General features: G+C 56.6%; 40 protein-coding genes, 1 tRNA gene and 1 pseudogene (1 of these 42 only partly in view). 13 read left to right on the forward strand and 29 right to left on the reverse strand.

What is annotated here, in order from left to right:
• Positions 1 to 705, forward strand: a complete 705-nt coding sequence (locus tag SH410x_RS24450) for a hypothetical protein (protein WP_473671611.1) — start codon at positions 1 to 3, stop codon at positions 703 to 705.
• Between the two features lie 379 nt (positions 706 to 1,084).
• A pseudogene (locus SH410x_RS24455) lies at positions 1,085 to 2,116 on the forward strand (sulfatase-like hydrolase/transferase); the annotation flags it as partial.
• Between the two features lie 308 nt (positions 2,117 to 2,424).
• Here SH410x_RS24455 and SH410x_RS24460 read toward each other — a convergent pair.
• Entirely contained in the window at positions 2,425 to 3,198 is a 774-nt protein-coding gene (locus SH410x_RS24460; RefSeq protein ID WP_473671613.1) for a hypothetical protein, read from the reverse strand.
• 350 nt (positions 3,199 to 3,548) lie between these two features.
• On the opposite strand from SH410x_RS24460, the gene SH410x_RS24465 reads away from it, so the two are divergent.
• The 3 genes from SH410x_RS24465 to SH410x_RS24475 all read left to right on the forward strand — a co-directional run bounded on the left by SH410x_RS24465 (position 3,549) and on the right by SH410x_RS24475 (position 6,643).
• Entirely contained in the window at positions 3,549 to 4,427 is an 879-nt protein-coding gene (locus SH410x_RS24465) for a hypothetical protein (protein ID WP_473671615.1), read from the forward strand.
• Between the two features lie 71 nt (positions 4,428 to 4,498).
• Positions 4,499 to 5,593, forward strand: coding sequence for a putative zinc-binding metallopeptidase (locus tag SH410x_RS24470; RefSeq protein WP_473671617.1), 1,095 nt, complete (start codon positions 4,499 to 4,501; stop codon positions 5,591 to 5,593).
• Positions 5,594 to 5,617: 24 nt separating this feature from the next.
• Positions 5,618 to 6,643, forward strand: coding sequence for a D-alanine--D-alanine ligase family protein (locus tag SH410x_RS24475; RefSeq protein WP_473671619.1), 1,026 nt, complete (start codon positions 5,618 to 5,620; stop codon positions 6,641 to 6,643).
• A 60-nt stretch (positions 6,644 to 6,703) separates the two neighbouring features.
• On the opposite strand, the gene SH410x_RS24480 is transcribed toward SH410x_RS24475, so the two are convergent.
• Entirely contained in the window at positions 6,704 to 7,861 is a 1,158-nt protein-coding gene (locus tag SH410x_RS24480) for a DUF5658 family protein (protein WP_473671621.1), read from the reverse strand.
• Between the two features lie 314 nt (positions 7,862 to 8,175).
• A complete protein-coding gene (locus SH410x_RS24485) occupies positions 8,176 to 8,811 on the reverse strand; it encodes a thioredoxin family protein (RefSeq protein ID WP_473671623.1) in 636 nt (211 codons plus the stop codon).
• A gap of 1,161 nt (positions 8,812 to 9,972) precedes the next feature.
• Here SH410x_RS24485 and SH410x_RS24490 point away from each other — a divergent pair.
• Positions 9,973 to 11,334 (forward strand): pyridoxal phosphate-dependent decarboxylase family protein, encoded by a 1,362-nt coding sequence (locus tag SH410x_RS24490; RefSeq protein WP_473671625.1) that lies wholly within the window; start codon positions 9,973 to 9,975, stop codon positions 11,332 to 11,334.
• A gap of 128 nt (positions 11,335 to 11,462) precedes the next feature.
• Here SH410x_RS24490 and SH410x_RS24495 read toward each other — a convergent pair whose 3' ends face one another.
• A complete protein-coding gene (locus tag SH410x_RS24495; protein ID WP_473671627.1) occupies positions 11,463 to 12,161 on the reverse strand; it encodes a transposase in 699 nt (232 codons plus the stop codon).
• 185 nt (positions 12,162 to 12,346) lie between these two features.
• Here SH410x_RS24495 and SH410x_RS24500 point away from each other — a divergent pair, with 185 nt between their 5' ends.
• On the forward strand, positions 12,347 to 15,160 hold the full coding sequence (locus tag SH410x_RS24500) for a DEAD/DEAH box helicase (RefSeq protein WP_473671629.1): 2,814 nt from the start codon (positions 12,347 to 12,349) through the stop codon (positions 15,158 to 15,160).
• A 1,202-nt stretch (positions 15,161 to 16,362) separates the two neighbouring features.
• On the opposite strand, the gene SH410x_RS24505 is transcribed toward SH410x_RS24500, so the two are convergent.
• Positions 16,363 to 16,764, reverse strand: coding sequence for a hypothetical protein (locus SH410x_RS24505; RefSeq protein WP_473671631.1), 402 nt, complete (start codon positions 16,762 to 16,764; stop codon positions 16,363 to 16,365).
• Between the two features lie 127 nt (positions 16,765 to 16,891).
• Positions 16,892 to 16,965: transfer RNA gene (locus SH410x_RS24510), tRNA-Arg, on the reverse strand.
• Positions 16,966 to 17,116: 151 nt separating this feature from the next.
• Between SH410x_RS24510 and lysS the strand changes: the two genes are divergently transcribed.
• The gene (gene lysS, locus SH410x_RS24515) at positions 17,117 to 18,697 is read left to right on the forward strand and encodes a lysine--tRNA ligase (RefSeq protein ID WP_473671633.1); all 1,581 of its coding nucleotides are present in this window, start codon (positions 17,117 to 17,119) and stop codon (positions 18,695 to 18,697) included.
• Between the two features lie 174 nt (positions 18,698 to 18,871).
• Here the strand turns inward: lysS and SH410x_RS24520 are convergent, their stop codons facing one another.
• The 12 genes from SH410x_RS24520 to pyrF all read right to left on the reverse strand — a co-directional run bounded on the left by SH410x_RS24520 (position 18,872) and on the right by pyrF (position 35,493).
• The gene (locus SH410x_RS24520; protein WP_473671635.1) at positions 18,872 to 19,234 is read right to left on the reverse strand and encodes a cytochrome C oxidase subunit IV family protein; all 363 of its coding nucleotides are present in this window, start codon (positions 19,232 to 19,234) and stop codon (positions 18,872 to 18,874) included.
• A 93-nt stretch (positions 19,235 to 19,327) separates the two neighbouring features.
• Positions 19,328 to 20,560, reverse strand: a complete 1,233-nt coding sequence (locus SH410x_RS24525) for a cytochrome c oxidase subunit 3 (protein ID WP_473671637.1) — start codon at positions 20,558 to 20,560, stop codon at positions 19,328 to 19,330.
• A gap of 111 nt (positions 20,561 to 20,671) precedes the next feature.
• Entirely contained in the window at positions 20,672 to 22,393 is a 1,722-nt protein-coding gene (locus SH410x_RS24530) for a cytochrome c oxidase subunit I (RefSeq protein ID WP_473671639.1), read from the reverse strand.
• A 138-nt stretch (positions 22,394 to 22,531) separates the two neighbouring features.
• The gene (locus SH410x_RS24535; protein WP_473671641.1) at positions 22,532 to 23,713 is read right to left on the reverse strand and encodes a cytochrome c oxidase subunit II; all 1,182 of its coding nucleotides are present in this window, start codon (positions 23,711 to 23,713) and stop codon (positions 22,532 to 22,534) included.
• A gap of 84 nt (positions 23,714 to 23,797) precedes the next feature.
• Entirely contained in the window at positions 23,798 to 24,709 is a 912-nt protein-coding gene (locus SH410x_RS24540; protein ID WP_473677392.1) for an SCO family protein, read from the reverse strand.
• Positions 24,710 to 24,972: 263 nt separating this feature from the next.
• Positions 24,973 to 25,275, reverse strand: coding sequence for a hypothetical protein (locus SH410x_RS24545; RefSeq protein WP_473671643.1), 303 nt, complete (start codon positions 25,273 to 25,275; stop codon positions 24,973 to 24,975).
• Positions 25,276 to 25,338: 63 nt separating this feature from the next.
• Entirely contained in the window at positions 25,339 to 26,595 is a 1,257-nt protein-coding gene (locus SH410x_RS24550; RefSeq protein WP_473671645.1) for a hypothetical protein, read from the reverse strand.
• Positions 26,596 to 26,760: 165 nt separating this feature from the next.
• The gene (locus SH410x_RS24555) at positions 26,761 to 28,500 is read right to left on the reverse strand and encodes a quinol:electron acceptor oxidoreductase subunit ActD (protein ID WP_473671647.1); all 1,740 of its coding nucleotides are present in this window, start codon (positions 28,498 to 28,500) and stop codon (positions 26,761 to 26,763) included.
• 101 nt (positions 28,501 to 28,601) lie between these two features.
• Positions 28,602 to 30,020: an NrfD/PsrC family molybdoenzyme membrane anchor subunit gene (nrfD, locus tag SH410x_RS24560; protein WP_473671649.1), complete on the reverse strand. Its 1,419-nt coding sequence runs from the start codon at positions 30,018 to 30,020 to the stop codon at positions 28,602 to 28,604.
• Positions 30,021 to 30,116: 96 nt separating this feature from the next.
• Positions 30,117 to 33,512 (reverse strand): TAT-variant-translocated molybdopterin oxidoreductase, encoded by a 3,396-nt coding sequence (locus SH410x_RS24565; RefSeq protein ID WP_473671651.1) that lies wholly within the window; start codon positions 33,510 to 33,512, stop codon positions 30,117 to 30,119.
• 71 nt (positions 33,513 to 33,583) lie between these two features.
• The gene (locus SH410x_RS24570; RefSeq protein WP_473671653.1) at positions 33,584 to 34,273 is read right to left on the reverse strand and encodes a cytochrome c3 family protein; all 690 of its coding nucleotides are present in this window, start codon (positions 34,271 to 34,273) and stop codon (positions 33,584 to 33,586) included.
• A gap of 287 nt (positions 34,274 to 34,560) precedes the next feature.
• On the reverse strand, positions 34,561 to 35,493 hold the full coding sequence (gene pyrF, locus SH410x_RS24575) for an orotidine-5'-phosphate decarboxylase (RefSeq protein ID WP_473671655.1): 933 nt from the start codon (positions 35,491 to 35,493) through the stop codon (positions 34,561 to 34,563).
• A gap of 392 nt (positions 35,494 to 35,885) precedes the next feature.
• Between pyrF and SH410x_RS24580 the strand changes: the two genes are divergently transcribed.
• The 3 genes from SH410x_RS24580 to SH410x_RS24590 all read left to right on the forward strand — a co-directional run bounded on the left by SH410x_RS24580 (position 35,886) and on the right by SH410x_RS24590 (position 38,342).
• Entirely contained in the window at positions 35,886 to 36,605 is a 720-nt protein-coding gene (locus tag SH410x_RS24580) for a sulfite exporter TauE/SafE family protein (RefSeq protein ID WP_473671657.1), read from the forward strand.
• A gap of 201 nt (positions 36,606 to 36,806) precedes the next feature.
• A complete protein-coding gene (locus tag SH410x_RS24585) occupies positions 36,807 to 37,157 on the forward strand; it encodes a hypothetical protein (protein WP_473671659.1) in 351 nt (116 codons plus the stop codon).
• Positions 37,158 to 37,175: 18 nt separating this feature from the next.
• Positions 37,176 to 38,342: a diadenylate cyclase gene (locus SH410x_RS24590; protein ID WP_473671661.1), complete on the forward strand. Its 1,167-nt coding sequence runs from the start codon at positions 37,176 to 37,178 to the stop codon at positions 38,340 to 38,342.
• On the opposite strand, the gene SH410x_RS24595 is transcribed toward SH410x_RS24590, so the two are convergent.
• The 5 genes from SH410x_RS24595 to SH410x_RS24615 all read right to left on the reverse strand — a co-directional run bounded on the left by SH410x_RS24595 (position 38,321) and on the right by SH410x_RS24615 (position 44,910).
• Positions 38,321 to 39,964 carry a response regulator gene (locus tag SH410x_RS24595; RefSeq protein WP_473671663.1) on the reverse strand — a complete coding sequence of 548 codons (1,644 nt, stop codon included), beginning with the start codon at positions 39,962 to 39,964 and terminating at the stop codon, positions 38,321 to 38,323. The two genes, SH410x_RS24590 and SH410x_RS24595, sit on opposite strands and share 22 nt — an antisense overlap.
• The gene (locus SH410x_RS24600; RefSeq protein ID WP_473671665.1) at positions 39,951 to 40,517 is read right to left on the reverse strand and encodes a chemotaxis protein CheB; all 567 of its coding nucleotides are present in this window, start codon (positions 40,515 to 40,517) and stop codon (positions 39,951 to 39,953) included. The genes SH410x_RS24595 and SH410x_RS24600 overlap by 14 nt, the downstream gene beginning before the upstream one ends.
• Entirely contained in the window at positions 40,514 to 41,341 is an 828-nt protein-coding gene (locus tag SH410x_RS24605) for a CheR family methyltransferase (RefSeq protein ID WP_473671667.1), read from the reverse strand. Before SH410x_RS24605 ends, SH410x_RS24600 begins: the two co-directional genes overlap by 4 nt.
• 92 nt (positions 41,342 to 41,433) lie before the next feature.
• Positions 41,434 to 44,625 carry a response regulator gene (locus SH410x_RS24610; protein WP_473671669.1) on the reverse strand — a complete coding sequence of 1,064 codons (3,192 nt, stop codon included), beginning with the start codon at positions 44,623 to 44,625 and terminating at the stop codon, positions 41,434 to 41,436.
• A 30-nt stretch (positions 44,626 to 44,655) separates the two neighbouring features.
• Positions 44,656 to 44,910: a GlsB/YeaQ/YmgE family stress response membrane protein gene (locus SH410x_RS24615; RefSeq protein WP_473671671.1), complete on the reverse strand. Its 255-nt coding sequence runs from the start codon at positions 44,908 to 44,910 to the stop codon at positions 44,656 to 44,658.
• Between the two features lie 359 nt (positions 44,911 to 45,269).
• Between SH410x_RS24615 and SH410x_RS24620 the strand changes: the two genes are divergently transcribed.
• The gene (locus tag SH410x_RS24620) at positions 45,270 to 46,715 is read left to right on the forward strand and encodes a catalase (protein ID WP_473671673.1); all 1,446 of its coding nucleotides are present in this window, start codon (positions 45,270 to 45,272) and stop codon (positions 46,713 to 46,715) included.
• 393 nt (positions 46,716 to 47,108) lie between these two features.
• Here SH410x_RS24620 and SH410x_RS24625 read toward each other — a convergent pair whose 3' ends face one another.
• The 3 genes from SH410x_RS24625 to SH410x_RS24635 all read right to left on the reverse strand — a co-directional run bounded on the left by SH410x_RS24625 (position 47,109) and on the right by SH410x_RS24635 (position 50,765).
• Positions 47,109 to 48,524 (reverse strand): L-serine ammonia-lyase, encoded by a 1,416-nt coding sequence (locus SH410x_RS24625; protein WP_473671675.1) that lies wholly within the window; start codon positions 48,522 to 48,524, stop codon positions 47,109 to 47,111.
• A gap of 105 nt (positions 48,525 to 48,629) precedes the next feature.
• Positions 48,630 to 49,577, reverse strand: a complete 948-nt coding sequence (locus SH410x_RS24630; protein WP_473671677.1) for a proline racemase family protein — start codon at positions 49,575 to 49,577, stop codon at positions 48,630 to 48,632.
• A gap of 210 nt (positions 49,578 to 49,787) precedes the next feature.
• Complete coding sequence (locus SH410x_RS24635) at positions 49,788 to 50,765, reverse strand: dihydrodipicolinate synthase family protein (RefSeq protein WP_473671679.1); 978 nt, start codon at positions 50,763 to 50,765, stop codon at positions 49,788 to 49,790.
• A gap of 829 nt (positions 50,766 to 51,594) precedes the next feature.
• Here SH410x_RS24635 and SH410x_RS24640 point away from each other — a divergent pair.
• Positions 51,595 to 52,920, forward strand: coding sequence for an aspartate aminotransferase family protein (locus SH410x_RS24640; protein ID WP_473671681.1), 1,326 nt, complete (start codon positions 51,595 to 51,597; stop codon positions 52,918 to 52,920).
• 117 nt (positions 52,921 to 53,037) lie between these two features.
• Here SH410x_RS24640 and SH410x_RS24645 read toward each other — a convergent pair whose 3' ends face one another.
• The 3 genes from SH410x_RS24645 to SH410x_RS24655 all read right to left on the reverse strand — a co-directional run.
• The gene (locus SH410x_RS24645; protein ID WP_473671683.1) at positions 53,038 to 53,883 is read right to left on the reverse strand and encodes a tetratricopeptide repeat protein; all 846 of its coding nucleotides are present in this window, start codon (positions 53,881 to 53,883) and stop codon (positions 53,038 to 53,040) included.
• A gap of 100 nt (positions 53,884 to 53,983) precedes the next feature.
• Positions 53,984 to 56,101, reverse strand: a complete 2,118-nt coding sequence (locus SH410x_RS24650; protein WP_473671685.1) for a purple acid phosphatase family protein — start codon at positions 56,099 to 56,101, stop codon at positions 53,984 to 53,986.
• A 1,245-nt stretch (positions 56,102 to 57,346) separates the two neighbouring features.
• Positions 57,347 to 57,671, reverse strand: partial view of a DUF1805 domain-containing protein gene (locus SH410x_RS24655; RefSeq protein WP_473671687.1) — the 3' portion only. Its footprint extends 8 nt past the window's final position; only the last 325 of its 333 coding nucleotides appear in the window; its start codon lies off the right edge, out of view — the gene reads right to left on this strand; the stop codon is at positions 57,347 to 57,349.

A 57,671-nucleotide genomic window follows, 5' to 3' on the forward strand; every position in this document is an offset into this window, starting at 1 on the left:
ATGTCATTGAAAAAACTTTGGAATTCACTTCGCGGCGGGCGCAGCGAACCGGAATCCCCCGCCAAGGCGAGTGTAGCCAACCCCAGCCCGGCATCGGCCCCTGCACCGGTGCAGACGCCTGCACCGGCACGGACTCCTACCGCGGCACCCGCTCCCACGTCGCAACCGGTGCGAAATGTGGAACCGGTATCCGCACCGGTCGCCGAAGTCACACCTCCTCGACGCAGCATCCTGTCGCTACGCTCCCGCGGTGAGCATGATGCGCTGCTGAAACGGATCAGCCAATTGCAACCGACCAGCGTGCTCGAGATTGGTATCGGGAACGGCTCGCGAATGCCAGCGATCCTGGCATCGGTAGCCCAATCGGGATCCGACTCCAAAACCTTCAAGTCGATCGTCGTCGACGAATTTGAAATGGCAGGCGGCGAGGTCACGATGCGTGACTACCATCGTCAACTCGCGGGTCTTGCGATTCGTCCCGTGATTTTCCCCGAATCGGTCGCCCGAGGACTCGTCAACGTCGCTCACCGCTTTGGAGCTGTCGACATGGTCTTGGTAGACGCCAGCGTGGAAACCGCTCACGCAGAAGGTTTGGCCAAATACCTGAGCAAGGTCACCCATAGTGGAACTACCGTGCTGAGCAACGCCTCGGGTCAATGGGCCACGCGTCCGAGCGGCGCTGAGATTGCCCGCCGCGCCGCCTAACGCATCGCGTGAAGAAAAACGGACGTACCTGCGTTCGCCAGAGTGTGACGGCACACGGTCTGGCGACGGTGGCTACGGGAGAATTCGTCACTTATTGTTCACGCGACACTAAGTTCGACTACCCAGGCCGTCATGTGCCCAGGCCGCCACGTTTCCCAAGTCGTCAGAACAACGGGGTGTGGCGGAATCCACCACGCCAATGAGGTGCACTCGGCACAGGCGGATCGACTAGGATGATAGTGAAACGAGCACTGTCCTCCCAACGTTGACGTCGGGCCATGGTATTTTTTGGGGGGATAGGTCTGATTGACCCCGGCGTTGCCACGATTCTGATTTCAATCGTGGCCCGACGACTCCTCCCCCTGAACCCACCGCCCCCATGGTCTATCGCCTATCACTTTGCATCTTTTGGGCTCTCTCATACTCCATAAGCTGCGGCTTGGCCTACGCGGATTCGCCGGCGCCTCCCAATCTGTTGATTTTGCTAGCCGATGACATGGGCTATGGCGATCTCAGCTGCACGCATAGTACGCATCTGCGGACTCCGAATATCGACGCCTTGGCCGATTCCGGGGTGATGTGCAGTGCGGCATATGTCGCCAGTTCCGTGTGCTCGCCATCACGGGCGGGACTGATGACGGGGCGTGACCCGCGGCGATTCGGGTACGAGTCCAATTTGAACCAATCCGCCGCCGCGTACAGCACGAGGCCCGAGCTGCTTGGGCTGGCGCCGTCTGAACACAGCCTCGGCGATCAATTGCACAGCGCCGGCTACGCGACCGCGCTAATTGGCAAATGGCATTTGGGCAGTGGCTCCGACTTCCATCCTAATCGACGAGGTTTTGATTATTTCTGTGGCATGATCGGGGGCCATCACGACTACTTTCCCAAGCCCGAAAAGAATCAACTCGAGAGAAACGGGGAGCCGCTGCGTGAGTTCAGCAGCCCCTACCTAACCGATTTCTTCACCGACGAAGGCATTCAGTGGATCGACCGGCAGAACGAGGGCGCAGAGAAATCTCGCAGGCCGTGGATGCTGTTGATGTCCTACAACGCGCCGCACACGCCGATGCAAGCGACCGAGGAGGATCTCGCTCGTTTCAACAATATCCGAAACCCCAAACGCCGAACTTACGCCGCGATGGTGTGGGCGCTCGATCGCGGGATCGGCAGAATCGTCGAGCATCTGAAATCCACCGGCCAGTACGAAAACACCCTCATCGTCTTCTTTGCCGATAACGGTGGTGCCACCAACAATGGCAGTTGGAATGGGCCCTATTCCGGTGCCAAGGGTTCACTCCGCGAAGGCGGAGTTCGCGTGCCCATGATCTGGTCTTGGCCAGGTCACCTTCCGGAAAAGACCCTACACCGCGGCGTGGTGTCGAGTTTGGATGTCATCCCCACTTTCATGGCTGCGGCAGGGCAAGAACTACTGCCACTGCAGGATCCGCCGTCCCATGAGGATGCGAGAAACCGGCGCCGGGGTATCCAACAGTACGGAGCTTACGACGGTATTAATTTGATTCCTCAACTCTCCGGTGAAATACCGCCTGTTCACCGCACGCTCTTTTGGCGTTTGCAAGGCCAGAGCTCTGTTCGTGATGGCGAGGACAAGTTGATTTCGCTATCGCATCGCCCGGCGCAAATGTTTCGTCCCGATGCCGATGCGGCCGAAGCAAACGATCTCTCGAAGGAATCAGAGACACGATTCAAAGAACTCTACAGCAAGCTCGGCGAGTGGGAGTTCTTACTGCCGACCGTTCCGCTGTGGGCGTCATCACCCGTCTGGTCCGGCGAAAGCGCCGGAATATACGATTCCTGGCAACCCAAGTCCGAGCCGGAGTGAGCCTGCGGCATTGCCCAGGCAAGGACAAAATGACTCGGGGCATAGACCAGCGCTGGCAGCCCCACCAACAACATGGTCAACCACGCCCAGCCAGGCATCATGGTTTGCCGTGCCTCCGAACCCATTCCGTAAACATAGTTGACGTTGCAGGGTTGATTCACGTAATCCAGTGCCGCATCGGGTGCCGGCAATAAGAAATAGCTGACCAGCATTGCGGCCCATGCCGTCAGTGTCCAACCCCAGAACGCACGGCGGTCATAACCAAGCTTGAAAATGATCCCGAGTAATAGAATGGGCAGCCAAAAGTGGAAGAATGACAGCCCACGGCCCACCAATGAGATCTCGGGATTGAACATGTAATTCGTCACGCCGGCGAGCGGCACGCCCGCCAGATTCCCGAGAAAGTCGACTTGCCACAGTAGCTGAGGCACCGTGATCCCAACGGCGGCCATCGATGCGTAAATCGGTTTTTCAGTCCACACCGATGCCAAGCCGAGAAACAGGGCGATGTCGCAGAAATACACAAAGTTCGTCGGTCCGTACTCGATCCAATAATACGGGACCAAGACCGCCATAAACGCGGTGAAACCAATTTTCACGGCCAGCGGGAGACGCGGGGTGGAAGGTGATTGCGGCGATGTGTTCATGGGAGACTGGGAAACAGCGTGACGGGGAGGACTTGTTGGTTTACTGGTGACTGGCGGGGCGGAAATGCTGCGCGGGATCGACCCAGATTATTAAAAATCACCATGGATGTTGTGAAAATGAAACGTGGCACGGTCCAGCCAGTTGTTAACCGGCACCGACCGCCCATCGCTAAATCCATTGTGATCAAGGACTTACGCGATCCACCACACCAAACGCTCCAGCGGGACCAGGCCAGCAGGCACGATGAATGCACTTCCATTCACTTTGCGTCCGGGGGGACGTCGATCGGGCGCTCACGGGCGCGCCCGCGCCGCCGTTTCCACCGTCTCCCCTCGATGCTCCGCATACCATGCACGTTGTTGAACTCGCCGAACTCGCTGCTGTGATGGCTCATCACGGCCCGACTCTGTTGTATCGGCATGCCAGCGTGCCCCCCGAGGCGGTCAGTTGCTATTGGACCGCATCACGCCAGCGCTTGGATCTCTGGCACCACACGTTGATTCGATTTGATCGAGCTGAGAATGACGAAGACCAAAATTGTATGCGGCTATGGTGGCAAGAGCACTTCGGTGTGCTCGAAGAAATACTGGTCAGCGAACTACTAACCCGTGTGATTGCCGCGATCGCTGACGGTGCCGATCGAGCCGCTGGGCGTGACGAGTTCTCTCCGATCGCTCAAGCCATCTATCTCTCGCACTTGGAAGCTCGCAATCGTGTACAAACGTTGATTCTTGATCGCCGAGGATGCAGCGTGACCGATGCGATTCGATTGAACCGACTCCGCCGTACCATCGAGCGTTGGATTGACGTCTTGATCGGCCAGCTTGCCGGGCACGACCGGACACTGGTGCGATATGGGATCGATGTGGAGCGGACGAGGTGCCACGCCGACGATTCTGACTGGCAGGCGACATCACCACAGCGAGAAACCATGGCATGGTTGATACGCGCTTCGATGACCGATTCGATCCGCCGAAAAGTTTCCAAGCAGCCATCGCTGCCGCAAGCAAACAAATCGATTGCCGATAGCGTGTTACTGATTTTGCGCCCCGAACTATTCGATAGCGTCGGAACCTTGAAATCACTGTGCCTGCACCGGATCGAGAACCAGGCCCACCGCACCGATCAATTGATCGACGACTACCTGCACGCGGATATCGACGCCTCGCCAACGGCAGCCGCATATGACTCAATCCAGGATGCAGCGATCACTCAGTGGTTTCGCTAAGCGACAGCATTGGAATACACTGCGTACAGGTAGTTTCATCTTTGCACCTACGGATTGATTTTAACTGTGTGATGCCCAGCCGAAAATCACGACGAACGCGAGTAGCCCTGCCCGAGCAATTGCCTCTGGCACGCCACAAAGACATCCAGCACGCCGATGACCAGCTGTTACCGCTGTCTGATATCGAACTGCTCGATCTGCGGATGTGCGATCTGAACCTTACGATTCGTGGTACCAATCTCGAAAAACGAATCGCACAACTCAACGATGAACTGGCGGCTCGAGGCTTGAAGTTCAAACCTCACTTCTGGTTGAGCGAGGATTGGTTTTCGCCCGACGGTGTGCCTGGAATTGCGATCCCATTCTATTTGGCCCATCGACGCTTAATGCGATTGGAACGCAAGCAGTTACTCGACGTCGAAGGCGGGACTCATGAATGGTGCATGAAGATCCTGCGCCATGAGACCGGCCACGCAATCGACACCGCCTTTCGGTTGCGGCGGCGAGCACTCTACCGCAAAGTGTTTGGAAAGTCTTCGGAACCCTATCCCGAGTCCTATCAACCCAAACCGTCGAGTCGCAACTATGTCCATCATCTCGAGATGTGGTATGCCCAATCGCATCCGCTCGAGGATTTTGCTGAAACGTTTGCGGTATGGCTGCGTCCCGGGTCGCGGTGGCGTACCCGCTATCGAAATTGGCCTGCCATCAAGAAACTCGAGACCGTCGACGAGTTAATGAATTCGATCCAGGGCAAACGGCAATTGGTTCGTTCGCGCGCGACCGTTGATCCACTTTCGCGTCTACGCAAGACCTTGCGGACTCATTACCAACGCAAACGGACACACTATGGTGTCGACTTGCCAAGTGTGTACGACGGCGATTTACGCCGTCTCTTTTCAACTGACGCCGCCCACAGTCGCAACATGACCGCCGCTGCGTTCCTAACTCGTATTCGCACCGAACTGCACCGGACTGTCTCGAAATGGACCGGCCAATACGCGTACACCATTGATCAAGTGGTCCAGGAGATGATTGAACGATGCCGCGAGTTGAAACTACGGCTGGGTGGCTCCATCGAAGATACGAAACGGGACGCGATGATTTTGGTCGCCGTCCGCACCACCAATTTCTTGCACGAGGGAGGCCATCGTGTTGCCATTTAAGAATCGATCCCGTAAAGAATTAACATGAGCAAACTTCGCGTCTTGGTATTGGTGCGGGATGGGCACGTGCCCCCTGAATCCCTGGAGGGGATTGACGAAAAAGAATGGGGCCCCTGGAAAGCAGAGTTCGATATCTGCGAGACGCTGCGTGGACTCGGACACGACGTGCTGCCGCTTGGACTCTACGATGATTTGGGGCCGATCCGACAGGCGCTTAAGGAATTCGAGCCGGATATCACATACATGTTGCTCGAAGAATTTCATGGCGTGGTGACCTATGATTTTGCGGTGATCAGCTACCTCGAACTGATGCAGCAGCCCTACACGGGCTGCAACCCCCGAGGGCTCTTGCTGAGCAAGGATAAAGCACTCTCGAAAAAGATACTCGCTTATCACCGGATACCAACACCACGATTTGCGGTTTTCAAACAAGGCCGCGCTGTTCGGCGCCCGAAACGATTGACGTTTCCGCTGTTTGTCAAATCGGTGACCGAGGATGCCTCATTTGCGATTTCACAAGCATCCCTCGTCCACAACGACGCAGCACTTGCCGAACGAGTCGCTTTTATCCATGAAAAGACACACGATGATGCACTCGTCGAGCAGTATGTCGATGGTCGAGAAATCTACTGCGGCGTGATTGGGAATGAACGCCTCGTCTGCTTTCCAACCTGGGAAATGGATTTTGGAAGCATGCCCGACGACGCAGCCAAGATTGCCACCAGCCGAGTGAAATGGGATCGAAATTATCAAGATCGCCACCAGATCACGACCCATGCGGCCAAGGATCTCGATCCAGCAATCGATCAGAAAATCGCTAAACTGTGCAAGCGGATCTATCGCGCCTTAGGGATGAGCGGATACGGCCGCATGGACCTGCGGCTAACGCCCAGCGGCGAGATCTTTGTCATCGAAGCCAATGCGAATCCGAACATTGAGTACGGCGAGGATTTCGCTGAGTCGGCGGAAGCAGCTGGCATCTCCTATGAAGCCTTGATCCAGCGCATCCTGAATCTGGGACTGAACTACAAAGCCGCGTGGATGGCGTGAGGGATCGCCTTTACAGACACACTGCACGCGATCGACCCCACTCACTCAGCAGCTTGCTTGTCACACCAGCATGGAATGAAATGACAACCAACGGACGGTCAACAGCGTCATGGTCAGGCAGCACCACCAGGTCGCTTTTCGCGTCAAGGGCAAGCGGCGTTGCCAGAACAGCAGACCAATCGAAAGACCGGTAACGATCATTTTAAAGGCGATCAATTTCGTGGTGTCGTCAATCAACATACTGCCGATCGGATTGAGTTCTCGCATCGCTCCGTTGTTGTGCGCCATGACGGTCCAGACCAGATCGATCGCCGACATGGCCGCCATAATCACCAGTAGCAGAACGATATTCTTGGACAGCTCAGCCGTGTCCTGACGGTTTAACGCCGCCGAGAAAACTTCATGCGCACTGGCCATGAGATGCCCCAGACCGGCAACGACCAATACGAGAGCCAGCATGGTGAGCGGGTAGCTCAACCGTTCACTCCATTGCACTGACGCAAGCTGGGCTTCAATCTGACGTTGAGCGAGATCGACCTCGTCGATGTATTTGGAGGCACTCGCGACGAAAACGGGCGTCGATTGAAAGCTCCCAACCAACTGTCGCCACGTTTCGTGATCGACTTCATCCCTAAGGTTGTCGGGAACGCCCGCCAGCCGCATCTGATTTTCTGGAATCACCAACAGTTCTTTGAGCAGTTCGTACCCCGTATCCCTCGAACCAATGACCATCGGTTTCGCGCCCGAGCGGAGCACAATGACCGCGTCCTGGCGCAACAGTTCAAATTCGTTAAAGAGTTGTCGCATGGCGAACTGTGATACGGCAGCGTCCGCCTCTTCGTCCGCGGGTGCATTACTGCCCTTTGATGCCCCCCACTCCCTAGATTCATCTCCGCCCATCGCCCCGTTCGGCCGACGCTGGCTTCCTCTGTCGCCTCGCCTACCACCGCCCTGACGCCCCATGCTGTAACCACGGTATGACGACAGATCGAATGCATCGACCGCGATGTCCTGCCCATTGATCGTCAGCTCACCCTCGTTCAACGTGATCGCATAGGGTGATGGAATGTATTCGTTGTCAATGAACAGGAACCCGCTGTCCAATGAAATCGAGGCCGTCACGCCCCCGAAAGCGGGGATATTGCCGCGTTGAGCGAGGGCCGTGCTGGCAAACATTGCCAGCATCAGCGTTACCAGCATCATACGAATCGATTTCATGGCGAATTGTTGGGGGCGAGGAGAAGTGACTTCTGAGCGAGATTGCCAACCCGTCTTGAAAGACCAGCGATTGCGGGACATTTTGGCGGGCAAGACACGCAGGAAAGTACCGCAGGCGTTCAAACCCCAACGCCCGCTCAAAGTGTCGGAGGATTTCAGGTCAATATTTGACGCTGCAACGCCTTTCAGGATGGCCTGTTGTCGTCGCAGTGCGCACGCCCCTCCCTCTTTCCTGGGGGACCAAACGCATCGAGGTCAAACGCTGGCGTTCTTGTTTTTACGAGGCAGGCCGATCACCATCGGCCCCGTTCGCATCATTTTCTGCGAGAGCGTCGCTGGCGTTCCATCCGGATTCGACATCCCACCGGAACCGTTTCCGTCACGGCAATCGGTTCACCCGCCAACAACCCGTCAATGGCGTTTTGAACGTGCGACTCGGCCACGTTTCGACCGTCGGGACTGTCGTCAAGTGATCCCATATAGGCGACTCGGCGCCCTTGATCGAGCACAAAAAATTCGGGCGTGTACTTTGCCCCGTAGTCACGGGCGATCTGCTGAGTCTCATCGAATGCATAGGTGAATGGGAACGATTCGGCCTTCGCTTTGGCCCTCATAGCGGGCATCGCGTCCTCTTCGATCGTGTTGACGTTGACTGCCACGATCGCAACCGAGGAGTCGGCATATTGCTTGGTCAACTCGATCAGTCGCTGTTCGACGTCAACCGCGTAGGGACAACTGTTGCATGTGAACGCCACGACAATCACTTTGACGTCGCGCAATCCATCCAACGACGATGTCTTGCCGTCCGTCGTTGGCAAATCGGTCCACCCCGGAGCGGGATCGCCTATGTCGAGAACCGAATTGAATTCCCCCGCGGAGGCGGGGTGATGAACAACGAACAGAACCCAAGTCGTCACGAGACCAGCAAGGAGGCAGCGAAAGCGTTTCAACGGGAATCTCCCAAACGAGGCGAAGGAACCAACGACGAAAAATCAAACCTATCGATCACGCCAGAATCCAGCGAAGAATACCAGAGGAGTGTTTGCGTTACTTGAGAATCACAGATCGATGCCCCAAATGGAGCATCTTTCGTAGCGTTCCCGGGATCGTCCCCCGCAAACGGACATTCGAAAGTGTGCTCGGCAGAAATCCGCCAGTAGGGGTTTCCCCCGGCAAATCAGGATAGAAACACTGTCCGCCCGGTGGGATTCAAACCCGCAACCTTCACCGTCGGAGCTGACTTCTCGTGTGCCTGCAAATCACAGTTCACAAGGCTTTACGCACCATATCGGCAGAATCGCCCGCTTGCAATCACTTGTCATTTGTCGCGGTAAAACGCCCTATTTTCGGGAATCGAGATTTCGCAAACGGGAATCCCCCCGGAATCTCACTCCTCCAAATATTCAACCGCGCCTGCGGGAAGAAAAGGCGCCGCGTGTCGAAAAGGTGACGGGGGGAATATTCGCGATCAATTGTCCATTCCTGCTGCGATGGCGTCTGTCGAGGACGTCCGATCCAACTCAACCTGTGCCATGGTCCGTGCCGTTCCGAGATTTCGTCAGTCCAGGTCTCGTCACCAAAGGGGCGACCGCCATTGACGGAGGTGCGCATCGCGTCGATGCTCTTTTCCTGAGAACGATGCATTGCTCCGCTTGACCCAATCTCGCAAGCGAGAAGTCCGCCATGGCGAGATGCCAGTGATTGGGAATCCAACGGAATGAGAACAGCTCCACACCACACTTCAGCAATCCTTCCTCGAGGATGCGAATGAAGGCATCGTAGCCCTCCAGCTTCTTGAAAACTCCCTTGCGATCATTCCCACGATTCATTGCATGGCAAATGCCCCCCCGCTTCGTCCGAACGTTTTGAACGCAGCAATGTGATTCCATCACTACCATTTGCGATCGATACAGTGTCGTTTACTCGGTTGTGGGAAAACCGTACTCTCTTGGGTCATCGCGAGTGCCTCGACTAAGTCTGAACGTCGGCGTCGACGGAAGTCAGTTAAACGCAATTTCCATACCGAGCACGTTCACGAGGTTCTCCAGCGAATGGTCAAAGACGCAGAATCGGTGAACCAAAACCCTGGAACTTGCGGTGCGTAATAGAAAATGAATGGCGAAAAGACGAAGTTAATTGCCGAGGCTACCCGACTTGCGATTCGCTACCTCAACTCGAGTGATTCTGCGCCCACTTTCCCCAGCGCCCCAGCACTTGCCACGCTCGACGAGTTTGATGTCGCGTTGCCAGAGGACTCAACCGACGGGCAAGCGATCTTGGAACTGCTTGATCGTATCGGTTCGCCTGCAACAGTGAGATCAACCGGCGGGCGATATTTCGGTTTTGTCACCGGCAATAGCGAACCGATTGCGAGTGCCGCCGCCATCTTGGCTCTCGCTTGGGACCAGAATATCGCGGTGCCGATCATGTCGCCGATCGCATCACGCTTGGATGCAATCGCAACCGAGTGGATCTGCCAATTACTTGGATTGCCCGATTCAGCCACCGCATCGTTTTGTGCAGGTGCCTCCGTTGCCAACTTGACCTGTCTGATCGCCGCTCGCGACGCACTGCTTTCCCGGGCGGGCTGGGACGTTGGGGAAAACGGTTTGTTTGGCGCACCGGAGATTCCGGTTTTCGTTTCCGACGAGTGCCATGTTTCCGTTGATAAAGCGCTCCGCCAGGCCGGTTTTGGTCGCCAGTCGATCGTGCGTGTCCCAACAGACTCGCTCGGACGCATCAGAGCAGATCGAATGCCTGCGATCACGAAACCAGCGTTAGTGGTCTTGCAGGCGGGCAACGTCAACACAGGTCACAGCGACCCGTTTGAGGAGATCATTCCTCAAGTCCAACGCAGCGGCGGTTGGGTTCACGTCGATGGTGCGTTTGGGCTGTGGGCTGCGGTGTCGACGCGGCAACGTCACCATGTTGCCGGGGCTGAACTCGCCGATTCATGGGCCACCGATGCTCATAAATGGCTTAACGCCTCCTACGACTCGGCGCTTGCTATCTGCCGAAGATCCGAGGACTTGCGTGAGGCGATGTCGGTGAATGCGGCCTACATTCCGTCGTCGTCGGAAAGAGTTCTCATGAAGATGAGCTTGCAAATGTCGCAGCGTGCGCGGGGTATCGAAGCCTGGGCGATCGTCGCCACCAAAGGCCGACGAGGGATCGCAAGCATGGTTGATCGTCACTGCGACCTAGCCAATCGAATGGCAGAGAAACTTGTTGCAGGGGGAGCCGAACTGCTGGCCCCCGTTGGCCTCAATCAAATGCTGTTTTCCTTTGGATCTGACGAGACGACCGATAAAGTTATCGCTGCGGTCCAGCACGACGGAACGTGTTGGGCTGGCGGAACGACATGGAAGGGCCGTCGAGCGATGCGAATTAGTATCTGCGACACGTCGACAACCATCGAAGATATTGATCGTTCGGCAGAAGCAATGACAAACCTATTCAATCAAAAACAATAGGAATTTGCACTGTGCAGCTTCGCGTGCAGAACCAAGGGTAAACCTCTCTCGAATCTTCCGCACAGTGGCCCCTGGGAAAAGGCGTCTACCGGGGAAAAGGCGACGGGGGAATATCCGCGATCAATTGTTCATTCCTGCTGCGATGGCTTCTTTCGAGGACGTCCGATCGAACGCAACGTATACCATAGCCCGTGCCGTTCCGCGATTTCGTCAGTCCAGGTCTCGTCGCCGAAGGGGCGACCGCGGTTGACGGAGGTTCGCATCGCGTCGAGCTCCTTCTCTGACAGCGCTGCATTGACCCGCTTGACCCAATCTCGCAAGCGAGGAATCGGCCAAGGCGAGAGGATCTTCGGAGTTGGCTCTGGCCGCATGCACCAACGCCGAAGTGATCCATGCGGCCATTCCTCGGCCTTTTCGACCAGACACGCCCGCAAAGGGTTACGTTCGACATAGCGGCAGACCACGTAGAAATGCTCGTCGCTCTGAACCGGGAAGCTCTTGTACCGCGACTGGTATAGGTGCCCGTATCCGTGACGCTGGTAGTGCCCGTGATAACGCAGCGTGTGAGTCGCTGAGACCCACCGCAGCAAACGCCCCATTTGCCCGTCTTTCCTGGGGCGCAACACGAGGTGCCAGTGATTGGGCATCAAACTGAATGAGAACAGTTCCACCGGATACTTCTGCAATCCTTCGTCGAGGATGCGAATGAAGGCATCGTAGTCCTCCGGCTTTTTGAAAATTTTTTTTCGATCATTTCCACGATTCAGTGCATGGTAAATGACTCCCGCTTCGTCCGAACGCTTCTGCCGAGGCATGGATCGACTCATGGATGAGTGTCTGAAACCCCCATCCTAAACGCCTGGTTTCACGAAAACTACCCCCGTCACCTTTTTCTCGCCTACAATCAATTGGGCGGGTTCGGCGGCACACGCCCAGTTGTTTGGCGTCCTGCAAACCGATCTAATCGGATTCTCGGTAGAGCACTTGGCATGGAATTTACGGGAGACTGATCATGGCGACGAGAACGAAACGGAAAACGACATCCGCGGGCACCACAGAAAAGCCAAAAGATACTCCTACCGCAAACGGGAAGTCGACTAAAAGCAAACCGAAAGTCAATCGCTTTCACCAACGTCTCGGCACCCTGACCTATTCGCAAGCCTGCAAGCTGCTCGGTGAGGAAGGAGCAAGCCTGATCCAGCGGGGCGGACGGGCGTTCGAGATCCAGTCTGATCGAGATGTGTTCTTGGGCGGTGATCTGTTTCGTGTCCGCGTCGAGGATGCCGAGGTCGATACCGGCGTGGCAATTGCATCGTTCACGCTGTCGTCAGATCGCAAAAAACAACTCGCCTTGAATTGTGATTATTGTGACGCGCCGTGCGAGCATCTGGGTGCGGCGATGGAATACTTGCTCGACGCCAAGAGCGTACTCGGGCTGGCGATGCCGCCCGATGAAGACGTGCCGCTGGAACACTTAACCCCTGCAGAACTGCGGCACCGCATGCTCGCTGACCGAGAGAAGCGAGCGACCGATGAGAAGATGACTGTGCGATCGGTCAACTCCGACAAACCGTGGACAGATTACGTCGTCACCAGCTCGGGCAGCGGACGGACGTACCGCGTGGCGGTGCGTAGCCGCGACGGAGACGATTCGTTCTGCACCTGTCCCGATTTTCGCACCAACCGGCTGGGCACCTGCAAGCACGTGATTCACGTCCGAGCGAAGATCCAGAAGCGATTCTCGGCGGCAAAATTGCGATCGCCCTATCGTCGCAAACGATTGTCATTGGGACTTCGCTACGGCGATTTCGAAGGCGACCGTACGACGGGGCTGCAGTTCTTTTTACCGGACGAATCGACCAAGGCGGGGGGCGATGAAAAGATGAGCGAACTCATCGGTGAGTTCGCCCAATCTCCCTCCGGCGACGCCGCGGACATCATGACTCGGGTGCAAGCTCTGGAAACGGCCGGTTATGACGTCACGATCTTCCCCGATGCCGAAGCGTTCCTGCAGCGACGATTGACGCAGCATCGATTGCAGCAGCAGTGTGAAGAAATTCGTCAAAATGTCGAAACCCATCCGCTACGGACCGAGCTGCTCGACGCTGAATTGCTACCATACCAACTCGATGGGATCGCGTTTTCGGCCGGTGCCGGCCGCGCGATCCTGGCCGATGACATGGGATTGGGCAAGACAATCCAGGGCATCGGAACAGCGGAACTGTTAGCTCGCTTGGCCGAGATCCGCCGCGTACTGATCGTCTGCCCCGCGTCGCTGAAGGCCCAGTGGCGGGCCGAGATCGCAAAATTCTCTGGACGCTCGACGCAGATCGTGCTTGGCAAAGGAGAAGAACGGATCGAGCAATACCAAAGCGATGCGTTCTTTACGATCTGCAATTACGAACAGGTACTGAGAGATCTATCCGCGATCGAAAACGTCCCGTGGGACTTGATCATTTTGGACGAAGGCCAGCGGATCAAGAATTACGAATCCAAGACCAGCAATGTGATCCGGCAACTAGAGAGCCCGTTCCGTCTGGTCCTCTCGGGGACGCCCTTGGAAAATCGGCTCGGCGAGTTGTTCACCGTCGCGAGGTTCGTCGATGATGAGTTGCTGGGTCCTGCCTACCGTTTTTTCCATAATCACCACGTCGTTGACGAACGCGGCAAGACGCTTGCATATCGCAACCTGGACGCACTGCGGGAAACGATGGCTCCGATCCTGCTGCGGCGGACACGCACAGAGGTCGCTCGACAGTTACCCGAGCGGACGGACCAAGTCATTCGCTGCGAAGCCACCGCCGAGCAACTTGAAATTCACGACAATGCGGTTCGCACGGTGGCGCAGATCGCTGCCAAGAAATTCATGACCGAAATGGACCGACTGCGGATGCAGAAGTGTTTGTTGCTTGCCCGAATGGCTTGCGACAGCACGTATCTGTGCGATCAAGATGCGGCGGAGTACAGCAGTAAATTGGAACGCATCACCGAAGTGATGACGGAACTGGTCGCCGATCCAACTCGCAAGATCGTGTTGTTCAGCGAGTGGCGGCGAATGCTCAGCCGGATCGAATCACGCTTGGACGACATGGGGTGCGAATACGTGCGACTGGACGGCAACGTGCCGCAGAAAAAACGCGCCGAGATCGTGTCGCGGTTCCAGAACGATCCGGAGTGCCGTGTGATCTGCATGACCAACGCGGGGTCGACAGGCTTGAATCTGCAGTCGGCCAACACGGTCGTGAACGTTGACTTGCCCTGGAACCCTGCAGTGCTCGAGCAACGCATCGCACGGGCATACCGCATGGGTCAGAAACAACCCGTTCACATCTACAAGTTTGTGACCACCAACGCGTTGTACCCGACCATCGAAGAAGGCTTGTTAACGACGCTGGCGGCGAAGCAGGAGTTGGCGGACGCATCGATTAATATTGAAAGCGACGTCAATGAAGTCGCGATGCAGAGCGGTATGGAGGATTTGAAGCGGCGTTTGGAAGTCATCTTGCCACCAAAACTGGCCGCGCCGGTTGACGAGAGTCAGCAGCGCCGCGTCGAAGCCGAAGCGGAGCGGTTGGCAGGCGAAAAACGACGTGAGCAAGTCGCCCAAGCCGGCGGCCAATTGTTGTCGGCAGCACTGTCCTTGGCCGGTGGCCTGGTCGGCAACACGGCGGTGGAACCTGACAAAGAGAAAGTGGACGCGTTGACGAGCAAATTGAGCGAATCGATCGAGCGGGATGAACAAGGCCGACCGCAACTGAAAATCAGCTTGCCGAGCGACGATGCACTGAGAGACCTGGCCACGACGCTCGCGAGGCTATTGGGTTGACCAGGGTTTTGCGCCGACACTCAATCGCGAGGCGATGAGGCGATGCGAGGCGGAGGCGAAAAAGGTGACGGGAGGCGAAAAAGGTGACGGGGGGAATATTCGCGATCGTTTGTTCATCGCTGCTGCGATGGCGTCTGTCGAGGACGTCCGCTCCAACTCAACCTATGCCATGGACCGTGCCGTTCCGCGATTTCGTCCGCCCAGGCCTCGTCACCCAAGGGGCGACCGTGATTGACGGAGGTGCGCATCGCGTCGATGCTCTTTTCCTGAGAACGATGCATTGACCCGCTTGCCCCAATCTCGCAAGTGAGGAACCCGCCATGGGCGAGAGGATCTTCGGAGCTACCGCAGCACGCATGCACCAACGCCAGAGCGATCCATGGGGCCAGTCCTCAGCATGATCGATTAAACACGCCCGCAGAAGGTTACGTTCGACACAGCAGCAGACCACATGGAAATGCTCGTCGCTCTGCACCGGGAAGCCCTTCAGCAGCGGCGGGCTAAGGTGCCCGAATCTGTGACGCTGGTAGTGCCCATGATAACGTAGCGTGTGAGTCGTTGAGCCCCACCGCAGCAAACGCACCATTTGCCCGTCTTCCCTGCGGCGCGCGCACGAGATGCCAGTAATTGGGAATTCAACGGATTGAGAACACCTCCACAGCATACTTCTGCAATCCTTCGCCGAGGATGCGAATGAAGGCATCGTAGTCCTCCGGCTTCTTGAAACTTTCCCTTGCGATCATCCCCACAATTCAGTGCATAACAAATGACCCCCGCTTCCTCCGAACGCTTCAACCGGGGCATCGACTGGCGCAACAATGAGTGTCTAAAAAGCCCGTTCCAAATGCCTGGATTCACGAAAACTCCCCCCGTCACCTTTTTTCGCTCGAATCTGTGACGCTGGTAGTGCCCATGATAACGTAGCGTGTGAGTCGTTGAGCCCCACCGCAGCAAACGCACCATTTGCCCGTCTTCCCTGCGGCGCGCGCACGAGATGCCAGTAATTGGGAATTCAACAGATTGAGAACACCTCCACAGCATACCTCTGCAATCCTTCGCCGAGGATGCGAATGAAGGCATCGCAGTCCTCCGGCTTCTTGAAACTTTCCTTGCGATCATCCCCACAATTCAGTGCATAACAAATGACCCCCGCTTCCTCCGAACGCTTCAACCGGGGCATCGACTGGCGCAACAATGAGTGTCTAAAAAGCCCGTTCCAAATGCCTGGATTCACGAAAACTCCCCCCGTCACCTTTTTCGCTCCACGTCACCTTTTTCGCTCCATTGACCGGTGCCACGGCGGATACCATGGCGACGAATTCCTTGCCCGTGTCTCCGTCCTGGGCGTAATAGTCTTCGGCGAACTCCAGGTACTTCACCAGGACCTCGCAAACCAGTAGCGAGCCGTGCTTTCCCGGATTGGCGGTCGGTCGGGGGTCATCCGGCTCGCCAGCCTGCGACATCTCCGCCAGCAAGCGAGCGTAGCGTTGACGGCTTTCTGGCGAGTTATACTTGCCAAGATAGATGTGCTTGCCATTCACGATTGAACGAGCTTGACCGGAAGCCTTGTGCAGGCGGTAAGAGGGCACTGATTTTCGGGGCACGACGTATCTCCGGGAAGAGGCTGTGGCCGAAAGTGGTAGTACTACCACTTTCGACAACCTTTCCGATCACACTGCCTTTGATGGGGCAGGTACGCTAAGTCGTGCGTTTGACTCGGTTTACAAACAGTACGCCCGGCGGGATTCGAACCCACAACCTTCGGCTTCGGAGGCCGACGCGCTATCCAGTTGTGCCACGGGCGCGGCTGACGAGATGGGTGAGTGTGACGTAAACGCGAGGTTTCCGCTAGGGGCGAGTTTTGCCTCCGCTTGCGTTGCCAGACGCCAAAATCCACAATCAGGGACGCTTGACTCTTCACGTTCCCACTTCACTTTCAGAACCATCCGATCCGCTGTGGCTAATCCAACCCCCCAGACATCCGAAAGCCTTGCTTCCGATTTGACCGACCCGCATGCGGCGCGGCGACATAAACTCGAGGAGATCATTCGGCGGGGCATCGATCCCTACGGCCAGCGATTCGACGATCGGCAGTTCGTCAAGGAATGCCGCGACCGAATCGGTGAGATTCGCTTTGCCAAGGCAACGGGTGAATCTCTGGAGCTACCGGACGTTGAAAGTCCCGAGGTGGACTATCGCCAGTGGAAGACCGACCATGGCCCCGGCGAAGAAGCCGGGCCCAAGGTCCGCGTCGCCGGTCGCATCATGCTGTCTCGACCGACCGGAAAACTGATCTTCATCAATCTGCGTGACTGGACGGGTGACATTCAAATCTTCATCGGCAAAAAACAAGTCGGTGACGAAAACTTCGATCTCGCGAAACTCCTGGACTTGGGCGACCTGATTGGGGTCGAAGGCCGCTTGGGGCGGACCAATACCGGTGAGCTGACGGTGTTCGCCGAAGAAATCTTTCTACTCACAAAGATGCTCGAAGTGCCGCCTGAAAAGCATGCGGGCATGACCAACGCGGACCTGCGGCAGCGGATGCGTTATGCGGATCTCGCGTTCAACGACGGTGTGATGCAAACCTTTCTAGACCGCACCAAAATCATCAAGAGTGTGCGATCGACACTCGATGAGCGTGGCTTTTGCGAAGTCGAAGGGCCGACGCTGCATACGATTCCCGGTGGTGCTGCCGCCCGTCCATTCGAAACGCATCACAACGCCCTCGACATGGGCCTGACGATGCGAATTGCCCTCGAACTGCATCTCAAGCGACTGATGGTCGGTGGGATGGAACGGGTCTACGAAATGGGGCGGGTTTATCGCAATGAAGGGTTGTCGCCGCGTCACAATCCGGAGTTCACCATGATCGAAATCTACCAAGCCTACGGGGATTACGAGTCGATGATGGAGCTGACCGAGCGGCTTGTCTGCGACGCGATCGACAAAATTGGCGGTGGTTACGAGCGTGAATTCAATGGCCAAAAAATCGACTTCACACCTCCATTTCAACGAGCGACCTACGCAGAGCTATTCGAGAAAGCGACCGGCGTGAATCCTGTCGACGAACCCGCAGTGATGGAACTGGCAGGTCGCCTGAAGATTGAAACCGCTGGCAAACATCCAGACGTCGTTCGCAATGAAATTTTCGAAGAGAAGGTTGAAGACTCCCTGCAGGGCCCTATTTTCGTCATCGACTACCCCGCGAGCATCTGCCCCTTGACCAAACGCAAACGCGATAACCCTGAAATTGCTGAACGTTTTGAGATGTTCATTTGCGGTATGGAGCTGGCCAACGCCTACACAGAACTGAACGACCCCGATCTGCAGGAGGAGCTCTTCAAAACTCAACTGGCGGGACTCGACGATGAGGATTCGATGGCCAAGATGGACCACGATTTCGTCCGCGCCCTCCGCTACGCGATGCCGCCTGCCGGCGGACTGGGCATCGGCATCGACCGACTCGTCATGGTGCTCACCAACAGCAAGTCGATCCGGGACGTGATTCTGTTCCCGATCCTACGACCTGAGTGAAGCATTTTGCAAAGCTCGGACGGGACCATTGTCCCGTCCGAGTGGCTTTCGCATCAAAAGGTCCATGCTTTAATCGCTCGGGACAATGGTCCCAAGCTACGCGGATACCTCTGCATTCGAAAATGGCGGCGGGCAGCCAGCCACCGCCTCCGCAGATCGCTTCCCGCCGGTTCTCTAGCGTTCCAACTCGCCGGTGGCGGGTTGATCGTAGATGGGCTCAAACGAAGGCGATGTCATATGGCTGTCGCTGAGCGTGATGATCACGAACAGCCCCACGAAGACGAACGAAGACAAGAACACCATGATATTGAAGGGCTTGTCGAACGCTAAGTGCATGAAGAACGCACCGACGAGAGCCGCCTTGATCGTCGCGATCCCCATGACGATTGCGATGTCAAAGCTGCCGAGGTCGAGGTTCGCCTGCGCGACGGTAATGAACGTTAAAATTACCAGCGCGAAAAACACCGTTAGCAAAACCCAAACGGGCAAGGGGTGCGCGAAATCAGTACCGTCGTCAGAGTGTCCGTGAGCAGCCATGGGATTGGTATCTAGAAAGGTGAAGGATGAGTGGTCAGTCAGGCTTCACAGCCTGAGCGAAGCCTGGGTAGGCTCAGAAGAACCGTCGCGTTCTCAGCGGATCAGGTACAACAGCGGGAACAGGTAGATCCAAATCAAGTCAACCAAGTGCCAATACAGACCGACGAAATCAACGGGACCGAAGTATTGCCGGTTAAAGTCTTGCCGAATCGCTCGGACGAGCAACCAAACCAACACGCCGATACCCGCGAGAATGTGGATCGCGTGAACACCGGTCATGCAGTAATAGATTCCGAAGAACACCCCGGCTTGGCGTTTCGTTTCGACGCTCCGCTCAATGCGATGAATGCCCATATCGACATCGGCATCGGGTGGCACCACTTTTCCGGAGGCAAGCAACGCTTGTTGCTCTTTCGCCACGAGCATTGCTTTGGCACCCGTATTGAGGTCACTCTCGGCGAGCAGTTCGACGGCGGCGTCATCACTGCTGGCATCAAAGGTCATCGGTTCGGTGTAGGTCGCAGCAATGTCCACGCCCCCGTCCTCGGCATGGCCGTGCTGATCACCTGCGTGAACCGCTGCCACATGCTCGTCACCAGCGTGCTCCTCAGCATTGGTAAGAATCGTGCCCAGCCCCACGCCGCCGAAGAAGCTCAAGCAGACAACCACCAAAGGTTTGGCACATGCAAACTGAAACTCATTGTTCTTCAACTTGGCCACGATCGCCCAGATCACAACGCCGATCAACAGCAACATGAAGGGAGCACACAGAAAGTACACGCTATGGGTGAGGAAGTACGCGGTGTTCTCGGTGAATCCGTGCTGAGACACAATTTGGTCAACGGTCGGATGCGGATTGGATTCGTCGTAGAAGTACGCTCCCGGAAAGAGCAGTCCCATCGCCCATTTGTGGGAATACTCGATCGTTTTGACACCAAGGAAGACCATCGCACAGCACAGCGTGCTGGCCAGCATCACCACGAGTTTCTTGTGTTCTTCGGTCTGTGAGCAGCGAACCGCCCAAGCCATTGTCAGCGAACTGAACAACAGCACGCCCGTGTTGATCGCACCGAGCTTCGTATTGAGAAAATGGCTCGAACCCTCAAAAATCTCGGGGCGGAGCATGCGAAACATCGCGTAAGCACAGAACATCCCGCTGAAGAACAGGATTTCAGTCGTCAGAAACAACCAAATGCCTAACTTACCACTGTCGAACTGCTGCTCGGGCGTGTCGAAGTGGTGGGCTAGCCAAGCGGGATGATCATGGTCGTGACCGTGGTCGTCGTGTGCTTCTGATTCAGGAGAGAGTGTGTCAGTGGTTGCCATGTGCCGAAAACCGTTCGCTAGGTAACCGCCCAGCCTGGGCGACCGCGGTGGATGTGTCGAGGAAAAAGGTGGCGACCACAGCGTGGTCGCCCGGGAATCTGTCCGAACTTCTTAGTGATGAGCGGGTTGTTCGCTCGGCTTCTGATCGGGAGCCAATTTGCGTTGAGGTTCCGTGATAACGTATCTGTCGCCCTCAGCATCCCAAACCACATCGTGGAAATCGTAGGGGTCACCGACCACTGGTGGACGTTCAAAGTTGTAGTAGGGCGGTGGGCTGGTGCAGGTCCACTCCAAGGTCACGCCGCCCCAAGGGTTGGCAGGCGCCCGTTTGCCCTTGGCCAGCGAAATCATCAACACGACGAACGCGTAGAGTAGACCGCAGCCAAGTAGCAACGCACCGTAGGTGCTCAACTGATGCAGGAACGCGAATTCCGGATCGTAGGTCGCGTAACGGCGTGGCATGCCGCGACTGCCCAGCAGAAACTGCGGCAGGAAAGTACCATTGAAACCGAGGAAGACCAACAGCGAAGCGATCTGCCCCTGACTGTCGTTGTACATCTTACCGACAAATTTTGGCCACCAATGGAACAGACCACCCAGGAACGCGATCAACGTGCCACCGACCATCACGTAGTGGAAGTGAGCCACCACGAAATACGTATCATGCAGGTGCAAGTCCGTCGCCAACGTTCCCAAAAACAGTCCGGTCAATCCACCGATCGTGAACAGGAAGATAAACGAAATCGCATAGCACATCGGAGTCGTCATACTGATCGATCCTTTGTACATCGTCGCGATCCAATTAAACACCTTGATCGCCGACGGAATCGAAACCGTGAAAGTCAAAGCGGAGAAGACGATCGTCGTCAGCGAGCTCATGCCTGAGGTGAACAGGTGGTGGCCCCACACGAGGAAGCCCAACAGAGCGATGGCGATCGAAGAGTACGCGATAAAGCGATACCCGAAAATATGTTTGTGGCTATGCACACTGATCAGTTCACTGACAATGCCGAACGCTGGCAGAATCATGATGTAAACGGCCGGGTGGCTGTAGAACCAGAAAAAGTGCTGGTAGGTGACCGGGTCACCGTTGTACTCGGGATCAAAAATTCCGATGTGCATGGTCCGTTCGGCGATCAGCAACAATAGCGTGATACCGAGCACGGGCGTTGCCAAGACCTGGATAATGCTCGTCGCATAGGTCGCCCACAAGAACAGTGGCATCTTGAACCAAGTCATGCCCGGTGGCCGCATCGTGTTAATTGTCACGATGAAGTTCAATCCCGTGAAGATCGAGCTAAAACCGAGGATGAACGCACCGAGCGTCGCCAGAATCACGGACGAGTCGGAGGTCGTACTATAGGGTGTGTAGAACGTCCAACCCGTATCCAAGCCACTGCTCAGGAGAGCACATACAAAGAAAACCGCCCCGCCGCACCACAGGTAAAAACTGCTCAGGTTCAGGCGTGGGAATGCCACATCCTTGGCACCGAGCATCACCGGGACGAGGAAGTTCCCCAACGCCGCCGGGATACTGGGAATGATGAACAAGAACACCATGATCGCCCCGTGCAGGGTGAACACTTGGTTATAGATATTGTTGCCTTCTGGGCCCGTGAAGAGCATCCCATCGGGGCGGAGCAAATGCAGTCGGATCGCGAGAGCCAAACAGCCGCCGATGAAAAACGAGCTCACCACGCCCACCAAATACATCATCCCGATCCGCTTGTGATCGAGCGTGAAGATCCAGCTCAAAATTCCGGAGGAATTTGTTAGGTAATTTTCGCGATCGGTCGGGTAACCGGGGTCTCGAATGGTCACGGCGGTGGACATGGCAGGGTTGTCCTTCATAGGAACGATCGAACTTAATATATGTGGGGGGTGGCAGTGGAACGTGCTGGCAGTCCTCTCCGCAGAGAGACCAGACATGATCCATATCAGCAAGTCTTGTTTTCGTCGAGCTTCGTGAACTCAGGAAGCGGGTTCTGTTTCAGGGGTCTTCGCATCCGTGCTGGTGGCTTCGCCGTCTTCTGCCGCGGGACTCTTCGCCGCTTCACCGTTGGCACTGAGCGTCTTCAGGAATTCGATGATCGAGGCGATATCGTCGTCGCTGAGCTGCCCCTTAAAGGTAGGCATCACAGGCGAATAACCCGCGACCACTTGAGCCTTCGGATCGAGGATGGATTCGCGGATGTAATTGTCATCAGCGAGCACTTCTTCACCGGAGGTCATCGCGTGACTGAAACCATAAACATCTTTGAATGAGGGGCCGGTGTACCCATCTTTGGTACCGTCGAGTGAGTGACAGCCGACGCAACCGCGACGGTTGAAAAGCGTTTGTCCCCATTCGACCATCGCGATCTCACCGCGGGAACTGTTCGCTTTGATCCACGCGTCGAGTTCTTCTTGGGTCTCGTGGACAACCACTGCGGTTTGCATTTCAGAGTGGTCTTTGCCGCAATATTCCGCGCAGTACAGGTCAAAGAAACGATAGCCTTCGGGCGTGAACTGGTATTTATCGTAATCCCAGACACCACTGCCTTCGCTCTGTTTCTTAGCCTTGGCGAGATCTTCGTCGGATACCTTTTCACTGGCGACAACCGCCTTGAACCAAACGTAGTTATAACGGCCCGGCACGATGTCTTTCTTAATCCGGAAGGCCGGGATGAAGAGTGCGTGAATCACATCGGTACTGCGCATCGATAGCTTCGTCGGCTCATCCTTGACCACGTGCAATTCGTTGTGAAACGTCCCCCCACCATAATCCATGGTGAAGTTCCATTTCTGAGACTGCACGCCAATATCATACGAGCCTTCGGGGGGAGTCCGCATGTCCAGGTACGAGATCGAACCCTGAATGAACATCCACACGAGGACGAATGAGGGTCCGATCGACCACGCTAATTCGAGCGGTGTGTTGTGCGTGATTTGACTCTCCGCCTTTTCACCGTTCTTCTTGGTGTACTTGTACATTGAGTACGCAGTCACCGCCATCATCGGAATGAAGAAAGCGAGACAGACGTACAGGATCATGTCGTAAACCCAGTCCACGCCAGCGGCGAACGACGAAGCTTGCTCTGGAAACCAAAAGCTCTTGTGGAGGTCCGCAAGCAACGGCATCGCAATCGTTAAGTTGGTAAGTGCCGGGATCATAGTCATCCAACCAAATTGGCTGTCAAAGGTATCGGTGAAGGTAATGTGTCAGTATCTGAGGCCGGAAAGCCCATCGTCGTCGTCTTAGCCACCAAACCATTGGGTCGGTTTGAGCGGTGCCGCGCCATCGGCTGCGGGAGTCAATTCGTTTGCAGACTGCTGCCGAGCCGCTGCGTTGCCTTTGCGGCCGAGCCAATATGGCACCAGGGCCAGCACAAGTAGTAGCAGCGTCGCGGCGCCACCCAAACGCATGATCTTCCATGCTTGAGGGACGTAACTGTTCGCATCAGGATCGTACGAGTAACACAGCAAGACGAATTGGTCGATAAAACTACCAATCTTGCCTTGGCCGGCTTCGACCAGTGCCAGCTCCATTTGATCAGGCGGAAACGCCACGCCGAGCGAGTACCGCGTGATCACGCCATCGGGCGTCAGGAACGCAAGCATGGCCGGGTGAGCGTACTCTTTCGTCGCCTCGTTATAATTATACGAAAATCCAACTTCTGTCGCTAATTGATCGATCACTTTTTGCGTTGTGCGACAAAATGCCCAACCTGTTTCGGCCTCAGGGTGCGAAGGAAGCTGCTCGACGTAGCGAGCCTTCGTCTCTATCAGACGCTCATCCGTCTCGGTTGGATCAATGCTAATGCTGATGCAACGGAAATCCTCTCCGATCTTCAAGCCACCTTTCTCAAGCGACTGGGCAAGCTGGTTAAGCTGGACGTTGCACAGCATCGGGCAGTTGCTGTAGTTGAGCGTCAGAATCAGCGGTAACTTACCGTCGAGATAATCACCCAGTGTGACGTTCTCGCCATCGGAGTTAATCAACGGCAGATCTTTACTGACCGAATCACCCAGATTCTGCTTAACGGCAACATCCCGAGCCTCTCGCGGAACCGCATCGTTGAGAACCACGTTGGCATCGCCGTCCTGCATGATCCCCGGAGGAGGCTGTGCAAACCCCGGCGAACTGCTCAGCGCCAAGGCCGCCAGCATCGCGAGGAACATGAAGCAGAACCCGTCGTAGCCCCTCCGTGCCGCCGCTCGACGATGCACGACACCACTCTGTCGAACGAACCGCACCCGCGCTCGACAATCCAACGTTGCTGCGGTAGCGGCAACCATCGTCGCCGGCCGAAAGCCTGCGGAGATTGATAATCGAGTGTGGTTTTGAATGGACATCAGTACAGATGATTGAGATGGAAATCAGTCGAACGCCGGACTCTATCGCCTGACAGAGCATCGCCGGAGGCGATCAGCTAGGTAGTTTCATTATGCGCATTTTTGGCCTCAGCGACCATTTTTTTTATCATTTCGTCAACGGGGATCATGATATTTCCGTTCTCAGGATTGACGCCGTATTGGGTCAGTTCCTTCGACTGCAGCTCCAACGCATGATTGGAACGGGTATAAGCCGATTTGCTGATCTTCTCGGAATCGACCATGCCAGCCATCGCGAAATAGATGACTTGCACCGCCAGTACGGTAACCGCAGTGACCACAATCGAGATCACACTGATCGTCGCAAGTCGATTGCCGTTGATGTCGTCGTAGGCAGCCATAGGAGATTAAGATTGAAGGGAAAAGAGTAAAGGTTTAGAAGCGAAGGTGCGTGGAAAGGCGGATCAAATATTCTCGAACGCCAGTGATTCCCGCAGTCGTGGGTCACGAACGGGGATCAAACGGGTTCGAGCCCCGACGATCACGATCATGCCGAGCATCAAACAGACCATTCCGACCACGGTCAACAGGCTCGCGAGAACTCCCGTGACGCCACCGGCATCGGACTTGGCCTCAGGCATGATGGCCCAGTACAAGTCGACATAGTGCATCAAAAGGATGTACGCGGACCAAAATGCAACAGCCCAGGGGAGCCGGCGCACGTGCCGACTCATGATGCCCAGGAACGGCACACCAAAGTGCAACACCATCAGGGCGATCGAAATCGGACCAAATGTCCCTGAAAATCCAGGGTAACGAGTGAAGAACCAATCGGTTTCTTCGGGGATGTTGGCGTACCAAATCAGCATGTACTGACTGAAGGCGATGTAGGCCCAGAAGCAAATGAAGCCGTGAATCAGTTTGCCTAAATCATGGTAGTGCTCGACCGTGACCTCATCTCGCATCGCACCTTGCTTCTGCAGAATGAAACTCAGCAGGCCGATCGCACAGTGCGCCGAAAGGATACTGCCGGCAAACAGGTAGACCCCGAACATGGTCGAAAACCACATCGGTGCCAAACTCATCACCCAGTCGGCAGCGGCCAATGAGGTCACCAATGCGAACAGGATGATTGCGGGGCCACTGCGGGCCTGCATGGATTCGCTGAGAGTGATTTCGCCGGTCTCATCCTGACGCTGACTCTTGGTGTAATAATACCCGGCGATCAAACAGTAGACACCCAAGTACGCACAGGCACGAAGCGTGAACCATTCTGGATTGAGCCAACGGACCTTTTCACTCCATGCGGCATCTGGGATATGGTGATCAGCCTGGTAAGCGGCCGCATCCGTCCAAGAGTACAGGGAGCCATCCCAAACCGCCCAACCGATGGGGATGAACAGAACGGCCAGCGGCACGATCATGATCATGATCAACTCGGCGACGCGGCGAACAACCACGCTCCAACCTACCCGCGCCAAGTGCTGAATCAGCACAAAGAACATCGCACCGATTGCGATGGTCAGAGCGTACATGTACGCCGTCAAGTAGGTTGACATTCCGAACCGACTGCCCACTGCACTGGTGCCCAGGAACGAACCACCAACCAGGGCGATCAGTCCGACAACGCACAACGGGAGTGACAAGCCCGACAACATCGCTGGCATCGTGAATGCCGGGTCATCAGCGGGCTTCGGAGCGACTGCGTGGTGATGAGACATGGGAATCGAGTAAGGTAATAGGCACCGCCCTCGCTGCCGTTGGCAAACGGACTTCAAGGACGACTACGGGGTTGAGAATCGGTATGTCAGTAATAGTTATTGTTGGCGAAGCCAGTGTCCCGGCTTCTCGCCAGACCACTGTGTCCACGCCGTGGGCGAGAGAGACTATGTCTTGGACGCTTCTGATTTGGCCTTCGCTTCGGCTTCGGCAGCCGCCTTCTCGATGGCAGCCTTCACTTCCGCTTGCTCTTTCTTGATCAACGCACGCTGCGAGGGTGGAACGTCCTCGAGCGTCGCATCTTGGCTGGCCTGCAGTGCACGCACGTACGCGACCACAGCCCAACGATCTTCGGCGCGAATCTGTGCGCGATACCCTGGCATCTTGCGAATGCCATTGCTGATCGTGCTGAACAGCTTGCCGTCAGGATAGACGTCTTGAAACAGCGTTTGATCGTGCAGATTCGAGGGTGGCGTCCAGGTCGTCGCCAAAATCCGCTGGGCACGCTGGTTGACCAAGCCGTTACCGTTTCCGTCCATCCCATGGCACACTGAGCAATACACGCCATAGACCGTCTTTCCGCGATACATCATCGCCTCGGTCAGCTCCACGGGGTTTTCAGTCAGCCAAGGCGTGGTGTCCACCGTCGGCCCAGACGCAGCAGAGAGCGAATGAGGCTGTTCGTCGCTGGACTGTTCATCCGCAGGTTTTTCATCAGCAGGTGTTGCGGCCGCAGGCTTTGCATCCGCTGGTGTTACGTCCGCAGGTTTTTCATCCGCAGCTTTTTCTTCCGCTGGCGTTTTCTCCTCGGACTTCATGTCAGCTGTCTGGTCTTCGGCGGCCGGCTCTTCGGCAGGCGTTGCCTCGGCAGGAGCCTTCTCGGCAGTGGGCTGATCGTCTGGCTTCGCGGCTTCCGATGCGGGTTTTTCCGATGCGGGTTCCTCGCCCTGAGGCTCGTCAGCTGCGGCGACCTCATCCCCTTCATCAACGGCTGCGTCGGCCTGCATCATCGCCACGAGGCGGCGGGCGCGGGGAGCGTCGATCTGGGACAGTTTCTGCAAATCGATCCCAGTGTGGTAGTCCAAATCCCAGTCCATCTCACCGCGATTGACCGTACCGGGAACATCGGGACGCATCGCCCGCCCATCGGCAAACAACGTCGACGTTTGCTGCATATCCTTGGCGGGCGAGAAATCCATGTCGGGGAAAATATGAAAACGCGGCGCGGTGCTCTTGGTCACTCGCATCCGAGCCACCAACAAAGCAGGGATCAACGAAAAGGAGATCAATACTGCAATGCCCACCAACAGGAACTTGGGAATCGCCTTGGGTGAATCGTCATCGCGGACCGTCTCGATGTACTCGCCACCGAGATCCCCCAAGAATGTTTTGGCGCCCGCCTCTTCAAAACGCTTGTCCTTGGCGTCCAAAAACAGAAAAAACGTGTCATCGGTAACGCGGTCGAATCGCGGGCTCGTGAACATCGGATTGCTGAAACGCGGCAAACCGTTGAGCGCCCACATCCCTAAAAACGTCGCGAACGAGGCAAACAGAATCGTCAACTCGAACGCCACTGGAATGGACGCCGGCAGCGAGATAAAGGGCTTGCCAGAGATAATGTATTGGTAGTCGATACCATTCATCCAGACCTGCATCGCCAGTGCCGTGCATGTACCGACGCCCCCGGCTGCCAGCGATATCCAAGGCAGGATCGTCGGCTTGATGCCGAGCGCCTTGTCGATTCCGTGAACCGCAAAGGGCGCGAACGCATCGGCCTTGGTATATCCCGCATCGCGAACTCGCTCGCAAGCCGCCAGCAGCGCACTGACGTCAGTGAACTCTGCGACCACGCCACGCACGACGTTACCGTCATCGACCGCTTTTGGTGAAGTGTTAGGTTTTGACATGAGATGAGCCGTCGGAAGCAAACCGAATGAAATGGGAAGTTATGTAAAAATGATGCTGGTCGTGACGTTGATCGCAGGGCGTGGCCCCGTGCCGATCAACCTTAGATCTCGGTGGCAGTTTCGCCCTGGTGAGCAAGGTGCATTTCCTTGGCCAACGTTGACTTGGTCTCGGCCATATTGACGATCGGCATCAACCGGCAGAACAACAGGAACAGCGTGAAGAACAAACCGAACGAACCAACGAGCATGGCCCAGTCAACCCAGGTCGGCGAAAAGTACGCCCAGGCACTCGGTAAATAGTCGCGTGACAAACTGGTACAGGTAATCACAAATCGCTCGAACCACATTCCGATGTTCACGAAGATCGACACAATGAACATGATCCAGGGAGTCGTGCGAGCCTTCTTCCACCAGAAGATATTGGGCGAAATCACGTTACATGAAATCATGATCCAATAGGCCCACCAATACGGCCCCAAGGCACGGTTCTTAAACGTAAAGGCTTCCTCACCCACCTGGCTGTACCAAGCGATGAAGAATTCCGTCCCGTAGGCCAAACCGACCATCAAGCCCGTTGTCAGAATGATCTTGCACATGTTTTCCAGGTGCCGGATCGTGATCAGTTTTTCGATTGCGAAGATCTTCCTCATCGGCACCATCAGCGTGATCACCATCGCGAAACCGGAGAAAATTGCCCCCGCGACGAAGTACGGCGGGAAGATGGTCGTGTGCCAACCGGGCACCTGCGACACAGCAAAGTCAAACGACACAATCGTGTGCACCGAAAGGACAAGCGGAGCAGCGAACGCGGCCAGCAATGCATAGGCCTTTTCGTAACGCATCCAGTGCCGCGATGACCCCGTCCACCCCAGCGAGAGGACACCATACACTGCACGGCGAAACGGGTTCTTGCTGCGATCCCGGAATGTTGCCAAATCGGGGACCATCCCCATATACCAGAAGATCAACGACACCGATGCGTACGTGCTGACCGCGAACACGTCCCACAGCAAGGGACTGCGGAACTGCGGCCACATCCACAAATTCAGGCTCGGATAAGGGGCCAACCAAAATGCCAACCAGGCGCGACCGACGTGGATACCCGGGAACGTTCCGGCACAGACAACGGCGAAAATCGTCATCGCCTCCGCTGTGCGGTTAATACTCGTCCGCCACTCCTGGCGAAACAAAAACAGAATCGCACTGATCAACGTCCCCGCGTGGCCGATACCGACCCAAAACACGAAGTTCACAATCGGCCAACCCCAGAAAACGGGACTGCGATTACCCCACACACCGACACCCATATAAAACAGGTACAGGATGCACAGGCCCAGCATCGTGGCCAGATTGACCGCCACGATGAAGCTGAATATCCACATCTTCGATGGCGGGTTCTCGGAGATTCGGCAAACCGATTCGGTGATCGAATGGAACGTCGAACTGCCGAGCACAAGCGGAGCACGCTGGCCGGGGCGTTCGACGGTATTATCCAAACCGTTGGAGACTGCGAGCGACATGAGAAGAAATGGGAAGTTGAAAGTGCGAAGTTTAAAAAATCAATGCGGCGATTACGTCGTGGTGAAACTGAGAGATCCACCCAGTTTCCGAAAACTCTAAACGATCGGCAGTGCGTACCGAGCGAGATTACGGCGGGCGTGTTGCTCGCCCTCTTCATGAGCATGATCGCCCGAGTTGTGTCCGTGCTCACCGCCATCACCATGCTCGTCGTGGCCGTGATGCGGAGCCTGGAGATTAGCCAGATCATCGAGTTGCACCCGTGTCATCAACGCGACGGGAGTATTGCGAATCCGAGACAGGTAACTGGTCCGTGGTTTCACATTGAGCTGGCTGAGCATCCCATAATTACGAATGTCCGCTTTCGCCTTGGACACCCGCGACTCGGGATCGACAACGTTGCCGAACTCGATGGCACCTGTTGGACAGGCCGCCTGGCAAGCTGTCACGATGGCACCGTCGGCAACCGTCTTACGACCTTCCTTACGAGCATCGATCTTGGCACCTTCAATACGCTGCACACAATAGGTGCATTTCTCCATGACGCCACGACCGCGGACGGTTACGTCAGGATTGAGCACGAGAGCCTGCAACTTGCGACTGGCCTCTTCGATGCTGCCCGGGTAAGCGTCGATTCCGTAACCAACACCGACATCTTCGTTGTAGTTAAAGAAGTTAAAGCGGCGGACCTTGAACGGGCAGTTATTGGCACAGTACCGCGTGCCAATGCAGCGGTTGTATGCCATCGCGTTAAGGCCTTCGTCGGTGTGCACTGTCGCGGCAACCGGACAAACCTGTTCGCAAGGTGCCGTTTCACAGTGCATGCACGCAACGGGCTCCTGCACGATGTCCGCGTGATCCTCATCGCCTTGGAAATAACGATCGATCCGCAACCAGTGCATCTCACGACTATTGCCAACCTGTTCTTTACCAACGATCGGCACGTTGTTTTCACTTTGGCAGGCGATCACACAATCGTTGCAGCCAAGACATTTGCTCAGGTCAACCGACATACCCCACTGAGGCACCAACTTCTCTGTTTTTTCAATCTGATTGATCGGTTCCTGCCACAGCGAGCCGTCGATCCCAACCTTGGGAACGTGAGGCCCCTTGGCAGCGGTGAACTCCGGCAATTTATCGAGCAGCGTTGTCGTGCCTTCGCGAATCAACGTGAAGCTGCGTTCCTCGGTTTCATCACGACCGAGCTCGTCGATCGCCCAGTGATCCTGGGTCGCACAGAGTTGATATTCAGTCAGTCGCGGGCGAGCCCGCAGCGAACTCGCCAACAGCATCGAGTCTGCCTTGCGGATCGCGGACACATCGAAGCCCACGGTCGGCACATCTTCACTGGGCATCCCACCGACCATCCCGACACGCGTACGGCCATACCCAATCGCCACACTGACCACACCCGGCGCACAACCAGGGACCTCAAAGACGGGCAATTCGACCTCGCCGTCATCAGTACGCAGCGACACCATCAAACCGTGCTTGGTACCAAGCGCTTTTGCTGAACGCGGGCTCATGATCGCCGCGTTATCCCAGGTCAGCTTCGTGACCGATTGCGGCATCTCCTGCAGCCAGCCGTTATTGGCAAAGCGACCGTCATACAACCCCTCAGCGGGTGTAAAGAGAACTTCAAAGCGATTATGGAACGACTCCTCGTCGTAATCCCATTCCAGGACAGGCGACTCGGCAGGCAATTCAACCGAAACATCCTGAGGCTCGACGGCCTCCGCCTTCACCACCATGTCATCGGAATACCCGTCATGCAGCAACTTTCGCCATTGACGGTCGCTGATCGCCGAACCCGAGACACTGTCGGCGGTGCGGCGAACGAGCTTACTGATTTCATATTCCTCTTCGCCCAACATCAACGCCAGCACTTCCGCGGGAGCCTGGCCACCGAGCAGCGGCAGAATCTGCGGCTGACAAACGCCGTAGTGACCTTCGCGTCCGACACAGTCACCCCAACTCTCAAACGGGTGAGCCAGCGGCAGGGACCACTCGCACTTCTCAGCAGTCTCGTCGTCATACATACCGAGATAGATCGAATGCTCGACGCGTGTCAGCGCCTCGGCAAAATCAATATCAGCGGGCGAGCCATAGACCGCGTTGGTGTCGACAATAAAGATTTCGTTGACATCCCCTGAGTTCATCTTGCCTACAAGCTGGCTCAGGGTGAGCTGATTCTTCAGCGATCCAGCGGCGAGGGGCGTGAACTTCTGAATCGAGCCCAACGAACCGAGCTTGGAGTTCAAGTCGATCCCCGCAGCAACCATCTCGGCCCCAAGAGCTTCGCCAACGACCACAACGCCACGATCACCTGCGGCAGCCAAATCCGAGGCAGCGGAATCAAGAAATCGCTCGAGCCGATCCTGTGGATCAATTTCATTGTAGGCTTGCTCGTCCTCAGTCACCGCCTCAACCTTCATCCCAGCCTTGGCGAGCGGGCCCGACTTCGCCTTCTCAATACGCCGACCGAGCTCAGCGATAAGGGCTGGCATCTGAGTAGGCCGAATCGCGATTCTCGCGTCGGCAGCCGCGCCAGTCGTCGTAAAACCACCTTCAGCGACATACAGACGACTCATCTTACCGACAACCGGATCCGCTTCACCGGTCAGCGGATCACGTGACTTCGAAAACGTCTTGGCGTTGTCGCCCGCACCGGACTGGCTACCGAGCAGATCGGACTGAATGGAAACGATTACCTTCGCACCGGTAAAATCAAAGTCTTGGCGAGACTCCGCACCAAACACCTTTTGCGTGGCCTGCCCCATAACGCCGCCACTAACGGAGTCATAAAAACACACCGAGGCCGCTGGCATCTTCGACTGGAGCTTAGCGAGCATCCGCAGCGTGGTGGGCGAGGTCGTCGGCGACATCAGAACCGCAAAACGTTCACCTTTACCGCCCGAACGCATCACTGCCGAGCCATACTTAACAAACGACGCCCAGTCCGACGCGACTCGCTTCTTACCTTCACGGCGAAGCGGCACACCGGTTTCACCACGGGTGCGATCCGGGTCATACAACTCCAGCATCGCAGCCTGAGCGTACGTGCCTGTCACACCACCGGCAGGGTGCTCGTTATTCGGCTCAACCTTCGTCGGACGCCCGTCGACGCAGCGAACCAACAGATGCCGAACCTCGCCAGCGATCTCGACATTGGTCGCCGAGAAATAAGTCTCACCGGGAACCCGGCCTTCGGGACGCACAACGAAGGGGGCAATCAATTCTTCCGGATAACGACATCCCGCCACCCCGGCCATCGCAAGCGAGGCACTCATCAACTGCATCCAACGGCGACGCGAGACGCCATCAGGAAATTCAGAGGCAGCTACCGGAAACTCGCGATGCAGAAAATCGTTCGTAAACGACTCATCACCGTTGAGTTCAGCCAGACTACGCCAATAGCGAGGCGCCTTCGCCGCTGCGGTAGCGTCAGGAGCGTCGGTGCCGGAGGGAGCATCGGAGTGCGAAGTGGTGGTCATATTCTAAAGAATGGCTGGCGGTTAGCTGAAAACAATGTGCAGACGAATAGTCGAAAAACGGGAACGCTTGCTCAGCGGTGGCAGACCGCACAGTGGGTCTGAGGGTTAATATTGAGCTTTTCACGCTGCTCCTTCGCGAACGCCGCCTGATCCCAATCCTTCGGCGGAACCCAGTCGAGCTTGGTCACCAATTCGATCGGACGAAGATGCTCGTCGGGCTCGCGGTGACATTCAATGCACCACGCCATCGACAACTGCTCGGCCTGATAAACGGTCTCCATCTGATCAACTCGGCCGTGACAGGTTTTGCAACTCACACCGGAATTAACGTGCACGGCGTGATTGAAATACACGAACTCGGGCAAATTATGGACACGCATCCAGGCCATACTCCGACCAGACTTCCAGCTCTCATGAATCGGCTGCAGCCGCTCGCTGTCAGTTCGCACAGCCGATGTCGCAGGCTGGCCGTTACTGCCGGCCGGTGCGTGGCAGTTGATACAGGTTGCCGTAGGCGGCACCGCTGCGTGAGCGGCATCAAACACGGTGTTGTGACAGTACCGGCAATCCATTTTCAACTGCCCTGCGTGCAACGCATGACTAAACGGCACCGGCTGGGTGGGCATGTAGCCAACATTGAGCGTTTGCGGGTCAGTGACCAACCCGCCCATGGCAGTCGCGTACACGAGACCGCCAAGGACCGCTAATCCGAGTACGCCCAGGAACGGATTGACCCATCGTGGGAATAGAAATCGCTTCATGATCGACCTAATGAACTCGGTGGCAAAACAGCGTCGCGTCGGGTACTTATAACCGCCTGCCAAGCCCTCTGGAGGTGGCGGTAGGCGGGGATTATCAGCCGCACACCGCACCGATGACAAGGCCACCATCGCGACCGCGACATTGTGTCGCACAAAAGGCAGCACGAGATCGCGGGCGAAAATGCAGTGGCAGTACAAAATGACAGGGTAAAACTATTCACGAAAATCGAATCGCACAACCAGGCTACGGCGAAGTTCCTCGTTCCTGAACCGGGAACTCTCCGTTTCTATTTCCTCAGCTGCTCATTCATCTCTTCAGTCGCTGCCCGCACGGCGTCCTGCCACCTCGCGTCGCCGTATTTCTCACCAAAATCACTGCGGGCGTGAGCGAAAATGATGCCGCGAGAGCTATTGATCACAGCCCCACGACCGGTATCGTCCAGTGCCGCCCGCACATCGTCCGCTGCGCCACCCTGAGCCCCGAAGCCGGGTACCAGCAGAATGCTGTGCGGCATCGCAGCCCGCAGTTCGACGAGCTGTTCTGGATATGTCGCGCCGACGACCGCCCCAATCGGCCCGTACCCGTCCGCGTCGAGCCGCCCCAAATTGAGCGACGTGACCAACTCGGCCACGGCCTGGTAGACCGTGTGCTCGCCGCAGCGCAAGTCCTGTAAATACCCACCGCCGGGATTGGATGTTTTCACCAACACAAAGATGCCTGCCGCCCGCTGATCACAGACATCCACAAACGGCTCGATGCTATCGCGGCCCAGGTACGGGCTGACCGTCAACGCGTCGCCGCCCCAGGGACTCGCCGACGCCGCATCACCACCCGCCGCCGCGATTCCGGCCGCACTTCCCAGGTACGCGTCGGCATATGCGGTCGCAGTACTGCCGATATCGTTGCGTTTGCCGTCGGTGATCACGATCAATCCAGACTGCGTGGCATGCCCGATCACCTCGCCGAGTGACACCATGCCGGCCGGACCGAGTTGCTCAAAAAAGGCCGCCTGCGGCTTCACGCATGGCACGATATCCTTCACAACATCAATAATCTCGCAGCAAAACTGCGTGTAGACCTTCGCCCAGGCCTGCGGCGAATCGTCGGCGACGCTGTCGCGGAGCGGCGCAGGCAATTGAGCTTTTCGTGGGTCCAGCCCCACGCACGTCACCGAACCGGTGCGGGAAATGGCGTCGTTGATCCGGGTCGCAAATGTCATGGCGTGTCGCATTGTGGCTAAGAGTGGACCCCCCATCGCTCGTCGAACAAGGGATCAAGAGGTTTTCGGGTGTCGCCGATCGCTCCGCAAACGCAACGTTCCACGCAACTTCCGCAGCGAGAAAGGCGACAGTTTTCCGCTCGATCCTAACGCAGAATTGCCTCGACCTGCATCCCCCGGAAACGCTGCATCACTCCATCCCCCCCCGGTGCCTCCTTGGCAGGGCAGTGGTGGCCGCCCCCGCTGGCGGCCACCCACCGGTGCGCTCGGCTCGGTAACTGCCGCTCAACTTGCTATGCTTACGCTGCCGTTCGATTGGGCCGGTAAATAGGGATTCTCTTTTTCTTCGCGAGATACGTTTGCTCTGGCAGGTCACGTCGTACGGTTTACTGATGCTAGCCGGCTTTCTCGCTGGCATCGTCAACACGGTTGCTGGCGGCGGCTCTTTTTTGACCCTGCCAACCTTGATGCTATTCGGCCTCGACCCCAAAACCGCCAATGCAACCAACCGCATTGCGATTTTGTGCTCGACCGCTGCAGCAGTCGCCACATTTCGCAAACACGGGCACGTCGATCGCACCCTCACGATCCGATTGGCAACCCCGACCCTGATTGGGGTACCCGTGGGCGCGCTGCTCGCGGTCTACCTCTCGGCCGACGCGTTTGAGAGCACGTTTGGTGTCCTGTTCATTGCGATGGCGATTCTATTGATCGCCAATCCCAAACGTTTTCTCAACGCGGGAAAGCACAAAACCTACCCGCCCACACTTCAAATCCCGGTCTTCTTCGCGATCGGGATTTATGTAGGATTCATCCAAGCTGGCATGGGGATCCTGCTATTACTGGCGTTGAGTTACTTCACAGACTCGACACTCGCTGGCTCCAACGGAGTCAAGAACAGCATCGGCCTGGTCGTCACCTTGACCGCGGCGATCCTATTTATCGCCTACGGCATGGTTGACTGGGTGCCAGGCCTGACGATGGCGGTTGGAAATGTGTTCGGTGGGGTGGTCGGCGCCAAGCTCGCGATCAAACGCGGCAGCCGTTTCGTGTTTGCGTTCCTGGTGGTCGTGATGCTGGCCACGGGCATCAAACTCGTGCTGGCATCCTAACGGATCGAGTGCCGCCATCTCGCTGCCCGGCAGCAAAGACCACTCCAATCGGTAATGAAAGCATTGCTGACGATGCATTTCCAAAGGAGGCGGGGAATGTGATTCACGTCCGAATGGTTTCGCCGGAAAATTAATGGCAAACCTAAAAACAAGACGTAGAGTTGGTCACTTCAGCCACGATCTCTCTAGCGGAAATCCATCATGTCACGCGTTCTCTCGATCTGCGTCTGCCTGCTCCTGACCGCGTCGAGCGCCAGCGCGGGCGGCCATCGCCATCACCGCTCCGCCGCCGGCCAGTCGATGACATTCGGCGGGGGTTATGTTGGCGGATACAGTGGATATGGCGGTTACTCTGGTCTTAGCGATTTCAATGGGATACCTTATTACGGATATGGATACGCGTACGATCCATACCGTCACGGGAGCTTCCGAGCCCCGGACTTGCTCAACGAACCCTACTTCCGAGCGCAACACAAGTTCGATAGTCAGTTCCCAGGTCGCTATTCGCGGCGGCCTCGATTGCAACTGCGAGGCACTGTGCCTGGCCATTGAGATGCAGGTACCACCACGATGTTTGCCAGCGAAGTGTTGAGTCGGGTACGAGTTGCCGACGTGGTAGATATCGGGATCGTCTCGATAACGCTCTATGTTTTGCTAATTTGGCTGCGAAGTCGCGCATCGCGATCCCTCGGGATCATGCTGGTATTGATAACAGGAACCTTCCTGTTGGCACGTTGGCTCGATCTCTACATGACGACGGCGGCGTTCCAATATGGATTCATGGGACTTCTCCTAGCGTTCGTGCTGGTCTTTCAACAGGACATTCGGCACGGCGTGGAGCGTCTGGGGGCGTACCGATGGTTTGGGGGCTCCCCGCCGGGCACTCCGTCTGACGCGATTCGCGATGTGATCGTCGAATCGGTCGTCGCCATGGCAAAACAGCGAATTGGGGCGCTGATTGTTTTCCCCGGTCGCGAACCGCTCGACCAACATGTTCGGGGCGGGGTGAACGTCCACGCGGACATTAGCTATCCACTCTTGCTGAGTATCTTTCACCCCGAGTCTCCCGGGCACGATGGTGCCATTGTGATCGATCGATCACGAATTGAGCGACTCGGGATCCACCTACCGCTGACCTCCGAACTGGGCAAGATCGGAGGCGGTGGAACTCGTCACGCCGCCGCGTTGGGCCTCACAGAGCGATGCGATGCGATGGTGGTGGTCGTTTCCGAAGAGGTCGGGACCATCACAATCGCCCGTGACGGCGAACTCGCAGTCGTTGACTCCTCCGTCTTAACTGAGCGTCTGCGTAGCTACTTCACCGACCAACTACCGTCCCAGCACGAGTCAACTTCGCCGCTACTGCGAAACATTGTCCTCAAGTGCATGGCCGTCGTACTCGCGTCGACCCTGTGGTACCTGTTCGCATATCGCACCGACACGATCCAGCGGACATTCTCAGTGCCCGTTGAGTACCGCAACCTGCCGAAGAACTGGGAAATCGATGAGCCCAAATCCACCCACGTCGAAGTCACGCTGTCCGGGTCCGAAGTTGCGTTTTCAATGCTGGACCCCACGACCATGATCGTCTCCTTAAAACTCGATCAGATGGGAGGTCAGCGTGTCGTCCACAAACGGATCGCACCGAGCCTCAAAAACATCCCCAAGGACCTGACCGTCGAACGGACGATCCCCGACGAAGTCCGCATTTCGATTCACCCCAAGTCAGGCGAGTGACCCACCGAGCTAAGCAGCTCTTCAATCGCGGTTTTGGTAACCGGTTTGACGAGGTGAAAATCGAACCCAGCCTCGTCACTGCGTGCCCGGTCCTGCTTTTGCCCCCACCCGGTCAATGCAAATAGTTTCACCGCGTCGCCGCCGGGCAGACTGCGGATCCGCCCAGCCACTTCGTAGCCATCCATCCCTGGCATACCGATGTCGAGAAACATGCATGATGGAGAAAACTCCTGGAACAACTCAATGCCTTCTGCACCCGATTCGGCCGTGGCGACGTCGTGCCCCATGGCGACGAGTAAACGTTTCAGACTGTGCAGCGCATCGACGTTGTCATCGACAGCCATGATTTTGAGCGACGTGCAAGCCGCCACGTCATCCGCCCCTGAGGCGTCGTCCGGTATCGATTCACTGGTAACCAAAGGCACCGCGACCCGAAATTCAGCTCCCTGATTCTCACCGTCACTGGCAACCGAAACGATGCCACCGTGCAACTCGACAATTCGCTTCACCAGCGCCAAACCGATGCCGAGACCGCCGTCACTCTGCTTGAGCTTTCGATTGACTTGAGCAAATAGTTCAAAGACTCGCTCTTGCATGTGAGTGGGGATGCCGATCCCGTTGTCTTTTACCGAGATGTACGCAAGTTTGTCGTCGGACGTGACATCCAATGTGATCTCACCGCCACTGGGTGTGTAGCGAGCGGCATTGTTGAGTAAATTTGAGACGACTTGAGCGAGTCGTGTCATGTCGCCGTTGACGATGAGACGCTCAGTAGGCCCGTGGGTGGTTAACCGATGAGACCCCGCTTCGATATTGGGTTCGCTCGTTTCAATGGCATGCTTGACAACATCAGCAAGATCGATGGGGTTTGTCTGAAGATGGATTTTGCCACTCGTGATCCGGCTGACCTCGAGGAGGTCGTCGACCAGCCGAACCATGTGATGCACCTGACGCTCGATCATCTCCAGCATTTCCGCATTTTCGTCCGGATCACTCTCTTCCTTCGACATCATGCTCAGCAGCTGGATTCCACTGAGAATGGGCGATAGCGGGTTTCGCAGCTCGTGAGCGAGCGTCGCCAAAAATTCGTCTTTGCGTTGATCGGCTCGCTGGAGCGCTGCTGCAAACTGCCGACTCTCCTCGAGCAGTCTCGCATTTTCGAGGCTTATTTTCGCCATCTCGTCACGTTGCCGAGTGACCTCTTGGCGTTCGGAGTAGAGATCGAAGAACACCGTCGCTTTGCTCTTCAAAACATCATTTTCAATGGGCTTTTGAAGGAAATCAACCGCTCCCTTTTCATAGCCTTCAAACCTCCGGCGCTGATCGGTTGTCCCAGCGGTAACAAAGACGATCGGAATTCGCCGAGTGCGATCCGAGCCACGCATCAGCTCGGCTAATTCAAACCCATCCATCCCCGGCATCTGAACATCGACCAGCGCCAACGCCACGTCGTGCAGGAGCAGCAACTCAAGTGCCTCGGCGCCAGAACGCGCTTTCAGCAAATTCAATCCGTCCCGCTTCAGCAGCCGTTCGAGGGCAATCAGATTGGCTTCACGATCATCCACAATCAAAAAATTGACCGCGGCGGGTGGCTCGTTACTCATCTGCTCAAATCCGATCATTCAAATATTGTGAGATTTCCTGAAGGCTCATCACCTTCGCAGTTGGGCAGGCGACAATGGCCGCCTCCGGCATCGCCCGGCAATGAGCCTCACTAGGCTCCTGAACCAGACCGAGCCCTCCGGCGCGAATGACCTCGCCGAGTCCTTGGGCGCCATCTTTATTGGCGCCCGTTAAGATAATTCCGAGCGTGCCTTCCGCAAACACATCCGCGGCCGTTTCAAAGAGCACATCGATCGATGGCCGCGAATAATTGACTTCCTCGTCACTACTCAGCGCCAACGAAACCTCATCTTCGACCAGCACATGGTAATCGGGCGGCGCTAAATAGACGTGCCCTGGCTCGAGCGACTGCTTGTCCTCAACCTCGATCATCGGACGCCGACATTGTGATTGCAACAAGGTGACAAGTTGGGTGTCCTTGCCCGATGGCATATGAATGACAATCACGATAGGAGCACGCAACTCCGGTCGCAACACCGACAAAATGGCAGAAATGGCCTCGATGCCACCCGCAGACGCTCCCATCACGACGGCTTGAATCTCATCCGTCATAGGTCACCTCGGCGACGGTAAATTCGTTCCTTGGGATCAAAATCCACAAACCCATCAGCGTGCGTTGAAAATCGGATACTCTCCTTTGCCCCCAGTCCCAAAAAACCGTTTCGTGGCAACGAATTCTTAAACAACCCGATCGCGCGATCCTGCAGCTCCTTGCGAAAATAAATCAACACGTTGCGGCACGAAATCAAGTGAACCTCGGCGAATACGGCATCTGAAGCGAGGCAATGGTCAGAAAAGACAATCCGGGACTTCAGACTCTTGTCAAATATCGCGGCTCCGTACGCTGCCGTGTAATAGTCCGATAGCGAGCTGGTGCCACCGGACTGACGATGGTTCTGTGTGAATAGACTAACTCGATCGAGAGCGTAGCGACCGGCTTCGGCACGCTTGAGTGCCTCCGCGTTAATATCGGTCGCATAAAAAATCGTGCGATCCTCCAATCCCGCCTCACGGAACAAGATGACCATCGAGTACACCTCTTCCCCATTGGCGCAGCCAGGGATCCACACCTTCAGCGACGGGTAGGTGCGCAGATGAGGGATCACTTGCTCTCGCAATGCCTTGAAGTAAGGCGGGTCGCGAAACAGTTCACTGACTTGCACCGTTAGATACGAAAGCAGGTCAGGCAGGGTCTCTTCATGATGCAAGACCAGGTCTTGCAATTGCGAGATTGTCTGGCAATCGAATCGCTCCAATGCAAGGACCAGCCGGCGTTTGAGTGAAGCGGAGGAGTAATTGCGAAAGTCGTAGTGGTACTTGAGGTAAATTGCTTCGAGCAATAGCCCCAGTTCGATATCGTGAATCTTCGCTGTCAAAATGTCATCCTGATTGCAAAATCAAACCGTACCCTAGCGTTCCAGCCCATGTTGGTACTTTCACCCAGGCCAGCCCTCTCTCCTACTAACTCTTAACGTTTTCGAATCCATACCCTCACCAGCGACAACAGCTTGTCGATATCCAATGGTTTTGCCATGTAGTCGTTGGCACCTGCGTCAATGCACTCGAGTTGATCATTCTTCATCGCTTTGGCCGTCAGCATGATGATAGGCAGGTCGCGAAACCGAGGCTGTTTTCGAATCTCACGTGTGGCTGTCAATCCATCCATTTCCGGCATCATCACATCCATCAATACCAGATCGACTCTGGTATCAGCTTGAGAGTCCGACTCGTCGAGGGCGACCAGTGCTTCTTTCCCATTTCGGGCGATCTGCACTTTCGCACCACGTGGTTCCAGAATACTGGTCAATGCGAAAATGTTCCGCACGTCATCTTCGACCACGAGTATCCGTCGGTTCTCCAATGCCGCCTCCCGGCTGCGGGCCTTCTTAATCATCTGCTGTTGCGCTTCGGGCAGTTCCTCGACGACTTGATGCAGAAACAATGTCACCTCATCGAGCAATCGCTCGGGGGACATCGCGCCTTTAATAATAATCGACTTCGAATACCGCCGGAGCATTTGCTCTTGCTCGACCGACAGTTCGCGGCCGGTATAGATGATGACTGGCGGGAACGAATAGTCGTCGTTACTGCTGAGGGTTTCCAGCAGCGAATAGCCCGACGAATCGGGCAGCGTCAGATCGAGCACCATGCAATCAAACGTCGTCGTTTTGAGATGCTGCAAACATTCCGCAACACTTTCGGCGCCCACGGTTTCAACGTCGCGAGAGGCCAGCAGTTTCTGCAGGCTGTCTAGTTGCACCGCATCGTCCTCGACGACCAATACGCGGCGCGTCCGCTGATTCAATTGAGTTTGCAGGGACTGCAAGGTCTCCAACAACATCTCACGAGTCACCGGCTTCACGGCATACCCGACGGCCCCCAGCGCGAGCGCGGTTTCAGAAAAGTCGTTTGCCGAGATCATGTGCACGGGAATGTGCCGCGTGCGAGCATCCTGTTTGAGTCGATCCAGAACCACGAGCCCGGTCTCGTCCGGCAACCCCACATCCAGCACAATGGCTTGAGGCAGGAACTGTGCCGCTAGCGCCAAGGCTTCCTGAGCCGACGTTGCGATCACGCACTGGAACTCCATTTCACGGGCGACCTGGGCCAAGATATCTGCAAAGGACTCGTCGTCTTCGACAATGAGGATCACGCGTTGGTCCCCCCGCAGCTTCTGCCGATCATCGGCGACCCGAGATCGCAGCGGCTGGATCGGTTTCAAGCGATCGACCGTCGTCACCGCTGACATTGCCGGTCTGACATAATCGGATGGAATGTTCTGAGGGCGCGGCATCGGCGCGGTGCCAGCATCCTCCGTCGTGGGCTGATACGAGACGGGCAGAATTAGCGTGAAGACGCTGCCTTCATTCACCTTGCTGCTCAGTCGCATCTCACCTCCCAAGATCCGGGTCAGCTCGGTCGTGATGGAGAGCCCCAGCCCGGTACCACTGAATTTTCGCGTCGCGGCACTGTCGACCTGCCGGAATGCCTCGAAGACAGCTTGTTGGTCTTCATCGGCAATGCCAATCCCGGTGTCCGACACCTCGAAGGAAACGGCGTCCTGGGAATACTTCGACACGCGCATCGCTACCTGGCCGTGATCGGTGAATTTGATCGCGTTGGATAGTAGGTTTTTCAGAATTTGTTCGAGTCGCTGCTGATCCGTAAATATCTGCTCAGGAACATCGCTCTGGACACTAGTGTGGAATTCAAGTTCCTTCTCTGCGGCCAGTGGACGCATCGTCTTGTCCAGTTCACCCACCACGTCGGCCAACCACGCCTGCTCGGGACGGATGGTCATTTTCCCGGCTTCGATTTTGGACAAGTCGAGGATGTCGTTAATCAGGTGCAACAGATCATTACCCGCGGAATGAATGGTCTCGGCGGACTCGATCTGCTCGGCCGTGAGGTTGCCCGTGGCATTTTCCGCCAGGAGTTTGGCCAGGATCAGCGATGAGTTCAGCGGCGTCCGCAGCTCGTGCGACATGTTGGCAAGAAAATCTGATTTGTAGCGACTGGCCGCTTCGACTTCCTTCGCTTTCGCCTGCGTCGCCAGGGTCGCGCGAGCCAATTCGTCGCGTTGCGATTGCAGCAAGTGCGTGTGCTCTTCCAACTGGAGATTGCTCTGCTCGAGCTCCACCTGCTGCTGCTCCAACTGCGCCTGTGATTGCTGGAGCACCTGACTCTGGACCTCGAGTTCCTCATTGGAGACTCGCAACTCCTCTCCCTGCTGCTGCAATTCTTCGGCCTGCTGCCGCTTTTCCAGCAACAGTTGATGGAGGTGGGAGCGATACCGGGACGACGCGACCGCGACGCCCACAGGCTCGGAAATCGACTCCAGAAACGCGAGCACTTCCGCCGTAACGGGGCGCATGAAACCTAGCTCCGCGACCGCGTTGACTTCCTTTTCCGTATTCATCGGCACAATCACCAAACCATGCGGCTTGGCCTGACCCAAAGACGACCCGACCGTGAGGTAGCCGTCGGGGACATCGGTGAAATGAAACAGGCGGCCGCTCTTGATTGCCTGGCCGATCAAACCTTCGGAGGCCGATGCCCGGTCGAGCACATTGGCGGCACTCGGAATGCCGTAGGTCGCCGTGCGATGGAAGACCTCGTCGTTGCGGACGAAAAAGGCACCCACGTCGGCAGCTAAGAAATCCGCTAAAAACGTCAACACATTCTCACCGAATACCGCTGGCTTCAGATCGCCGCCCATCGTTTCAGCGAGTGCCGCTTTGCCCGACTGAATCCATGCTTGCTGCCTGACGATGGCGTTGTTGGCGATATAGAAATAGCCGACCGTGCCGATCACCCAAAAGCTCAAGATTCCAAAGGCGCGATTGACCTGTGCGATGTCCCGGTCGGCACCACCCGTATCCGTGATGAAGGTGACCGACATCAGCACCGTACACGCCGCTGTCACTACCAGCGGCATACTCTTTGATCGCAAAAACAGCGAAAACGTGATCGGAAATAGGTAGAAAATCCAGACGGCCACGCCCAGCGGAGTGAAGTAGTCCGCAAATAGCACCACCACGAGCGCAGCACTGATCCCAAGATAGATGAGGGTCGAACGCTTGGCCGCCTGATCAATCGATTTGCGGTAGGCGAGCGATAGTTGATAACCCGGGGTGTCGGACATGGAGAATGGGTGCATGAGGTTAAAATCAGTGAACTTCACTCGTCTCTAATCGACAGACTTCCCACGACGAACACTGATATACAACAATATCACCGCCCCCACGAGGGAGCCCACCCAGCCGCTGGACTGGACCAGCGAACCACCTTGAAACAGATACCCGAGGGCACCGCCGACAAACGATCCCACAACCCCCAATAGCATCGTACGCAAGCAGCCCATCTGTTGGTCACCTGGCACGATCACTCTCGCGATGAGTCCAACGAGTAGCCCGAAAATGACCCAGCCAATCATCCAAAACATGGGGTTATCTTTTTGCAAATAGAAAGTTATTAAGTGGGTTTCGGGAGAGCGCCCAATCGCCTCGCTCCAGAGTCCCTGCGAAGAGTCTCACTTCCGAGAGTTGGATCCGATCGTTTCGTCCCGAAATGGCAGAGGTCGATCCGGAGAGACTGACATGCCAGAGCATCGAGATGCATTTCATGTGCCAATATTCCTCAGGACGATCGTAGGCAGCAGCGGCGTGTTGCTGCGGTCGCATTTCGATCATCTTGGTCGCTCAGGCACCAGCCTATTCGCGGGGCATACGACTCGTTGCGCAGCCGCGGAATGCTACAATGCGGTCGTGTTGGTTCGATGCCTCGGTTGATGGAGATTTCAAAATGACGAATAGTAATCGCAAACCCACGACGACTGATGCGGGCATGGGTGTCGCCAGCGACGAGCAGTCGCTGAGTGTTGGCCCCGACGGTCCGATCTTGCTGCATGACCATTACCTCATTGAGCAGATGGCCAATTTCAACCGCGAGCGAATCCCCGAGCGTCAGCCGCACGCGAAGGGCTCTGGCGCTTTCGGCCATTTCGAAGTCACCCACGATGTGAGTGCCTACACCAAGGCGGCTGTGTTCCAGCCGGGAACGAAAACCGAAATCTTGGCTCGTTTCTCGACCGTGGCGGGCGAACGAGGAAGCCCAGATACATGGCGTGACCCACGGGGGTTCTCCCTGAAGTTCTATACGAGCGAGGGCAACTACGACATGGTCGGCAACAACACGCCTGTGTTCTTCGTGCGTGACCCCATGAAGTTCCAGCACTTTATCCGTTCACAGAAACGACGTGCCGACAACGGGCTTCGAGACCACGACATGCAGTGGGATTTCTGGACGCTGTCACCAGAGTCCGCTCACCAAGTCACTTGGTTGATGGGCGATCGAGGGATCCCGAAAACTTTTCGGCATATGAACGGTTACTCCAGCCACACGTACATGTGGGTCAATGCAGACGGTCAGCGGTTCTGGGTGAAGTACCATTTCAAAACCGACCAAGGAATCGACTTCCTGACCCAAGAGGATGCCGATCGACTGGCCGGCAGCGATAGCGACTACCATCGTCGCGACCTGTTTAACTCGATCAAGCAAGGCGACTATCCCAGTTGGACGCTGCACATGCAGATCATGCCGTTTGAGGATGCAGCGACCTATCGCTTGAACCCATTCGACCTCACGAAGGTCTGGCCGCATGCGGATTACCCGCTGCACGAGGTCGGCCGCTTCACGCTCAACCGCAACCCGACTGATTTCCATACCGAGATCGAACAGGCAGCGTTTGAGCCAAATAATCTCGTGCCGGGCATCGGCATCAGCCCCGACAAAATGCTGCTCGGCCGGATGTTTGCATACGCTGACGCCCACCGTCACCGCATTGGAGTCAACTACAAACAGATCCCCGTCAATAAGCCACAATGCCCCGTCTTCAGCTATAGCAAAGACGGCTCGATGCGAGTGGAGAACGTGTCCGACCCTGTTTACGCTCCCAATTCCAAGGGCGGCCCGGCGGCCGATCCGGAGCGTTATCCGGAATCAGCAACCTGGTCCGCCAATGGCGAGTTTATCCGTGCCGCCTACACACTGCGTCAAGACGATGACGACTTTGGCCAAGCTGGAACGCTCGTCCGCGATGTCATGGACGACGCCGCACGCGATCGCTTAGTCTCCAACGTGGTCGGGCACCTCAAGGCGGATGTCACGCAACCCGTACTGGAGCGCGCATTGGAGTACTGGCGGAACATCGACCAGACCACCGGTGACCGTATCGCCAAGGCGTTTTAGGAACGAGCGGAAAAGTGGCCGAACGCTACGCGGTCGGGATGGTCGACCGCGGAGCGGTCGGCCACAATATCAGACAGTCATTTCGGCTCATCCGACGGAAGGGTGCGTGGGAGCACAGCGGAAGTTTTTTTAAGGATCGCTCCCGTATCCAATCTGTTTTCAACGAAGCGTCCCTGACGCAGGTCTTGGAAATACATGAAGCTCGGGTCCGAAAGCCATTGGGCATCTCCGTCGGGTTTCCAAACAAAAGATGGATAATGTCGCAGAAAGTTCACACTGATGGCGTAGCCCCCGGGCTGCGGTCCAGACAACAAGGACAACCTGAATAGCCACGGCGGCAACCGCAAGACATGGTATCCGCTTGGCGAACCATTCGGCCGTCATGACGCGACCTCAGCACTCACTGATGTTAACGGCCAGCCCGCCGCGGGATGTTTCTTTATAACGTGATGACATGTCTGCTCCGGTGCGCTTCATCACGCGGATGACGCGGTCGAGTGAAACAAAATGCTCGCCGTCGCCGCGCAGCGCTAAACGACTCGCGTTGATCGCTTTGACCGCTCCCATGGCGTTGCGCTCGATACAGGGTACTTGCACGAGGCCTTTGATCGGATCGCAGGTCAATCCGAGATTATGCTCCATGCCTATCTCGGCAGCTTGCTCTACTTGCCGGGGCGCCCCCCCCAACGCTTCGGTCAACGCCCCAGCGGCCATCGAACAGGCGACGCCGACCTCGCCTTGGCAACCAACCTCCGCACCGGAGATAGAGGCGTTGCGTTTGTAGAGTGAACCGATCACGGCAGCGGTCAGCAGGAACCGTTGGATCGTATCCGGCGTGACCGAATCACAAAATCGATCGAGATAGTGCAGCAGTGCCGGGATGATGCCTGCCGCCCCATTGGTCGGTGCCGTCACGACTCGACCTCCCGCTGCATTCTCTTCATTAACTGCCAACGCATAGAGGTCGACCCAGTCGAGCACGGTCATCGGGTCGCGCATTTCCAACTCGACCTGTTCGCTCAGTTTCCGAAATAAAGCTGGGGCGCGGCGGCGGATCTTCAGTCCCCCAGGCAGGATGCCCTCGATACGGCAACCGCGCTCCACACAGTCCCGCATCGTTTGCCAGATCCGATCAAGACCCTCGCGAATCTCCTCGTCGCTCCGCAGCGCTCGTTCATTCGCAAGCGCCAGATCACTGATTGAAATACCATGCTGCTGAGTCAACTCCAGTAACTCGCGTGCGGACGAAAATGGATAAGGAACGGGCACCTCGAGTGGCGCTGGCATGCGAATTCCCATCGTCTCATCGTCTGCAGCCTGGGCTCGGATCACGAACCCGCCACCAATGGAGAAGTAGGTTGCTTCGTAGACGGCACGCTCAGCGTCGCAAGCATCGAAGGCCTGGAATTTCAGTGCGTTGGCATGCGTGTCCAGCGTAATTCTGCGATTGAACACCAGATCGGTAGTTTCATCAAAGGCGATCTGTTGGTTCCCGGCCAGTTGCAGTTTTTTGTCATTGCGGATGGACTGGATCTTTTCGGCAGTCAATTCAGGATCGATCTGATCGGGAACCTCGCCTTGCAAGCCCATCAGCACGGCGATGTCGGTGGCGTGGCCGAGGCCGGTCAGGGCCAGAGAGCCGTACAGATCAACACGCACACGCTGGACGCTGCCAATCAGACGACGCTCGGACAGTTCGTTCAGGAACATCTCCGCAGCGCGCATGGGGCCGACCGAATGGGAGCTCGATGGGCCAATGCCTATCTTGAAAAGATCAAAAACACTGTAGTAGGGTAGTTCAGAGGTCATCGTGCCATTGTAACCGTTGCCGAGTAAATTAGTCGTCGATCGCTCCGCCGATCCATTGTTTTGGCGACCGGCAATGAAGCATTTGATCGGCGGAGCGATCAGCGACTATCCAATACCGTGCGGGAACGGGTCACCGTCTTGTGCGACGAAGCAACATTCGCCGTAAACGTAGGCGGTCCCGGTGATGGTGGGAACGATGACGCCGGGACGGAGCGTTTGATAGGTGCCGACAAATCGGCTGCCGATGATACTTTCCTGGATCCATGGCTCGCCCGGTTCCAACTGATGGTCTGCCGCCAAGCACGCCAACTTCGCACTCGTTCCGGTTCCGCACGGCGACCGGTCGTAGGCACCGCCAGGACAATAAACAAAGTTTCGGCTGTTGGCATCGTCAGCCTCGGCTGCGCCGAAAAACTCGACATGATCGATTTCGGCGCCACCGACGCCACTGATCCCATCGCGTTTGAGCGCAACACGGATGTCCCGTGCCGCTCGATTGAGTTCACTTAGATGCGAGAGAGATAGCGGGAACGGCGACTCGGTGAGGAAGAACCAGTTGCCGCCCCAAGCGATGTCGCCGAGGACGGTTCCCAAGCCATCGACGTCCACCGCAGTGCGGTGATGCAACCGATAGCTCGCCACATTATCAAAAGAGACTTCATTGGCACCGGTCAGACGAAACGTGATCACGCCGACCGGCGTCTCCAGCCGATGGACGCCGGGCGCGATCCGACCAGCATAGGCCATTGCCACAGCGACTCCGATCGTGCCGTGACCACACATGCCGAGGTAATCACGGTTATTGAAAAAGATCACCGCCGCAGCACAACTCGGATCAGTCGGCTCGCACAACAACGCGCCGACCATCGCTTCGTTGCCGCGGGGCTCGGCGATCATCATGCAGCGAAAATGATCGGCGTCGCGCTGCATTCGTCGAACTCGCTCGACAAGCGGCCCGCTGCCCAAATCGGGCCCTCCTTCGATCACCACACGAGTCGGCTCTCCGCCGGTGTGCGTGTCGATCACTCTCACATTCTGAAACTGCTGTGCCATTTACGATGACTCTAGGTGCTGAGATTTATTGGATTCGTAGCTTGGGACCATTGTCCCGAGCGAGCATTGTCCCGAGCGAGCATTGTCCCGAGCGAGCATTGTCCCGAGCGAGCATTGGCCCCGAGCGACCATTGGCCCCGAGCGAGCAATTTGACGAACGTTCAGCGAAATGAGACCTCGGACGGGACAATGGTCCCATCCTACGGGCAATCATGCTAAGTCATTGATCGAGGGGCGGGCAGAGTTTTTCGCACCCGGCCACTGCGCCCACCAATCCTTAAACAGACGCCACTGGTCGTCGATGAACGCCCGTTGGCTGTCACTCAGTGCGTCGGAATGATTGAAGTGGTGTTGGTATTCGCTGTCACCTTCGAGCACCATCAAACGCTTATAGTACAAGACGAGATCGGCACCTTCATCGAACTTAGAGAGCACCGCCATCGCCGCTTCGAGTTCCAGGGCCAGTCGTCTCGCTTCAACGTCGCCGGTCGCCGCCTGTTGGCACAATTCGACCAACCGCAGGACTTGACGTGGCAACGCATTGCCGACGCCCGTAATCGCGCCGACGGCACCGCAGCGGACGAATCCGTGAAAGACTTGCGTGTCCACGCCCACCATCAATGCGAGGTCAGGGTCACCGCTGGTGATGTGTTCGGCAGCGTAGCAGAGCGATTCAGCACCGCCAAATTCTTTGAATCCGACGAGATTGGCATGTTCTCGGCGAAGATCAAAGAACAGGTCGGCCTTCGTTTGGTACCCGTAGTAGGGACTGTTGTAGATCACCGCCGGGATATCGCTGGCCGCGCGAAGGATGTCCGCAAAGTGAGCTCGCTGGGCCGGAACGGAGGTGCCGCGTGAGAGCACCCGGGGGATGACCATGAGCCCGGCGGCACCAACGCGATTGGCGTGGGCGGCATGGTCGGCGGCGAGCTTTGGGTTTTGCGCTCCCGTACCAACGACGACTGGAATGCCGGCCTCGACCAATCTCGCCACCCCCTCTTGTCGCTGGGCGTCGCTGAGCAAGGGCCAGTCTCCCATCGAGCCACAATAAACCACTCCATTCATGCCAACGTCCATCAACTCCTGCCCTTTGCGGACGAGCGAGTCGAAATCGGGCGTTCCGCTGGCGTCACAGGGCGTCATCAACGCAGGGATACAACCGGTGAAAATCTGATTGGCAATACTCATCGCTACAGTCAATTGCGTCGGGAGGAAGGTTTGAACGGGAAAAGCGACTGTCACTCAGTCTTTCCGTCGCCCGATGGTAAACCTAAAAATACCTGCGGTCTAGCGACGTGATTGAAGGCGCGAGCGGCCCGAGCGATGGGTGTCGCGATGGACGCTTCGGCAACGTGCGATGAAACGCCATCACCCCTCTATAGGCGGAAACAGAAACTGCGTCTGCATTTTAAAATCCGTTTGACAAATTTGCCGCCCTCAAAAATGCCCCCCAGCAGCCTTGACGCTCAGGTGTCCGACACCCGTGCCCCATTTCGATCACCATCATGGCCGGGGCACGGCCGGCGGGAAATAAGGATCATCCGACGGAAGCGTGCGCCGGAGGTTTTGGACGCATGTCTCAAGTATCCCATGATTTATTGGTGGGATTGGATTGACAGCGTTGGACTGCTTGCCGGGAAATGAGACGGGGCCTGCCGGGAGAAACGTAGCGACGCTCTGCAGAGGTGCGGGCTTGGCAAGGGATATCCCGGTCGATGGTACGCCAATGCTATTGCCAGTCCCTGCCGAACATTCCTTCGGCAGGGACGCTTCTTTGAAAACAGATTGGATACTGGAGCGATGCTTTCAAAAAACCTTCCACTGTATTCCCGCGCACCCTTCCGTCAGATGAGCCGAAAATAGGTGGCCGAACGCTCCGCGGTCGGAATGATCGACCGCGGAGCGTTCGGCCACAATTTCAGACAATCATTTTCCCCTCGTTTTTAAATCTTTTTTCGCCGCCGATACGTATGGCAAGAACGTTTTCCCACCATTCCGCGTTTAAAGTTCCACCCCAATGAATGAGTCAGAACGCTTGATTGCCCGCCGCCGGGCGGTGACACCACTGGGCATCTCGATGGTCACTTCCCTTGTTGCCGATCGCGCCCGAGGGGCGATCATTATCGATCCCGAGGGGCGTGAATTCATCGACTTCGTCGGTGGTATCGGCGTGATGAACGTGGGGCACTGCGCACCGGAAATCGTCGCTGCGATCCAAGAGCAATCGGCCAAGCTGCTACACACGTGCTTTCAAATCGCAACGTACGAACCGTATGTTGCATTATGTGAAAAGCTGGTCGAACTGCTGCCACACGGCGACCACACCAAGGTGCTGTTGATCAATTCCGGCGCTGAAGCGGTTGAAAACGCGATCAAAATCGCTCGTCAAGCAACTCAGCGGTCGGCCGTTATCTGCTACACGGACGGCTTTCACGGTCGGACCATGATGGGGATGTCGTTATCGAGCAAGTGCACCTACAAGAGCGGGTGCGGCCCCTACGCGCCGGAGGTTTATCGGCTGCGGTTTCCAAACTTCTACCGGTACGGAGATGGATTGACCGAGGAGGTGTTTGTCGAGCGAGAGTTGCTTCGGTTTCGCGAATCATTGATCAACACGGTCGCAGCCGAGCAGGTCGCCGCAGTGTTGATCGAACCCATTCAAGGCGAAGGCGGATTCACGCCGGTTCCAGTGGCGTACCTGCAGGGACTTCGCCAGATTTGTGACGAGCATGGAATCTTGCTGATTCTGGACGAGGTCCAATCGGGATTCTGCCGCACGGGACGCTGGGCAGCTTTCGAGCACTATGGCATCGTCCCCGATTTGTCGACGTGGGCCAAATCGATGGGGGGTGGTTTGCCGATCGGATGCGTGATCGGCAAGGCCGACGTGATGGACTCCGCGCGTCCAGGCACCGTCGGCGGAACCTATGGCGGCAATCCCGTTGCCTGTGCCGCCTCCCTGGCAACTCTGCAGGTAATGCAGCACCAAGGTCTGGCCGATCGCGCGATCGTGATAGGGAACACCGTCAAAGCTAGACTCAACGAGCTGAAGCATCGCTACCCTGAATTCATCGGCGACGTGCGTGGGCTTGGGGCGATGGTGGGCGTCGAGTTGGTACTGGGCGGCGATCCGCACCAACCCGCGACAGAATTGACGTCGAGCATCTTAAAAGCCTGCGTCGCGCGTCGACTACTGGTCATCGGTGCGGGCGTTCATGGAAATGTGATCCGTTTCTTGGCACCCCTGGTGATTACCGACGAACAGCTTGACGAAGGCCTGAACATCCTGTGTGATGAAATCGCGTCAGCGGCCGAGCGAGCCAGCACGCAGTCGCTGCATTAGCATCGCGGGAACAAGGTGCGATCGATTTCGCCCGCTGTCAGCGAGTTTAGCAGTGGGCGATTGTGCGGCCTGCCGGGCGTGAGCGGCGGATCGGTCCACGTGGCTAAACGATCGCCCCTAACGCATCAATTGCATCGCTTTTTGGCGGTTTTGAACCAGCACCGGATCGGGGTGCGGTGTCGCTAACCTCGCATCGAGCTCTGCAATCGCCTTGTTCAACTCGCGATTCGCGGCGGCGTGATCATCCGACAGCAGCAACACCTCAGCCTTACGTATCCGCCAGGCGCTTTTGAGGCGGAGGTCACGCAGTTTTTGTTCGATCATTGCGAAAGCTTCCGCTCGGGATGCGGATGCACGTCCATCCTCGTGAGCTCGGCCTGCATCGGCGATCAACGCATCACAGAGTGCAGCCTGAACGACGGGGCTATCGGTGAATTCATAGGCGTGGCGTAGACCGCGAATTTGCGGTTCGGTCTGACCTGCTTCCCGCTGGGCCTCGGCACGCCACAGATACCATTGAACTTCGCTGCGATGGGACGCCAACGCGATGTCAAACTCCGCGATGGCGGGCTGCCATTGCTGGGAAGCAAGAAAGATCTCACCACGAATTGCATGCCCCGCAGTGCGCACCGCAGCGTCATGACTGTCGAGCAACCCATCAACGCGATGCAACAAGTCGTCCCCATCGCCCTCTGCCAATTCCAGCCGAATTAATTCGATCTGCATAAACTCCGACGTCGGATCGAGACGCAGTGCGTGCCGAAGATCGATCGATGCCGAATCGTAATCTCGCAGCGCGCGATATTCGCACGCCCGCCGAAACAGCAGATCCGCCGTGGGACCCTGGATCGACATCCTTTCGCTAATCCTGGCGATAACGTCATGGGGACTGTCGTGAGCCAGTGACGTGGACGCCGCGACCAAGACGGCCAGCGACGCGATAGTCCGACAGAAATGTGACATGGCTCTCTTCCTCTTGCGATGGCATGTGAATCGAAAACAGCAAGTGCTTCTTCCAAGTCCCCTACGCCAACGGCGCACAGGGAAAACAACTGCGCAGGCGTCAGTCGCCGGCACTCGCTTTCAACGCTTTCGGTATGGCCAACAAATAGGGATCGAGCGAAAAATCGCTGCTACCGAGACTGACGTTGTGCCCCTCGATCGAGAGAATGTTGTCGTCGTCAACGAGCAACTCCGTAACGTTTGTCAACGGAAAGTATTCGTACGCATCCGCTTCGTGGCTTTTGATACCGACAGCATTCGCACCTCGTCCATCTTTCACACCAACACGCAGCACCTCCTGCCCGTTGAGGTAGGCGATAAAGCCATCGTCGTAGGCAATCGCCAGCCCCAACTCGGCTAGTTTTTCCTTGTCTCCGGGCGCCAGCTCAAATTCCATCCTTGCGTAAACGACCGAATACGAGTCTTTCATGCCTTTTAACTGGGTGATGTCATCGCTATCGCCGTAGCCAATGCTGGGCTTGCCAACCTTCCAGCCATCGGATTCTTCGGGAATCGCTGCGATGGCTGTCCAGTTTTCTGCCGCGTGCCTCCCGGCCAGATAGTCCCATTCCGCATTGGGCTTGATCAATTCTATCGCGTTTTTCGGGAATGGAGTTGCCAGAGACTTGTAACGCTTTGGTTTATCGATTGCCACCGAGTAGGCAGGCAGGGTGCGTGGACTGTCCATGATTTCTGGAATGACAGAACCTTGCTTGACGATGCTAAACAGGTCGCTCGTTTCGCCCCCGCGATCGACCATCACGCCGGTCAAAGTATCGCCTTCGACATCTAAGATCGTCGAACCATTTTCAAGAATCACGCGTTTCATTACCGGCGATGTTCCCATACGCGAAGTCCTGGCCCCACCATGGCCCGCGACAACTTGCACGGTTCCCTGATGCGCGTGCAGCCCTTTGCTCTTGCGGTACGCACCTTCCCCGTGAGGATCCCCGTCACCATCATCCAAGACCACTCCCGTCGCCGTCGTAGGCGTTTGATAGGCACCGTCGATAAGCATCGATCGCTCGTAGATGTGCGAGTGTCCGGTCAACACCACATCAACGCCGCCGGCTTCGAGTACCGGCATGATCAACTCGCGCATTTCGATCAGCTGCCTTTCCTTGTCACTATCATGCGACCCCTTGGTATAGGGCGGGTGGTGCCAAAAAGCGATGATCCAATCTTGCTTGGTGGCTTCCAGGTCGGATCGCAACCACTGCGACATCACGCCCGTCGGTGCGCGATCGAGATCATGTGAGTCCAGACAAATGAAGTGAATGTTGGCATAGTCAAACGAATAGTATGCCTCACTCGCCGAGGCCAGACCGCCAGCTTCGGCTCTGGTGGGGCAGCGGTACGCATCATAGTACGGCCCAATCCCCAGCAACCCTTTGGAAGTCTTGCCCTCATGATTGCCCATCGCAGCCCAGCACACAGTGCTGCGCAACGTCGATCGATAGACATCGAAAAAATTGCGTTGAAATTCGGCGTCGGTGCCCGAGGGATACGCCATATCGCCGACGTGTAAGAATAAATCGAGTGGACGATCTTGCTTGGTCACGTAGTCCTGCATGGCTTGATAGACCGCGGCTTGCCGGGAGTCGCCCGTTCCTGAATCACCAACCACCCAAACTCGCACCGGCTCGATGGTGCTGGGATTGGGGTGGGTTCGAAAACGGAACTCAGCGCCGCCCGCTAGCGGTGTCGCCCCATCAAAAACAGCGTAATAGTACCTGGTTGCCGGCTCCAGATCGGAGAGAAACGCTTCGTATTGAACCGTTCCTGCGGGTGCCGAGTGCAACGGCGGAGCCGCATCGCTAGGCGTTTCGCTCGGCAACGGTTCCGCTGGCTCGGCACCGTCCACCGGTGCGTTACGGACTAAGATGGACGAAGGGGTGACGAGTCGATCGAGGTTATCCGGCTGCGTCCCAAACCGCACGACAGGTTCAGTCGCCCCACTGGTCCGCCACAAAATCGAGATCGACGTCGGCGTGGACAGCTGCAAATACGGCCCACGCGAAAGGACGATGTTGCCCGTTTTCGCAACGCCCGGTTGCTCAGCCAGGGCGAGCGGCGTGGCAACACAAACGAACGCCGTGATGCAGCAAGCGGTCCAGGCGAAGCCAGCGGACGAGAATCGCCGCGGTCTTGCCGCGACGGACGAATCAGCTCTTGTCATGGTGGGTTATCAACTAGCGAGGATCGGAGGGATCAAAAAGAGGTGTCCAGCAACTATGCAACGAGCGGAAAATAAGTGGCCGAACGCTCCGCGGTCGGATTGGTCGACCGCGGAGCGTTCGGCCACAATACCAGAAAACCATCTTCCGCTCGTTCCTTAAACGTCATATTGCTTGCTTTCTGGAGCGTTCGCGAGGTCGATTCCAAGTCGTATGTTTCTCACGATCGGTTCCGCCCATGCTTCGTCACCGAAGGGAACGCCGGGCTGGACACTCGACTGAATCGGCTCCCATTCCGGCCTGCACCCGTTGAATCGAATTCACTCGCCGAGCAAACGGCCAAGGACTCAACAATTTGCTCCCCAGCATCGCCCGCATGGCGAATGAGGGACACGGCACTTTTGCGAGGGGGACACCAATTGAAAACCTGCGGCTTCACATCCCCTGCAAGGCTCGCATTCATTTCAGCTACACAATTGCGCTTCAAGTGTGCTGCGTCCCTCAGCAACTCCCCGGTCGCAAGAGACATGCAAGCCGGCCCAGCAACCAGCGTGAGGTTTGAACCACGAATAACACGAATGACACGAATCCTCTGTATGGAGCAAATTCGTGTCATTTGTGTCATTCGTGGTCGAATCGATGCTTATCACCACAGAGCGACCATCCGAGCGGACAACCTAATCCTGACGCTTGCAGAAGGTGCTATGGACCTCTGAGTGTCCCCTGCCGTCGGATGAGCCGAAATTGATCGCCTGTTGTGCGGTCAGTCACCGGGCGACAAGTAGATCGCGGGGTGTTATCGCCGGTTCGAGGGAAAGGTTATCGCCGGTTGGCGTCTGGTGAGTATGAGGGGTTTTGAATTCTTGGGTCAAGAAAAATCCTGAACAAATGCCCGGCACAAGGATGGACCTGTTTAGTGGACGCGCGAAGAACCAGTTCGGTAATGCTGCGGCGATCGTGGTACGGCGGGGAGGACGATTTCACTCCTGGGACCGCCCTTGGCTCGCATCGAAAATGGTCGTGGAAGAGGGCGGTGGTCTGCGTTGGGAGGCTGCGGGAGACGGGGACGGAATCTGCTGCGTACGATCGAGATGGCGAGTTTCTCTTGCCGAGTCGGGTGATTGCACAGGACGAATCCACGGCACGCCTTTGAACACCCACCGCGTTGGATCGGCCGGGACAATCCGCTGCGCGCCACTCCATTCTGAGAAACCCCTCCTGATTGCACCACCGAGACGCCGTTTGAACTACGATTTTACGGACAACATTTTCTCGAGAGCGTTAAGCCCCGTCATTCCAACTTCCACACCGAATTTTGCAGCCTGATCACTGACTGCAACGATCTTCGCACCATATAGATCCTCAGGGGTCCTGAGAGGATGCTCCGGCGTCCCCTTGGCAATTGCAAACGCCATTTGAAACTCATTTGCGCAACCGATGTCGTAGATCCCACATCCTACAACACCAACGGAAGTATGAATGGCACAGTACTGACCACCGTCCCATTGGTACGAGGCGCCAATGGCAGGACCGTATGGGGTTTCGATTCGGCGTTGATCGGTCGTCGGAAGG

The sequence above is a fragment of the Rhodopirellula sp. SH410 genome, from assembly GCF_055811895.1.

What these genes read in the sequence shown, in the direction of transcription:
- SH410x_RS24450 (WP_473671611.1), top strand. Translation starts at nt 1, where the DNA reads ATGTCATTGAAAAAACTTTGGAATTCACTTCGCGGCGGGCGCAGCGAA.
- SH410x_RS24460 (WP_473671613.1), bottom strand. Translation starts at nt 3,198, where the DNA reads ATGAACACATCGCCGCAATCACCTTCCACCCCGCGTCTCCCGCTGGCC.
- SH410x_RS24465 (WP_473671615.1), top strand. Translation starts at nt 3,549, where the DNA reads ATGCACGTTGTTGAACTCGCCGAACTCGCTGCTGTGATGGCTCATCAC.
- SH410x_RS24470 (WP_473671617.1), top strand. Translation starts at nt 4,499, where the DNA reads ATGCCCAGCCGAAAATCACGACGAACGCGAGTAGCCCTGCCCGAGCAA.
- SH410x_RS24475 (WP_473671619.1), top strand. Translation starts at nt 5,618, where the DNA reads ATGAGCAAACTTCGCGTCTTGGTATTGGTGCGGGATGGGCACGTGCCC.
- SH410x_RS24480 (WP_473671621.1), bottom strand. Translation starts at nt 7,861, where the DNA reads ATGAAATCGATTCGTATGATGCTGGTAACGCTGATGCTGGCAATGTTT.
- SH410x_RS24490 (WP_473671625.1), top strand. Translation starts at nt 9,973, where the DNA reads ATGAATGGCGAAAAGACGAAGTTAATTGCCGAGGCTACCCGACTTGCG.
- SH410x_RS24495 (WP_473671627.1), bottom strand. Translation starts at nt 12,161, where the DNA reads ATGAGTCGATCCATGCCTCGGCAGAAGCGTTCGGACGAAGCGGGAGTC.
- SH410x_RS24500 (WP_473671629.1), top strand. Translation starts at nt 12,347, where the DNA reads ATGGCGACGAGAACGAAACGGAAAACGACATCCGCGGGCACCACAGAA.
- SH410x_RS24520 (WP_473671635.1), bottom strand. Translation starts at nt 19,234, where the DNA reads ATGGCTGCTCACGGACACTCTGACGACGGTACTGATTTCGCGCACCCC.
- SH410x_RS24525 (WP_473671637.1), bottom strand. Translation starts at nt 20,560, where the DNA reads ATGGCAACCACTGACACACTCTCTCCTGAATCAGAAGCACACGACGAC.
- SH410x_RS24530 (WP_473671639.1), bottom strand. Translation starts at nt 22,393, where the DNA reads ATGTCCACCGCCGTGACCATTCGAGACCCCGGTTACCCGACCGATCGC.
- SH410x_RS24535 (WP_473671641.1), bottom strand. Translation starts at nt 23,713, where the DNA reads ATGATCCCGGCACTTACCAACTTAACGATTGCGATGCCGTTGCTTGCG.
- SH410x_RS24540 (WP_473677392.1), bottom strand. Translation starts at nt 24,709, where the DNA reads ATGCTGGCGGCCTTGGCGCTGAGCAGTTCGCCGGGGTTTGCACAGCCT.
- SH410x_RS24545 (WP_473671643.1), bottom strand. Translation starts at nt 25,275, where the DNA reads ATGGCTGCCTACGACGACATCAACGGCAATCGACTTGCGACGATCAGT.
- SH410x_RS24550 (WP_473671645.1), bottom strand. Translation starts at nt 26,595, where the DNA reads ATGTCTCATCACCACGCAGTCGCTCCGAAGCCCGCTGATGACCCGGCA.
- SH410x_RS24555 (WP_473671647.1), bottom strand. Translation starts at nt 28,500, where the DNA reads ATGTCAAAACCTAACACTTCACCAAAAGCGGTCGATGACGGTAACGTC.
- nrfD (WP_473671649.1), bottom strand. Translation starts at nt 30,020, where the DNA reads ATGTCGCTCGCAGTCTCCAACGGTTTGGATAATACCGTCGAACGCCCC.
- SH410x_RS24565 (WP_473671651.1), bottom strand. Translation starts at nt 33,512, where the DNA reads ATGACCACCACTTCGCACTCCGATGCTCCCTCCGGCACCGACGCTCCT.
- SH410x_RS24570 (WP_473671653.1), bottom strand. Translation starts at nt 34,273, where the DNA reads ATGAAGCGATTTCTATTCCCACGATGGGTCAATCCGTTCCTGGGCGTA.
- pyrF (WP_473671655.1), bottom strand. Translation starts at nt 35,493, where the DNA reads ATGACATTTGCGACCCGGATCAACGACGCCATTTCCCGCACCGGTTCG.
- SH410x_RS24580 (WP_473671657.1), top strand. Translation starts at nt 35,886, where the DNA reads ATGCTAGCCGGCTTTCTCGCTGGCATCGTCAACACGGTTGCTGGCGGC.
- SH410x_RS24585 (WP_473671659.1), top strand. Translation starts at nt 36,807, where the DNA reads ATGTCACGCGTTCTCTCGATCTGCGTCTGCCTGCTCCTGACCGCGTCG.
- SH410x_RS24590 (WP_473671661.1), top strand. Translation starts at nt 37,176, where the DNA reads ATGTTTGCCAGCGAAGTGTTGAGTCGGGTACGAGTTGCCGACGTGGTA.
- SH410x_RS24595 (WP_473671663.1), bottom strand. Translation starts at nt 39,964, where the DNA reads ATGATCGGATTTGAGCAGATGAGTAACGAGCCACCCGCCGCGGTCAAT.
- SH410x_RS24600 (WP_473671665.1), bottom strand. Translation starts at nt 40,517, where the DNA reads ATGACGGATGAGATTCAAGCCGTCGTGATGGGAGCGTCTGCGGGTGGC.
- SH410x_RS24610 (WP_473671669.1), bottom strand. Translation starts at nt 44,625, where the DNA reads ATGCACCCATTCTCCATGTCCGACACCCCGGGTTATCAACTATCGCTC.
- SH410x_RS24615 (WP_473671671.1), bottom strand. Translation starts at nt 44,910, where the DNA reads ATGTTTTGGATGATTGGCTGGGTCATTTTCGGGCTACTCGTTGGACTC.
- SH410x_RS24620 (WP_473671673.1), top strand. Translation starts at nt 45,270, where the DNA reads ATGACGAATAGTAATCGCAAACCCACGACGACTGATGCGGGCATGGGT.
- SH410x_RS24625 (WP_473671675.1), bottom strand. Translation starts at nt 48,524, where the DNA reads ATGACCTCTGAACTACCCTACTACAGTGTTTTTGATCTTTTCAAGATA.
- SH410x_RS24630 (WP_473671677.1), bottom strand. Translation starts at nt 49,577, where the DNA reads ATGGCACAGCAGTTTCAGAATGTGAGAGTGATCGACACGCACACCGGC.
- SH410x_RS24635 (WP_473671679.1), bottom strand. Translation starts at nt 50,765, where the DNA reads ATGAGTATTGCCAATCAGATTTTCACCGGTTGTATCCCTGCGTTGATG.
- SH410x_RS24640 (WP_473671681.1), top strand. Translation starts at nt 51,595, where the DNA reads ATGAATGAGTCAGAACGCTTGATTGCCCGCCGCCGGGCGGTGACACCA.
- SH410x_RS24645 (WP_473671683.1), bottom strand. Translation starts at nt 53,883, where the DNA reads ATGTCACATTTCTGTCGGACTATCGCGTCGCTGGCCGTCTTGGTCGCG.
- SH410x_RS24650 (WP_473671685.1), bottom strand. Translation starts at nt 56,101, where the DNA reads ATGACAAGAGCTGATTCGTCCGTCGCGGCAAGACCGCGGCGATTCTCG.